This window comes from Amycolatopsis sp. lyj-112, assembly GCF_046549055.1.
Lineage (GTDB): Bacteria > Actinomycetota > Actinomycetes > Mycobacteriales > Pseudonocardiaceae > Amycolatopsis.
Window position 1 is genome coordinate 843,911 of sequence record NZ_JAJPWS010000001.1, and the last position, 54,531, is coordinate 898,441.

Consider the following 54,531-nt stretch of genomic DNA (forward strand, 5'->3'; position numbering starts at 1 on the left):
TCGCACGAATTCGCGGGCCTCGCCCACCGGAACCAGCGAGTCGTGGGCGCCGTGGATGACGAAGAACGGCGGCGCGTCATCGGTGATCCGGTCCAGCGGTGAGGCCGCGATGTAGTCGTCGAGGAAGTTCTCCGGGTCCTTCCCGGTTTCGAAGACGTGCCGGGCGATCAATGTCTTCAGCCGAGTCTGGCTGGAGCGTCGTCCGCTGGTCGCGGCGAAGTCGTAGACGCCGTAGTGCGGGATGCACGCTTGGACACCGGTGTCGGCCTCGGTGAAGCCCGGTTGTAGCGCCGGATCGTTCGCGGTCAGCGCCAGCAGCGCCGCGAGGTGCCCGCCCGCCGATCCGCCGGTGACGGCGACGAACGACGGATCGCCGCCGTAGGATTCGGCGTTGTCGCGGATCCAGGCCAGCGCCCGCTTCGCCGCGACGATATGCGCGGGCCAGCGCGCGGCGGGGGAGAGCGGGTAGTTGATCGCGACGCAGATCCAGCCACGTTTGGCCATGTGCAGCATCAGCGGCAGGCCCTGCTGGTCCTTGTTACCGATCACCCACGCGCCGCCGTGCACTTGGAGCAGGATCGGCGCGCCGGAAACCTTCTCGCGCGGGGCGTAGACGTCCAGCAGGAACCGCTTCCCGCCGGGCGCGTAGGCGATGTCGCGTTCGCGCCGCACCTCCGGGTCGCGCATGCGGAACGGCATGGCCAGCTGGCCCCACGGCGTCGCGAGGTCCGTCGGGTTCGGCGGATGGTCGAGTTCCTCGGTGTAGGCCGTGCCGATGCCTTCGGTGAGCGCGGTCTCGATCTCGTCGCGAGCGCGCTGGGACTGCGCGATCAGCGTCCCGAGCCCGGCCGCGGACGCCGCCGCCAGCGCGAGGCCGGTCTTGCTCGACTTGCCCCGGTGGCGCGCGACGTGAGCGGCCGCGTCGGCCGCCGTCAGCGCGAGCAGATGGGGGGCGAGTTCCCCGGTGAGCCAGCCCGCGAAGAACGCCGGAACCGCTGTCCGGGCACCGCGCGGCGGCTTGAGCGCGTTCGCGGTGAGCGCGAGCTGGAGTGCCTGGCGAAGGACGAAACTCGGCTGCATGGGCACCGATCCTACCGTCGGGTGACGGCGTAGAACCCGTTGCAGAGTTGGCCTAGGGTGACTTTTATGCGGAGATTGAGTGGTCTGGACGCGAGTTTCCTCTACTTGGAGACACCGACCCAGGTCCTGCACGTGTGCGGGCTGCTCACGCTCGACGGTTCGACCATGCCCGGTGGCTACGATTTCGAGCGCTTCAAGGAGAAACTGGCCGAACGGGTGCGCCTGATCCCGGCATTTCGGCGCAAGCTGCACAATCCACTCTGGAATCTCACCCATCCCGTCTGGGTCGAGGACGAGGACTTCGACCTCGAGGCCCATGTTCACCGGATCGGCGTACCCGCGCCCGGCGATCGGCGGGAACTAGCCGAACTCTGTGCCCATATCGCGGGACAACGGCTGGACCGCGCGCAGCCGCTCTGGCAGTTGCACGTGATCGAAGGCCTCGCGGGCGGCGAGATCGCGGTCCTGCTCAAGATGCACCACGCCAGCGTCGACGGCGTCAGCGGCGCCAGCCTGATCACCTATCTCGCCGGCCTCGAACCGGACGCCCCGCCGCCGGAGATCGCGCGGGACGAGCGGGGCAACAGCGGTGTACCGGGCCGGCGGGCCCTGCTGGGCGCGGGTTTGACGTCGTTCGTGAAACGGCCGGCCGAAGTGGTGAAACTGCTCCCGGACCTGCTCGAACTCGTACCGAAGTGGGTCGGGAAGGCGTTGCAGGGCAAGGGAATGCCGGTGCCGTTCACCGCACCGCGTATCTCGTTCAACGGGACGATCACCGCACACCGAAGCGTCGCGTACACCTCGCTCGACCTCGACGAGGTCAAACAGGTGAAGAACGCCTTCGGGGTGACGGTGAACGACGTCGTCCTCGCCGTCGTTTCGGGTGCTCTGCGGCGTTTCCTGCGAGACCGGGACGAACTCCCGGACGATCCGCTGGTGGCGACAGTGCCGGTCTCGGTGCACGAACGGACCGAGCGCGACCACGGCAGCAACAAGGTGTCGGCGTTCTTCGCCTCCCTGCCCACCCATCTGGAGGACCCCGCGGCGCGGGTGTTCATGCTCGCGGAGTCGAACCGGCTGTCGAAGGACCATCACCGCGACATCCACGCCGACATGCTCCAGGACTGGGCGCAGTTCTCGGCGGCCACGATGTTCGGCCTCGCGGTGCGCGCGTATTCGGCGCTGCGCCTGGCCGAACGGCATCCGGTGGTGCACAACCTGGTGGTGTCCAATGTGCCCGGTCCGCCGATGCCGCTCTACCTGCTGGGCTGCGAGATCACCGGGCTCTACCCGCTCGGGCCGGTGTTCCACGGCGCCGGCCTCAACGTCACCGTGCTGTCCAACGCGGGCCGGGTCGACGTCGGCCTGCTCGGCGCCCGCGAACTCACCGGTGACCTGTGGCCGCTCGCCGACCACTTCCCGGACGCCCTCCAGGAACTTCTGAAGGCCGCGCCCTAGCAAGGGGGTTGCCGTCGGGCCGCCTTCCGGTTAAGACTAGAACAGGTTTCAGTATTGAGCCCGTTCGGCCGGTGAGGAGCCAGTGTGGACTTCCAGTTCGACGAGACGCAGACCGAGGTCACCGCGCTGACCGCGCGCGTCCTCGGCAAGGAGCGTGAGCCCGCCGAGACTTGGCGCGCGCTCGCCGATTCCGGTCTGCTCGCGCTGGCGCTGCCCGCCGAACTCGGCGGTGACGGCCTCGGCGTCGCCGAGGTCGCCTTGGTGCTCACCGAACTCGGCCGGGTGGCCTCGCCGGTGCCCGCGCTGGCGTCGCTGGCCTTCGGCGTCCTGCCGGTCGGGGCGCTGGGCGGCCCGGATCAGCGCGCGGCGCTGCTGCCGCCGGTCGCCGCCGGCGAATCCGTGCTCACCGCCGCCCTGCACGAGCCGTCCGCGCCGTTCACCACCCGGCCCGCGACCGTGGCGGAGTCGGCGGGGGACTGGCGCCTGAGCGGGGTCAAGGTCGGCGTGCCGTTCGCGGCCGAGTCCACCCGGATCCTGACGCCGGCCTCGCTGCCCGGCGGTACCGGCGTCTTCCTGATCGATCCCCAGGCGGACGGCGTGACGCTGACGCCGACCAGAACGTCTTCCGGCACACCGGACTACACGATGTCGCTGGATTCCGTGACCGTCACCGACGCCGATCTGCTGAACGGGCACGGGCCCGGCGAGTCGATCGCGACGCTGCACCGGTTCGCCCTCGCGGGCACGGTGGCCTTCGGCGACGGGCTGCTCGCCGGGGCGCTGGCGCTGACCACGAAACACATCGGCGAACGCGAGCAGTTCGGCCGGCCACTGGCGACGTTCCAGGCGGTGGCCCAGCAGATCGCGGACGTCTACGTGGCTTCGAGAACCGTCGAGCTGGCCGCGCGTTCGGCGGTCTGGCGGCTCGCGGCGGGGCTGGACGCGGAGGCGGAACTGGACATCGCGGCGTACTGGCTGGCGGAGGAGGCGCCCGAGGCGCTGGCCGTCTGCCACCACCTGCACGGAGGGATCGGAGTGGACGAAACCTATCCGCTGCACCGGTACTCCTCGGCCGTGAAGGATCTCGGACGGACTCTCGGCGGTGCCGCGCACCGGCTGGCCGAGCTGGGCGAACTGGTGGCGGGGTGACACGATGCTCATCGAACTGACTGCGGCACAACAACAATTACGGGCCGAGCTGCGCAAGTACTTCGCCGGTCTGGTGAGTGCGGAGGAGCGCCGCGCGATGCTGCGCGAGCGTCACGGGCCGGTGTACCGCGAGATCGTGCGGCGGATGGGACGCGACGGCCGCCTCGGTGTCGGCTGGCCGGAACAGTACGGCGGCAAGGGTTTCGGCGAGATCGAGCAGCACCTCTTCGTCGACGAGGCAGCCCGCGCCGACATCCAGCTGCCATCGGTGACGCTCCAGACCGTCGGGCCGACGTTGCAGGCCTTCGGCACCGAAGCGCAGAAAGCCTTCTTCCTGCCCAAGATCCTGGCGGGGGAGATCCATTTCGCCATCGGGTACACCGAACCGGACGCGGGCACGGACCTCGCGTCGCTGCGGACGATGGCCGTGCGCGAGGGCGACGAGTACGTCATCAACGGCCAGAAGACCTTCACCACCGGCGGGCACGACGCCGACTACCTCTGGCTCGCCGTACGGACGGCGCCGGACGCACCGAAACACAAGGGGATCTCGATCCTCATCATGGACACCCGGGATCCGGGCTATTCGTGGACGCCGATCATCACCTGCGACGGCGCGCACCACGTGAACGCCACCTACTACTCCGACGTCCGGGTGCCGGCGGACATGCTGGTGGGCAAGGAGAACGAGGGCTGGCGGCTGATCACCACGCAGCTGAACCACGAACGCGTCATGCTCGGCCCGGCCGGGCGGATCGGCGGGCTTCACGACCGTGTCCGCGATTGGGCAGCGTCGAGGAAGGCGCCGGACGGTACGCCCTTGCTGCAGCTGCCCGACATTCGTGGCGTCCTCGCGGAAACGCTGGCGACCGCCCGGGTCAACGAACTGCTGAACTGGCAGGTCGCGGCTTCTTCGGCGGCCGGGCCGGTGGCGATCGCCGACGCCTCGGCCACCAAGATCATCGGTTCCGAACGGATCCAGCGGCTGGCCAGGAGACTGGAGGAGATCGTGGCACGACACGGCGACCAGGCCGACACCGAAACCGCGGAACTGGCGCGGTGGCTGGACGTGGTGGCCAAACGCAACCTGGTGCTGACCTTCGGCGGCGGCGTCAACGAGATCCAGCGCGAGCTGATCGCCACCGCCGGGCTCGGTCTGCCGAGGGTGCCGCGATGAGCATCTCGGAGGCGGCCGAACGTATCGCCGCGCAAGGAGAATCCTCGCCGAGGGCGGCCCGCGACGTGGTCAACCAGGCGATGGTGAACAACTGGGTCGAGGCTCTCGGCGATCGCAATCCCGTCTACGTCGATGAGGAGTTCGCCGCCGCGAGCGTCCACAAGGGACTTGTCGCGCCGCCCGCGATGGCGCAGGTGTGGACGATGGGCGGGCTGAACTGGACGAGGGCGTCGGACGATCCGCTCGGCGCGATGATGGAGGTGCTCGACGAGGCCGGGTTCACCTCGGTCGTCGCGACCAACTCCGAGCAGAACTACCACCGCTACCTGCGGCACGGCGAACTCGTCTCGGCGACCGCGAAACTCGAGAGCGTCGTCGGGCCGAAACGCACCGCCTTGGGCGAAGGCTGGTTCGTCACGACGAAGACGACCTGGTATGTCGGGGACGAAGCCGTCGCGGACATGGTCTTCCGGGTGCTGAAGTTCCGTCCGCCGGGTGCCGAGCCCGCCAAGGCGTCGGCCCCGGTACTGCGGCCGGTGATCAGCAAGGACACCGAGTTCTTCTGGGCCGGGCTGCGGGAAGGCGAACTACGGATCCAGCGGTGGGGCGAGACCCTGCGGCACCCGCCCGGCCCGATGCCGCCGGACGGCGGCCTCGACGCGAAGCCGGACCACGTCGTCGCCTGCGGCCGCGGAACGGTCTACAGCTACGTGGTGCACCATCATCCGCCGGTCCCCGGCAAGGATCTGCCGTTCGTGGTCGCGCTCGTCGAACTGGAGGAGGGGGTCCGGGTGATGGGCGAACTGCTCGACGCCGATCCCGAGTCGGTCCACATCGGACTCCCGGTGGAGGCCGCTTTCGTACAGGTCGACGAGGAGCTGACCTTGCCCGCTTGGAGGGTCGCGCGATGAAGGACCGTTCGGTCGGCACCGAGTTGCCGCCGCTGACGATCGAGGCCACCCCGACGTTCGTGGTGAGCACGGCCGTGGCGACCCGGGATTTCCAGGACGTCCACCACGACCGGGACGCCGCGGTGCAGCGCGGGTCGAAGGACATCTTCCTCAACATCCTCACCGACACCGGTCTGGTGCAACGGTTCGTCACCGACTGGGCGGGGCCGGAGGCGTTCGTGCGGTCGATCAAGATCCGGCTCGGCGTGCCGTGCTATGCCTACGACACCTTGACCTTCACCGGCCGGGTCGTCGAGCAGGACGGCGACGACGTGGTGATCTCGGTGTCCGGTATGGACAGTCTCGGCGAGCATGTGACCGGGACCGTGGAACTCACGCTGGGAGGCGACCGATGACCCTGTCCGGACAGGCCGCGATCGCCGGGATCGGGGCGACGGAGTTCTCCAAGGATTCCGGGCGCAGCGAACTGCGGCTGGCGGCGGAAGCGGTCTCGGCCGCGCTGGCCGACGCGGGGCTCGCACCGTCCGATGTGGACGGACTGGTCTCGTTCACCATGGACGGCAACAGCGAGATCGCGGTGGCACGCGAACTCGGCATCCCCGAGCTCAAGTTCTTCAGCCGGATCCACTACGGCGGCGGGGCGGCGGCCGCGACCGTGCAGCAGGCCGCGATGGCCGTGGCCACCGGCGTCGCGGACGTCGTCGTCGCGTACCGGGCCTTCAACGAACGGTCCGGGATGCGGTTCGGGCAGGTCTCCTCGGCCGCGGCGGGCCAGGTGAACTCCTCCGGCGTCGACAACGCGTTCCACTACCCGATGGGCATCGCGACCCCGGCCGCGACCGTCGCCATGCTCGCCCGCCGCTACATGCACGAATACGGGGCGACCAGTGAGGACTTCGGCCGGGTCGCCGTCATCGACCGTGCCCGTGCCGCCACCAACCCCCAGGCCTGGTTCTACGGTAAACCGATCACGCTCGAAGACCATCAGGCGTCCCGCTGGGTCGCCGAACCGTTGCACCTGCTCGATTGCTGTCAGGAGAGCGACGGTGGCGTCGCCTTGGTGGTCACCAGTGCCGAGCGGGCCCGCGACCTGCCGCACCGGCCCGCCGTGATCGCCGGGGCGGCGCAGGGGAGCGGGCCGGACCAGTACGTGATGACCAGCTACTACCGCGACGACCTGGCGGCGCTGCCCGAGATGGGCGTCGTGGGGCGGCAGTTGTGGGCGCAGTCCGGGCTCGGTCCCGGCGACATGGATCTCGCGGTGCTCTACGACCACTTCACCCCTTATGTCCTGATGCAGCTGGAAGAGCTGGGCTTCTGCGGAAAGGGCGAAGCCAAGGACTTCCTCGCCGGCGGCACGTGCGACCTGGACGGCAAGCTGCCGCTCAACCCGCACGGCGGACAACTGGGGGAGGCCTACATCCACGGGATGAACGGGATCGCCGAAGGTGTCCGGCAGCTACGGGGGACCGCCGTCAATCAGGTCGACGGGGCCGAACGGGTGCTCGTGACCGCCGGAACCGGCGTACCTACGAGCGGATTGGTCTTGACCGCGGGGTGAGATCACCTCATTGCCCGATGGTGTACTAGAGCGGTTCCTGCCACGGTGAAAGGGATGCCGGTCGGCGGGAGGTGCCATGTCGGGGCCAGTCTTCGTAGCGTGGACGTTGACCGCTGTGTTCGCCTTGCTGGCCCTGCCCTGTGTGCTGAGACTCGTCCGGCTGGACTACGTGCGGCTGGGGGCGGCCGTCCGCAACGGTGATCTGGCCGAACTCCTGCTCGTCGTCGCGATGATCGCGATGCTGTCCCCGGTGGGCGGTCCGATCCCGGCGGCGGGCTGGCAGGCGGTGCTGCTCCTGACCGCGGGCTGGTTCGCGGTCTCGTGGTGGAAGGGGCGGCGGTCCGGGCACTCCTCGTGCGGGCACCACGCCGTGTCCGCCGCGGCGATGCTGTTCATGGTGACCTTCATGCCGCACAGCGCCGTCTCGCACGGGCCGTGGCTGGTGATGTCCGCTCCCGGTACCGCTTCGGCACTGTGGCTTTCGCTGGCTTTCGGCGTCGTGGCCGCGTATTTCGCGGTGGACGCGGTGCGCGCCGGCGTCTCGGCGGTGCGGGACGCCGGCGGCGCGGGCCAGGTTTCGCGCTGGGCCTGCCGGGTGGTCATGGGCCTGGGCATGGGGTACATGCTGGTGGCGGCCGCCCTCTAGCCCGCAAGTAGTCGACTGCTTGCGGGCTGCCTCAGGCGCCGACGCGCCGGACGACGCCGTTCCCGGCGTCCCCCGGGTCCGGCAGGTCGTCGGCCGGGTTGTCCGCCGCCCACTTGGCCGCGTTCGCGATGTCCTTGTCGAGCGCGACGATCAGCGCTTCCGACGACGGGTAGGTCTCCTGCTCCCGCAGGTGGTGCCCGAGCCACACGGTCAGTTCTTCGCTGTAGAGATCGCCGCTGAAGTCCAGCAGGTGTGCCTCGACGAGCCGGTAGCCGTCCGCGCCGTAGTACGTCGGGCGCCTGCCGACCGAGACCGCGGCCGCGATCCGGGTGCCGTCGGCACGCTCGGCCCAGCCCGCCCACACTCCGTCGCCGACCTGGCCGTCTTGGTCGCGCAGCGCGATGTTGGCGGTCGGGAAGCCCAGTTCCCGACCCCGCTGATCGCCCTTCTCCACCTGGCCACGGACCACGAAGAACTCCGTCATGCCGCTCCCGTCACTGAGGTCACGAAAGCCATGAAACCACGAGCCGAACCGGAGGTCGACCGCCGTCCAAGCGGCGAGAGGTCCCAGAGTCCACTGTGTACTGAATCACGTCACGACGAGCCGGTACCCGAGGTCCAGCTCGGTCCGGCCCAGCAGTCCCACGTGACGCCGGTGCCAGTGCCCGTCGGCCAGGTCGGCGCGCAGGCCCTCGACCGCGGTCGCGACGACGTCCTGGTCCAGCAGCGCGACCCCGGACATCCCCGCCCGCACGCGTTCCGAGAGGTAGGCCTCCGGCCTGCGCCAATACGCGCCGAGGAATCCGTCGACGCAGTCGGACGGCACCGGCAGCGGAGTCACCGAAGGCGTCTGCCCCGCCGTGGTCAGTTCGTCGACGACGCGGTCGAGGCAGGCCAGCCGGCTCTCGTGCGCGGCGATCTCCGGAAGGTAGTCGCGGACCAGCCAGAACCGCGCGAACACCGCCTGGTCCCAGGTCAGGATCACCTGGCGACGGGACACTCGCCGCAGTTCGGCGAGCCCGGCGGCCACGTCCGTCCAGTGGTGCACCGTGAGCACCGCCAGTCCGGCGTCGAAGGCGCCGTCGGGGAAGGGGAGACCTTCCGCGCAGGCTTGGACGGCGGGAGCCGAAGCGGCCGGACGCTGCCGGATCATCTGCCGGGACGGCTCGACGGCGACGACGCTCCGGTCGTCAGGCTCGTAGGAACCGGCTCCGGCGCCGACGTTGACCACCGAACGCGCGTCCCCGAGTGCGTGGGTGACGGCGTCCGCGAGCCGGGGATCCGGGCGCCTCGATCGCGCGTAGTCCCGGCCGAGAACGGCATACGGGTCGGTGATCATGGGGGACACCTGAGCCAGTTTAGCCAGAGCCGTTACCTGCGCGGATGATGATTCAGTCTGTCGTGGTCAAGAAAGTGTCAGACAGAACGGGGGCATCGCCGCGCTCGGGCGCCGTGGTCGTGATCAACAACCCGGCGGGCTCCCGCCAGACCCGGGTCCGCAGCGGTTCGCCGGGGAAGACGACGCCGGCGAACTTCGCGGAGAACGAGGCGACCCGAGAGGTGTCGCCGTCGAGAAGCTCGTCGGTGACGGCCTTCGCGATGACGCCGTAAGTGCACAGGCCGTGCAGGATCGGTTTGTCGAACCCGGCGGCCGCGGCGAACGCGGGATCCGCGTGGAGCGGGTTGCGGTCTCCGCAGAGCCGGTAGAGCAGCGCCTGCTGCGGCAAAGTCGGCGTGTCGACAACGGCGTCCGGTTCGCGCGACGGGAGTTCGACGCGGTCCGACGGACCACGCTCGCCACCGAAACCCCCTTCGCCACGGGCGAAGATACTCGACCGCAGTGTCCACAGTGGAGTTCCGTCGGAGTCGGTGGCGACGGTCTCGTTCACGATCACCGCCGCCTTGCCCTTGTCGAAGACGTCGACGATCCGTGTCCGTGCCACCGCCTTGCCCGACGCCGGGATCGGCCGGTGGGCGATGACTTCCTGCTTGCCGTGCAACACCTTGCCGAGGTCGACCTCGACGCCGGGGAACGAGACGGCGGGCGGTTCGAACACGCGCAGGTTCGCCGCCACGGTCGCGAACGTCGGCAGCACCTGCAGGCCGTCCTCGTAGGTATAGCGCAGCTCCCGCGGGCTCATCGGATCCGAGCCGGCGCCGAGCGCCAGGTGATAGAGCTGCACGTCCGACGCGGTCCAGGCGAAGCTCACCTCGCCGAGGTCGGCGCCGATCGCGACCGAAGGATCGATGGGCACGGCGGAACTCCTACTCGTAGGTGACGGTGACCTCGTCGGTCAGCGGCAGGGACTGGCACGCCAGCACGATGCCCTCGGCGATGTCGTCGCCGTCGAGGACCTCGTTGTGCAGCATCTTCACCTCGCCGGAGGCGATCCGGCAGGCGCAGGCGCTGCACTGACCCTCGCGGCAGGAGTACGGCGCGTCGAACCCGTTGTCCAGCAACAGGTCCAGCAGCTTCGTCCGGCGCGGCCAGGCCAGGTTCTTGGTCTCGCCGTCGAGGGAGACCTCGAGCGAAGCCGGGGCCTCTGTTTCTTCGGCGACGACGGGCGCGGCCACCTCGAACGGGTTGCCGCCGAGGGAGAGGAAGCGTTCGAGATGGATCCGCTTCCGCGGCAGGCCGAGGTCCTTGAGCACCGCGCGGGCGGCGTCCATGAACGGTGCCGGACCGCAGATGAACGCCTCATGAGAGGTGTACGGCGTCATCAGCGCACGCAGATGCGCCTCGGTCGGCAGGCCCTGCAGGCTCTCCAGCCAGTGCACGACGACCAGCCGGTCTTCGTGCTTCGCCGCCAGATCGGTCAGTTCCCGCGCGAAGATCACCGCTTTCTCGTCGCGGTTCGCGTAGAGCAGCACCACCCGGCCGGTGCCGTGTTCCAGCGCCGACTTCAGGATCGACATCACCGGCGTGATACCGCTGCCGCCCGCGAGCAACAGGAAGTCCTCGTCGAGCGACTCTGGGCTGAACACCCCGGCGGGCGGCAGGACCTGGACCTCTTGCCCGGCGCGGAGGTTGTCGCAGAGCCAGTTCGACCCGTACCCGTCGGCGGTGCGTTTGACGGTGACCTGGACCCGGTTCTCGTGCGGCGCGCTGGAGAGCGAATAGCAGCGGGCCACCGATCCCGTCCGCTCGCTCGGCACCCGCACCGTGAGGAACTGCCCTGGGGTGTAAGCGAAAACCTCGGAGTGTTCCGCCGGGATGTCGAACACGATCGAGGCCGCGTCCGCCGTCTCGGCGATCACCTCGGCCACGGTCACCGTCACGGGCCCGCTCATTCGGGCACCTCCAGGAGACCGTCCTTCAGCGCCGCGTCGATGCTGTCGCTGAGGTTGGCGCAGGTGTCGAGCAACGCCGTCTGCGCCCCGCCCTCCTTCTGCTCGGCGAACACCGGGCAGCTTCGCGCCGCGTCGGTCGTCCACTGGATGCTGGTGTGCTGGACACTGCTTTTCTTGACCAGCACACAGGTTCCGCACGCGCGGCAGCTCAGCGGTCGCAGCCCGGCGGTGAGGAACTCGACGGTCTCGGGCTTCACACGCCGGCCTCTTCAGCCTGCTGCCGTGCCAGGTTCTCGGCCACCTCCGCCGCCCAGACCTCGTTGGCACGGGTGGTGTCCACCTCGAACTCGAAGCGCCGCGTCATGTCCTCGGTGACGTCCGCGGCGTCGACGTAGAACTGGTCGTACCAGCGGCGGAGCTGATACACCGGCCCGTCTTCCTCACACAGCAGCGGGTTGTCGACGCGGCTCTTGTTCCGCCAGATCTCGACGTCCTGCAGGAACCCGAACTCGACGCCCTTCGCGAACTTCGCGGCGATCTTGTCGGCATGCTCGTCGGAGATCCCGGGCAGCTTCTTGACCAGCACGCCCCACTGCAGCACGAACGACGTCGGGCTGACCGGGTAGTGGCAGTTGATCAGGATGTTCTCGACCTCGAGGCCCTTGTACGTGTTGATCAGGCTGTTGATCATGTACGACGGCCCGAAGTAGGACGCCTCGGACCGCAGCAGGTTCTCCTCGCCGCCGTAGTTGGACAGCATGCCGACGTCGGGGCGGCCCTTGGTGTTGAGGTACTGCGTCGCGATGTGGCCTTCGAAAATGTTCTTGAAATAGGTCGGGAAGGCGTAGTGGACGTAGAAGAAGTGCGCCATGTCCACGACGTTGTCGATGATCTCGCGGCAGTTCGCGCCCTCGATCAGCACCGAGTCCCAGGTCCAGTTGCTCCACTCGCCGTCGAACACACCCTCGATCCGCGGGATGACGATGTCCTCGGGCGGCGGGTTGCCCTCGGGGTCGTGCCACAGGAAAAGCTGCTTGTTCTCCTCCAGCACCTGCCAGGACTTCGTCCGCGCACGCAGCGGAACCCTCTTGGCGTAAGGGATCGAGACGCATTTGCCGTTGCCGTTCCAGCGCCAGTCGTGGAACGGGCAGGCCACCTCGTCGCCCTTGACCTCGCCCTGGGTGAGGTCGCCGCCCATATGACGGCAGTACCCGTCGAGCACGTTCAGCTTGCCGGACGAATCGGCGAAGACCACCAGTTTCGTCCCGAACGCCGTGATGGCGTGCGGCTTCCCGTCCCGGAACGGCTCGGCGAGGCCGAGACAGTGCCAGCCGCGCGCGAACCGCGAAGGGGGTGCGCCCGCGTCGATCTGCCGTACGGATTCCGTCGTCATCGGCTACCTCCCGTTTGACCGTGATCTTGCTGCGCGAGATGCTCGGCCGCAAGGTAGCCGAACACCATCGCCGGGCCGATCGTCGCGCCGGGGCCGGCGTAGGTGCGGCCCATCACCGCCGCGCTCGTGTTGCCCGCCGCGTACAGTCCGTCGATCACCGACCCGTCCTCGCGCAGGACGCGCGCGTGCCGGTCGATCCTCAAGCCGCCCTTGGTGCCCAGATCGCCGGGCACGATCTTCACCGCGTAGTACGGCGCGACGTCCAGCGGGCCCAGGCTCGGGTTGGGTTTGTTCCGCGGGTCGCCGTAGTAGTGGTCGTAGGCGCTGCGCCCGCGGTGGAAGTCATCGTCCTCGCCTTTCCGGGCGAAGCCGTTGAACCGCTGGATGGTGCTCTCCAGCGCGTCGGCCGGGACGTCGATCCGCTCGGCGAGTTTCGCGATGGTGCTCGCTTTGACCGCGATACCCGCTTTGAACCAGCGGCCGGGCAGCGGCTGGCGCGGGCCGAGGCCGGTGAACATGTACCGGTTGCGGTTGCGCTGGTCGAAGACGAGCCAGGTCGGGAAGTTCACACCGGGTCCGTCACCCTCGCCGTACATCGCGTGCACGGCCTCGACGTACGGGGCCGATTCGTTGACGAACCGCTCGCCGCGCGCGTTGACCATCAGGCAACCCGGCCGCGATCGCTCGGCGAGGGCGAACCACGGCCCGCCGGTGAGCGGGATCGACGGGCCCCACCAGGCGTCGTCCATCAGGTCGGCGGCGGCGCCGAGTTTGAGCCCGGCGTCGATGGCGTCCCCGGTGTTGGCTTCGGCGCCGACGGTCCATTCGGTTCCGATGGGCGCTCGCTGGTACTTGACCCGCATCTCCTCGTTGCGCTCGAACCCGCCGGCGCCGAGGACGACTCCGAGCCGTGAGCGGATCAGGGTCTCTTCACCCTCATGGAGGACCACGATGCCGGTCACGCGACCGTCCTCGACCCGGACGTCCAGCAGCGGCGTGTTGAGCCAGACGGGGACATTCGCCCGCCGCAGACCCTCACGCAACCCCGCCGCAAGCGCTTGCCCCATGGAAAGAAGCCGTTGACGGCGGATGCGGCCGGCCAGCCAGCGTCCGCCGAGACCGAGTACGCGGAGGATCCCGCGCGGATGCCGGGCGAGCAGGCTCAGCCACCGGTAGTCCGCCTGGGTGATCGGCACGCCCAGCGGGGGAGCGCTGTACGGCGGCTCCAGATTCGCCAGTTCTTCGCCGAGGACGTTGCCGTCGAGCGGGGCGGGCTCGACCGAGCGCCCGCCGGCGCGGCCGCCCGGGGCCTCCGGGTGGTAGTCCGAGTAGCCGCGGACCCAGCGGAAGCGCAGCGGCGTCTTGTCGCAGACGAAGGACAGGACCTCGGGCCCGCGGTCGAGGAAGGCCGACCGGAGTTCGGCCGGGACGACGTCGCCGACGATCGCCTGGAGGTATTCGTGAGCCCGCTCGGGCGGTTCCTCGATCCCGGCCGCGCGCAGGGCATGGTTGCCGGGGATCCAGACGCCGCCGCCGGAGCGGGCCGTCGATCCTCCGAAGCACGCGGCCTTCTCGACGACCAGGACCTCGAGCCCTCGGTGGGCCGCGGACAGTGCGGCGGTCATCCCGGCGGCTCCACTGCCCGCCACGATCACGTCGAACTCCATGAGCCCCTCACCTGGAACACGTTATAGGAAGCTTTGAGTGGTATTCATGCTGTTCCAGTCACCATAGACGAGAACGTGTTCCAGTTCTAGGGTGGTGGCATGGACTCCCTCGTTGCGGACGTGGTGATCGTGGGCTTCGGAGCGGCCGGCGCCTGTGCGGCGATCGAAGCCGCCGACGCCGGTGCCCGTGTGCTCATTCTGGACCGGTTTTCCGGTGGTGGCGCGAGCGCGGTGAGCGGCGGTGTCGTCTACGCCGGTGGCGGGACGGCGCAGCAGCGAGACGCCGGCGTCGACGATTCGGTCGACGCGATGTACGACTACCTGCGGCTCGAGGCCGGTGAGGTCGTCTCCGAGGAGACCCTGCGGCGGTTCTGCGCGGGGAGTACGGAGATGATCACCTGGCTGGAGGGCAACGGCGTGCCCTTCGAGGGAAGTCTGTGTCCCTACAAGACGTCCTATCCCAGCGACGCGCACTACCTCTACTACTCGGGGAGCGAGGCGGCGGGCGGTTTCCGTGACGCGGCCAAGCCCGCGCCGCGCGGCCACCGCGTCAAAGGGCCCGGCACGTCGGGAAAACTGCTGATGACGAGCCTGCAGGAAGCCGTCCGGCGCCGCGGTATCCAGGTGCTGACGCAGACCGCGGCGCGGAATCTGATCGTGGACGAGAACGGCACCGTGACCGGTGTCGTCGTCTCGTCCCTGCGTGGCGCGCCCACCCGGGTGCGGACCGCGCATCGGAAGCTCGCCGCGTATGCCGCGAAACCGGGGATCTACGTGCCGTCGCTGCGGAAGTCGCTGCATCGGCGGGTGGAGCGGATCGAGCGGCGGTATGGCCGTGAGCTGCGGATATCGGCCACGCGCGGGGTCATTCTCGCGGCGGGTGGGTTCATCGCGAACCGCGAGATGGTGCGCGAGCACGCGCCCGCGTACCGGGGCGGCCTGGCGCTCGGGACCTCGGCCGACGACGGATCCGGGATCCGGATGGGAGTCGAGGCGGGCGGCGCCACGGCGGAGCTGGGGCGGATCTCCGCCTGGCGGTTCATCACCCCGCCGTCGGCGTTCCTCGGTGGCCTTCTCGTCGACAAGACGGGCGGGCGGATCATCGACGAGTCCCGGTACGGGGCGGCCGTCGGCGAGCGCATGATCACCGAGCACGAAGGCCGCGGCTGGCTGCTGGTCGACGACGCCATCGTACGTGACGTGCGGCGGAACGCGCGTGGGCAAAGTCAATGGTTCCAAGGACTTCAGGTGCGTTACCTGCTGCGGCAACGGGTCGTCGCCGGTTCGCTCGACGAGGTCGCGCGCAAGGCCGGTGTCGATCCGGGCGGGCTGCGCTCCACTGTCGAAGCCGCTCGCTCCGGCGCCGATCCGATGGGTAAACCCGCCGAGTTCGCGCGGCCGCTGGATCAGCCGCCCTACTCGCTGATCGACGTCTCGATCCGGCCGAATCTCGGCTACCCCTGTCCGATGCTGACGCTGGGCGGCCTGGTCGTCGACGAGGACACCGGAGCCGTGCGCGCTTCGTCCGGCGCCCCGATTCCCGGTCTCTACGCCGCCGGCCGGACCGCGGTGGGAATCTGTTCTAGGTCATATGTGAGCGGACTGTCGCTGGCCGACTGCGTGTTTTCCGGTCGGCGGGCTGGCCTGAACAGTGCGCTCGACCGGGGTCCAGTCGACAAAAACGAGAACGTGTTCTAGTCTTGGAATCCGGTTCACGGTGATGGCGAGAGAGGGAACGCATATGAGCGAGCACGCCGCCCAGGACGTGATCGCGGGGATTCGCGAGCTGCTGCCGGTCCTGCGGGAGCGGGCGCAGGAGGCGGAGGACGCCCGGCGCATTCCCGAGGAGTCCGTCAAATCCCTGCAGGAAACCGGGTTCTTCAAGCTCCTGCAGCCGAAGACGTTCGGTGGGCTAGAGGCCGACCCGGTCAGCTTCTATACCGCTGTCAAGCACATCGCGAGCGCGTGCGGGTCCACGGGCTGGGTCGCCTCCATCCTCGGCGTCCACCCGTGGCACCTCGGCCTGTTCGAAGCGCAGGCGCAGCAGGACGTCTGGGGCGACGACGTCGACGTCCGGATCTCCTCGTCGTACGCGCCGATGGGCAAGGCGGACGTCGTCGACGGCGGTTACCGGCTCACCGGGCGGTGGAGCTTCTCCTCGGGCTGCGACCACGCGACGTGGGTGCTGCTCGGCGGCCCGGTGTTCAAGGACGGCAAACCCGTCGACTTCTGTACCTATCTGGTGCCGATCTCCGACTACACGATCGAAGACGTCTGGGACACCGTGGGCCTGCGGGGCACCGGGTCCAACGACATCATCGTGAACGACGTCTTCGTCCCCAAACATCGCGTGCTCAGCTTCATCGCGACGTCCAAGTGCAAGACGCCGGGCCAGGAGATCAACCCCGGGCCGCTGTACAAGCTCCCGTACGGCTCGGTGCATCCGAGCACGATCACCGCGCCCATCATCGGGATGGCGCAAGGCGCCTACGACGCGCATGTCGAGTTCCAGGGCAAGCGGGTCCGCGCGGCGTACGCCGGGGAACAGTCCAAAGAGGACCCGTTCGCCAAGGTGCGCATCGCCGAGGCGGCCAGCGAGATCGACGCGGCGTGGCTGCAGCTGACGCACAACATCGACGAGCTGTACCAGCTGGCGCGCAAGGACGAGAAGCTCCCGTTCTCCACCAGGCTGCGGGTCCGCCGCGACCAGGTCCGCGGCACGGAACGCGCGATCTTCGCGATCGACAGGCTCTTCGAGAACTCCGGCGGCCGGGCCCTGAAAACCGGAACCCCGATCCAACGGTTCTGGCGCGACGCCCACGCCGGGCGCGTGCACGCCGCCAACGACGCCGAGCGCGCCTACGTCATGTTCGGAACCGGCGCCTTCGGGCTGCCCGTCGAGAATGCGATGTTCTGATGGCCGAGGGAAAGTACGTCACCGTCCAAGGCGGACTGAAGCTGCACTACCACGAGGCGGGCGCGGAACACCCGGAAACGGTGATCCTCCTGCACGGTGGTGGCCCCGGCGCTTCCGCGTGGAGCAACTTCGGCCGCAACCTGCCGGTGTTCGCCAAGAACTACCGCACGCTGGCGATCGACCAGCCGGGGTTCGGCCGGTCCGACAAGCCGACCGAGCACCCGCAGTACTTCCGCCACAGCGCGGACGCCGTCGTCGGGCTGATGGACGAACTCGGGATCGAGCGGGCCCATTTCGTGGGCAACTCGCTCGGTGGCGGGGCGGCCGTGCGGCTCGCGTTGAATCATCCGAAGCGCGCGGGCCGTCTGGTGCTGATGGGGCCGGGCGGGCTGAGCGTGAACCTGTTCGCGCCCGATCCCACCGAGGGCATCAAGAACCTCGGCAGGTTCAGCGCCCCGCCGGGGCCGAGCCGCGAAAAGCTCGAAGCCTTCCTGCGGATCATGGTGCACGACCAGTCCTTGATCACCGACGAACTGATCGACGAGCGGTTCGCCGCCGCGAGCGCGCCCGAGTCGCTGGCCGCGATGAAGGCGATGGGGAAGTCGTTCGCCCAGCCCGATACCTACGAGGAAGGCATGCTGTGGCGTGAGGCGCACCATCTCCGTCAACGTGTCCTGCTCATCTGGGGCAGGGAAGATCGGGTCAACCCGCTCGACGGCGCGCTGATCGCGTTGAAGACGATTCCTCGCGCGCAGCTGCATGTGTTCGGCGGCTGCGGACACTGGGCGCAGCTGGAGAAGTTCGACGAGTTCAACCGGCTGGCACTCGACTTCCTGGGAGCCTCCTGATGGGTATCCGTTCGCTCGCCTACCTTCGCATCGAAGCCACCGACATGGCCGCGTGGCGTGAATACGGGCTGAAGGTCCTCGGCATGGTGGAGGGCTCCGGTACCCATCCGGACGCGCTCTACCTGCGGATGGACGATTTCCCGGCGCGGCTCGTCATCTTCCCCGGCGAACACGACAGGCTCTCCGTCGCGGGCTGGGAAGTCGCCAACGCGGGCGAACTCGACGAGATCCGGGCGAGCCTCGACGCGCATTCCGTGCCGTACAAGGAAGGTACGCCGGACCAGCTGGCCGATCGGCGAGTCGACGGACTCGTGTCCTTCGAGGACCCGTCAGGCAACACGCTCGAAGTGTTCCACGGCGTCGCGTTGCAGCACCGGCGCGTGGTGAGCCCGTACGGCCACAAGTTCGTGACCGGCGAGCAGGGGCTCGGACACGTCGTACTGTCCACAAGCGACGATGAAGCCTCACTGCGTTTCTATCGCGACGTCCTCGGCTTCCGGCTGCGGGACTCGATGAAACTGCCGCCGCAGATGGTCGGCAGGCCCGCCGACGGTGCGCCGGCCTGGCTGCGGTTCTTCGGTTGCAACCCGCGCCACCACAGTCTCGCGTTCCTGCCGATGCCGACTCCGAGCGGCATCGTGCACCTCATGGTCGAAGTGGAGAACACCGACGACGTCGGCCTTTGCCTCGACCGTGCCCTCCGCCGGAAGGTGCCGATGTCGGCCACCCTCGGGCGCCACGTCAACGATCTGATGCTCTCGTTCTACATGAAGACCCCCGGCGGATTCGATGTCGAATTCGGCTGCGAGGGAAGGCAAGTGGACGACGAGAGCTGGATTGCCCGAGAGAGTACGGCGGTTTCCTTGTGGGGACACGACTTTTCAGTCGGCGCCCGTCCGCCGGGTCAGTCGTGACCCCGGTGACGGATGTCGAGGCCGAGATCGATCCGGCGCTCTTTCGAACGGTGCTCGGGCATTTCTGCACCGGCGTCGCGGTGGTGACCGGACACGACGGCAAGGCGCCGGTGGGTTTCGCCTGCCAGTCGTTCGCGGCGTTGTCACTCGATCCACCGCTGATCCTGTTCTGCCCGGCCAAGACTTCACGGACTTGGGCGGTACTCGCCGAGTCCGGCCGGTTCGCCGTCAACGTGCTCGCCGAGGACCAGCAGGACGTCAGCGCGGTGTTCGGGTCGCGTGGCCAGGACAAGTTCGCCTCCGTCGAGTGGACCCCCGCCCCGTCCGGATCCCCTTTGCTGGCAGGGGCCTTGACGTGGATCGACTGCACCCTCGAAGCCGTGCACGAGGCGGGGGACCACTACGTCGTCATCGGCCGGGTCACCGCGCTCGGGGAACACTCGGATGTCCGCCCGCTGCTGTTCCACCGCGGGCGGTACACGGTGACCGAACCGGTGACGGACGCCCTGGCGGCGCTCATGCCGTGGCCGCGTCCCGACGATTGGTTATAGCCGGCCCCGGGCGGGCGTCTCAGCCGGTGAACCCTCCGAAAGCCGGATCGGCTCACCGGCTTCGTGCAAACTGCGGAGCGCGAGCGCGTACGACTCGGCCAGCCCGGTCTCGTGATACGGGACACCGATTTCCGCGCAGTACTCTTGGACGATGGGCCGAGCGCGGCGCAGGTGCGTCGACGGCATACTCGGGAAGAGATGGTGCTCGATCTGGTAGTTGAGCCCGCCGAGCGCGACGTCGACGACCCGGCCGCCACGGACGTTGCGTGAGGTGAGCACCTGCTTGCGGAGGAAGTCGAGTTCGGTTTCCCCGGACAGGATCGGCATCCCCTTGTGGTTGGGGGCGAAGATCGATCCCATGTAGACGCCCCACAGTGCTTTGTGGACGACGAAGAAGACGAGCGCCTTGCCAGGGGAGAGCACGATGAGCAGCGCGCTGAAGTAGAGCGCGAAGTGGGCCAGCAGCAACGCCGCTTCGATGCCGCGCTGTCGGATGCCCGGCTTCGCGACCGCGCGGATCCCCGAGAAATGCAGGTTCAGGCCTTCGAGCGTGAGCAGCGGGAAGAACAGGAACGCCTGATAGCGGCCGATGAACCGCGGAAGCCCCTTGCTGGCCCGGGCCTGATCCTTCGACCACACGAGGATGTCCGGATCGACGTCGGGATCGAGGTCCTCATGGTTCGGGTTCGCGTGATGGCGGGTGTGCTTGTCCATCCACCAGCCGTAACTCATCCCGACACCCAGGTTCCCCGCGATGCGGCCGACGATCTCGCTCGGCCGACGGGTGCGGAACACCTGACGGTGCGCCAGATCGTGCGACAGCAAGGCGATCTGGCCGAACATCACCGCCTGGAACACGGCGATCGCCAACTGCCACCAGGAATCGCCGATCGCGAAGAAGGCGATCCAGCCCGAGACGAAGAGCGTGGCGACCAGGCTGATGCGGAAGACGTAGTACCCCGGGCGCCGGTCGAGGAGGCCCGCTTCGCTGATGCGGCGGGAGAGGCGGGCGAAATCGCTGCCTGTGCGGAGGTTTGCGGTCACCCTTGTGAGTCTGGCCTACGGCCGGGGGCAGGGTGAAGGTGGTAGGCAGGTGGGTTGAGGCGGGGGTTGGCCCTACCCTGGGTGCTGAGTGCGGCGGGTGTTCTGACGCGACTCTTCGAGTGCTCCCCGATCACCTGTTCCTCGGGCTCAAAGGGTCGGAAGAGCGGCTCGGCGGCCGCTGACAAGATGAACACCTTGCCCGATGCCTTCAAAAGCCGTCTCAACTGGATAAGGCTGACGAGATGGCCACCGTATGTCAGTACATCTTCAAGAAGTTAATCTCACTGGTTGAACTACCCCGGTGGTTTCAACTGGTGAGTGCACCGCCTCTAGTCTGGCAACACTTTGCTGAACGCTTCGATCGGCTTGAGATACCCCAGAGTCTGCCGCGGCCGGTCGTTGCTCGTGGCCATGGTGAACTGCTTGTGGCAGCCCATCTCGCCACCTGGTCCCAGGTGACGCTGTTTTGAAAACGCAAGGCAAGGTGTTCATCTTGTCGGCCAGTCGTGAGGCCACGTCCTCGGCCACGCGATCGTGAGGAATACGCACCAGCATGACAAATCGAGTGCTCCGCTCGACCAGGGTCGCGATCTGCGACTGATTGTTCGCGCCGACGATCAGATCGCCTTCCCAGAAACCCGGCACGGCACGGCCCTCGGCCTCGGCCGATCGCTCGCTGATCAGGACCATGTCCTCGATCTATCCCGCAGCTCCGCCCCCCGAGACCGGGCCCGTCGCTTGATCCTGCCCTGACGTAACCCCTCGGTCGCCACGCGAGTCAGAAACGGCGATTTCGGCACCTTACGTTCTTTCGGACACTCCCTCCCACCGTACGGTCAACCTCGCGGGACACCACCGAATGATCCCGCCCAATCCAGGCCCCGATCTCCCGAAACGACTTCCCCTGCTTCAACCCGAACGCGATCAACTCGCGCTCCACCGACCGCAACGGAACATCACGCGACACGGAACACCCCTTCGCTGGTCAGAAGGATCATTATCTCAGCCGGCGCACTGACCATCTGAGTCTGAGCCCGCAATTAGCTGGCAGTCGAACAGTAGTTCGAGTATGATCATTGTCATGAACCTAAGCTTGTTTATCAAAATCAGGCCGCGCGCTTCCTTGAAGCCTCGTTCGCCGAGGAGTTGGTGCTTCGGCAGGCGCAGGGTCGCCAGGTGCGTGCGTTAGCGGAGTTCGCTGGAATCGGCGGGTCGCGAAGATCGGTGACCGAGGAGGTCGCTTTGCGCTTCTCGGTCTCTCGTAATCAAGCGTTCCTGCTGCTCGAAATCTCCTGCGCTCTCGTGTCACGACTGCCGAAAACGTTGGCGGCGCTGGACTGTGGCGACATCGACCTGTTCAAGGCATCCAAGGTCACCCAGCTCACTCGCGAAGTCTCCGACGAGGTCGCCGGGCTGGTTGACGAGCACATGTCGTCCCGGCTGGCCGACCGTGACCCGGGTGCGATTCGCAGTTCGGTCGATTGGGCGGTCAAGAAATACGACCCCGACGGCTATCGCGACCGAGCCAAGAAGAAACGCGCATTGCGGCATGTGTCCCTGCAGCATGAGGGCGAGACCATGTCCACCCTCTCCGGGTATCTCCCCTCCGAAGTCGCCAGTTCCGTTTATGCCTCACTAGACCGCGGGGCACACACTCGGCGGGACAACGACAAATCCAAGACGTTGGATCAGCACCGTGCTGATCTGTTCGCCGAACGCCTGCTGGCCGAAGACGGCCACGGTAAGCCGAAGGCCCACATCCACGTCTACGTAGATTTCCTGACCCTCACCGGCGCCCGTAACGACCCGGCGTTCCTCGCCGGATATGGCCACATCCCCGACTGGCTGGTTCGGGAGATCGCCTCGGATCCCGACTCGACCTGGTCGCGGTTGATCACCGATCCCGCCACCGGTCAGCTCTTGGAAGCGGGCGCCGACAAGTACCGATCACCAGCATCGCTCGCACGGTTGATCAAGGCTCGGGATCGGGAATGCACGCAACCTGGGTGTCATCGTCCGGCGGAGTTCTCGGAGATCGATCACATCGTGACGTGGGCGCAGAACGGGAAGACCAATCACCACAACTGCCACGGCTATTGCAAGATCCATAACCTGCTTCGCAATGAGCCGGGCTGGACAGCAGAGCCGACCGGGCACGGCGGCATGATCATCACGACTCCCAGCGGCCACACCTACGACGCGACACCCGAGCCGCTGCACGACCCACGACCGGAACCCGACGAAGAACCACCACCCTTCTGACCAGCGTCCGGTGGGTCGTGGGCGCCTCGGGTCGGCGAGCCCACCCGCATTTCGTCCTCTAATTGCGACGTGGTCGGGCGGCGCGTGAAGGACCCCTTCCCTCGGCTCAGCGAAGTGAAGGGGTCCTTCACGCGGCATCGCCACGCTTCACGACCGACAGCCACTCAAGAGCCCGATACCGCGGCCTTCCGAGCCGCATCGAAAGGCGCCCGGTCGAAAACGATCCGAAGCCGAGTGATCAGCCCCTCTCGCACAGTCACCAATTCCGCTCCGGGAGCACTCGCCACCGGGATGGTCGTCGTGTCGTACATCAGCAGCGCCGTCGTCTCGTCCCCGAACGCCGACAGCAGGTTCGAGCCGGTCAGGATCTGCGCGAACGGACCCATGAACCCGCGAAACGCCTCCGCGCCTTCGAGGCGCCCTGATGGCGTTTCGCAGACGATGTCGTCCGCGACGTAGGTCATCGCCTTCTCGAAGTCCCCGCCGGTCCAGGCCCGGTGGTAGGCGAGGGCGACGTCCAAGGCTGGGCTGGTCATGATGGTTCCTTTCGTCAACGGTCACCAGGTCGGACACCACCCCCGCCCGGATCGGAACGGTGCGCGCCGAAAAAGTTCGTGACAGGATCGGCCCCGTGACCAGGGTGACCCCGGACCGTGTCGATGAGCAGGCGTTTCGCGAGCTCACCGAGTCCTATCGTCGCGAGCTGCACCTGCACTGCTACCGCATCCTCGGCTCACTCACCGACGCCGAGGACGCCGTCCAGGAGACCCTCCTCGCCGCTTGGCGCGGTCTCGACGGCTTCGAAGGGCGCTCCTCGCTGAGGACCTGGCTGTACCGCATCGCCACCAACCGCTGCCTCAACGTCCTGCGCGACACGGGCCGCCGTCGCCCGCCGGAACCGGTGCCGCCGTTCCAGCCGCCGGAGCCCAGCCGCCGCGGCGAAGTCACCTGGCTACAGCCGTACCCGGACGAGCTCTTCGAACGCATCGCCGACCGTGAGCCCGGACCCGAGGCCCGCTATCACACCAGGGAGGCGATCGAGCTCGCCTTCGTCACCGGCCTCCAGCTGCTCCCGCCGAGGCAGGCCGCCACCCTCGTGCTGCGGGACGTCCTCTGCTTCCCGGCTGACGAGGTCGCGAGCATGCTCGGCACCACCGAGACCGCGGTCAAAGGCGTCCTGCAACGCGCCCGAGCCTCGCTCGACCGGCATCGTGCCGGCGCCGAGCACCGGCCGTCACCCCAGGAACGCGAGCTGACCAGGCGGTTCGCCGACGCGTTCACCGCGGGCGATCTCGATGGCGTCATCCGCCTGCTCACCGACGACGCCTGGCTCGCCATGCCGCCCGCGCCGCACGAGTACCACGGTCCCGACGCGATCGCCGGCTTCCTCCGCGTGACCATGGCCTGGCCCGTACCTCAAGGTTTCAGTATGACGCCGACGCGGGCGAACAACCAGCCCGCCTTCCGTTGCCACCATGGGGAAGCCTCGGCCGGGCTCATGGTCCTCACCGTCGACGGCGACCGGATCCGGGCCATCACCCGGTTCCTGGATCAGTAGTAGCTCGCCAGCCGACCACAGAGCGCGCCGATGTCCGCTAGAGGCGCATCTGTCCACGATGGACCGTTCATCCACCCGATCTCCTCAGGCGTGCCCTGGTGGCGCACGAAAACATGCTGATGGAAATGGGCGACGCTCCGCCCGGCGATGGCCGAGAACACGTGTTCCGGGGCCAGTTCCGCGTCGCCCCGATGCTTGGCGCAGATCGCACAGTCCACCGGATCACGATAACGCCGGACGCACCCGCCCGAGATGTTCCGCGGGCGCACCGAAAAGCTGTGCCGCCCCATACGCCCGCTTGAAATACCGGTGCGCCGCATGTTCCCAGGTGATCGCGATCCCGCCGTGCAGCTGGATCATCTCCCCGGCCACCGTCGCCAACGCCTCCGAACAATGCACCTTCGCGACGGCGGCGAGCCTGCTCGACCCGGGAGCCGCATACGCCGCGGATCGCGCGGTCTCCACCAGGACATGGAGATCCGCCATGCGGTGCTTCAACGCCTGGAACCCGCCGATCGGCCTGCCGAACTGGTGCCGCTGCTTGCTGTACTCCACCGTCAGTTCCAACGCCCGCGCCGCGGCCCCGGCCTGTTCGGCGGCGAGGACGGCGCACGCGACGTCCCGCAAGGCGGTGAGGTCGACCGGGCCGATCAGCCGGGAAGGCGTGCCCTCGAAGGTCACGCGAGCCAGCCGCCGGGTTTCGTCCATCGCGGGTGTTCGCACGCGACGGGCATCGGTGACCTCGTACAGCGAGCTGTCGGCCACCACCAAGAGGATCTCGGCTTCGGCTCCGTTCAGGACGTAGTGGGCCTCACCCTCCACAGTGGATCCGGTGGCCTGGCAGGCCGGTGTGGTCCAGTCACCTTCCGCGTCCGTCCAGGCCACCGCGCCGACGGCTCCTTCGGCAAGCCGGGGGAGCAGGCGCTGACAGACCTCGTCGTTGCCGGTGGCCAAAACCGCGTGCACGGCCAGCACGGCCGAACCGAGGAACGGGACGTCGGCCAGGACCCGGCCCAGTTCTTCGGCGACCACTTGGAGTTCGGTCGTCCCGGCGCCGAGGCCGCCGAAGCGTTCGGGAACGGCCAACGCGGCCACGCCGATCTGTTCGCATAATCCGGGCCAGGGATCGGCTTCCCGGTCCAGCAGCTTCCGCACGCTGTCGCGCAACGCGTCCTGCTCGGCGGTGAACGTCATGACAGCACCCGCTCCCGGTGGAACCTCGGTGTGCCCCAGGCTCCGACCAGCGCCCGGACCCGGGTCAGCCGCAGGCCGAGCGCGTGTTCGGCGGTGTACCCGATCGCGCCATGGACCTGCAATCCGGTCCGGGCGGCGAGGTGCGCCGCATCGCCACACGCCACCTTGGCCGCCGAGACGTCCCGGCGGTCCAGGGTCACGGCCGCGCCGAACAGCAGCGGTTCGGCCAGCGCGAGGCCGGTCGCGACATCGGCGAGCAAATGCTTGATCGCCTGATATCCGCCGATCTCGCGGCCGTACTGCTTCCGTTGCGCGGCATAGGCGACCGAGGTGTCGAGCAGCCACCGGCCCGCGCCGAGCAGTTGCGCGGCCGTGGCCAGGCAGCCCAGTTCGAACGCCCGGTCCGCGTCGAGGGCGGCTCCGAGATCGTCTCCCGGAACCGGCGAGAACAGTCGCCGCGAACCGTCTACAGAGGACAGATACTCGCCCGGCGTGAAAGCGCGGAGCCTGTCGCCTTCGACGGCGAGACGCGCGTCGGCGATGTCGGAGTCCAACGCGTAGGGCACATGCGGTGCGAACGCCACCGACGCCAGCGTCTCTCCGGACGCGACCGAAGACAGCAGTTCGTCGTCCAGCAAGGACGGCAGAACGGCGACAGTATCTGTCCACGGGCCGGGGACACCGTGATAGCCCAGCCGCTCGAAACCGACAGCGAGGTCGACCGGGGTGGCGCCGAGTCCGTCGAAGCGTTCGGGGACGGCGAGCGCGGTCACGCCGAGTTCGGCCAGCCGCCGCCAGATCTTGAGCCCAGGCCCGGGATCCTCGGCCGCCCAGGACCGGTTGGCGGAGTCGGTGTGCACACCGGACAGCAGATCATGCAGGCTCCGGGAAAACTGTTCCTGCTCACCGGAGAGCGCGAACCTCATCGAGCCCCCTTGGGCAGGCCGAGCAGCCGTTCGGCGACGATGGACCGCTGGATCTGGTCGGTCCCGCCGTAGATCGGGCCGGCCAGGGAGAACAGCCAGCCGTCGCTCCACTGGCCGCGTAGTTCCGCGTCCGGGCCGAGGATGTCGAGCGCCGTTTCGTGCAGCGTGACGTCGAGATGAGACCAGAAGAGCTTGTTGACACTCGATTCCGGCCCCAGCGAGGCACCTTCGGAAAGCCGGGTGACCGTGCCGAGCGTGTACAGCTGATAGGCCCGTGCCCCGATCCACGCGTCGGCCACCCGATCCGCTGTGTGCGCGGGGCGGCCGGCTTCGGTCCAGAGTGAGACCAGCCTGTCGGCGGCGGCCAGGAACCGGCCGGGACTGCGCAAGGACAGACCGCGCTCGTTGTTCGCCGTCGTCATCGCGACCCGCCAGCCTTCACCCGGGGTGCCGATCACGTCCTCGTCGGGAACGAAGACGTCGTCGAAGAAGATCTCCGCGAAGCCGGGCTCGCCATCGAGCTGGGGGATCGGCCGGACGGTGACACCGTCGGCTCGCAGATCCACCATCAGGTAGGTGAGCCCCTTGTGACGCACCGAATCCGGGTCGCTGCGGAACAGTCCGAACGCGCGGTCGGCGAAGGTCGCCCGGGAACTCCACGTCTTCTGCCCGCTGACCCGCCAGCCGCCGTCGCAGCGGGTCGCGGTGCTCCGCAGCGCGGCGATGTCGCTGCCCGCCTCGGGTTCCGACCACGCCTGCGCCCAGACCTCTTCCGAGCGCGCCATCTTCGGCAGGATGCGGCTCTGCTGCTCCTCCGTGCCATGGGAGAACAACGTGGGCGCGAGCATGAAGATGCCGTTCTGGTTGACCCGCAGCGGCGCGCCGGCCGCGTAGTACTCCTCTTCGAACAGGACCCATTCCAGAAGGCTCGCATCCCGGCCGCCGAGCTCCTGGGGCCACGAGACCACCGACCACCGGGCATCGGCCAGTTTCGCCTCCCAGTCGCGGTGCCGCGCGAAGCCGTCGGCGGTGTCGAACGACTTCAGCGGCTCCGTGGGGACGTTCGCGGAGAGCCAGGCGCGGGCTTCGTCCCGGAAGGCGAGTGCGCGCTCATCGAGATCGAGGTCCATCACGACTTCCTGTTCGCGTCCCGCATCGAGCGGGCGTCCTGCCCGCCCAAGGAGTCGCCGCCGGAGACCTCGGCGTTGTGCGCGTGCGCGAAGTGATGCAGCCCGAACACGGAGTCCATTCCGGACCGCAGGCCCATCAGGTCCTCCGCCTGGTTGACCGCCTTCTTCGCCAGCGCCAAGCCCATTCGCGGCATGACCGCGATCTTCTCCGCCAGCGCCATCGTCTCGGCTTCCAAGTCGGCGCGCGGGACGACGCGGTTCAGCATGCCCCATTCCTTGGCCTGCTGTGCGGTGAACCGCTCGCCGGTGAACAGCACTTCCTTGGCCGCGCGCGGGCCGAGGACCCACGGGTGCGCGAAGTACTCGACACCGGGGATTCCCATGCGCACCACGGGATCGGCGAAGAACGCGTCCTCGGAGGCGACGATCATGTCGCACACCCACGCCAGCATCAGCGCACCCGCGATACACGCGCCCTGCACGCTCGCGATGGTCGGCTTCGGGATCTCCCGCCACCGACGGCACATGCCGAGGTAGACCTCCGACTCGCGGGCGAACCGCTGGTCGCCACCCTCGGTGCCGACGTGGTCCCACCACATCACCGCTTTGCGTTCGAAGGACACGTCCACGTCGCGTTCCGGGGTCCCGATGTCGTGCCCGGCCGAGAAATGCTTGCCCGCCCCCGCCAGCACGATCACCTTGACCTCGGGATCGTCGACGGCACGGCTGAACGCCGCGTCGAGCGCGTAGGTCATCGCCGAGTTCTGCGCGTTCCGGTACTCCGGCCGGTTCATCGTGACGACGGCCACCGGCCCGCGCCGCTCGTACTCGACGGTCATCCGTTCTCCTCCCGCAACACGCGTTTGAGCACCTTCCCCGACAGATTGCGGGGAAGTTCCGTAACGAAGTCGACAAATCGAGGAATCTTGTAGTTGGCTAGATTGCGTTTGCAGTGCGCCAGGACGTCCTCTGTGGACAGTTTGGCTCCGGGACTCAGCCGAATGTAGGCCTTGCCTGCCTCGCCATACACCGCGTCGGGAACACCTATCACCGCGGATTCCGCGACACCGCCCAGCCAGCCGAGTGCCTGCTCGATCTCGGCCGGGTAGACATTGAACCCCTTGGACACGTACATGTCCTTGATCCGGTCGACGATCCGCAGATAGCCCTGTTCGTTGAGCACGCCGACATCGCCCGTGTGCAACCAGCCCTCGGCGTCGATGGCCTCCGCGGTGGCCTCCGGGTCGTCGAGGTAGCCGAGCATGACGTTGGGCCCGCGCAGCAGGACTTCGCCGTGCTCGCCGAGTTTCACCTCGAACCCCGCCGTCGCGCGGCCCGAGAAGTTCGCCACCAGCTTCGCGTCGTCGCCGGGGCGGGACATCGTCGCCACCACGGCTTCGGTGAGCCCGTACGCGGTGAGCACGGTGTCGAAACTCAGTTCGGTCTGCATTCGTTCGACGAGGGCGACCGGCACGGTGGCCGCGCCCGTGACGGCGAGCCGCAGGCTGGAGAGGTCGTGGTCCGTGCGCTCGGGAGCGTCCAGCAGCACTTGATGGATCGTCGGCGCGCCGGGCAGCACGGTGACCCGCTCGGTTTCGATGAGCCGCAGGGTTTCCCGGACGTCGAACGTGCGCTGCGGCAGTATCGTCGCGCCGCGCAGCACGGCCGCGAGGATCCCCGCCTTGTACCCGAAACTGTGGAAGAACGGGTTGATCACGAGGTAGCGGTCGTGCTCGGTCAGGCCGCCGCAGTCGGCCCACGCCTCGGCGACGCTCAGCGCCTGCCGGTGGCTGCTCATCGCGCCCTTGCTGCGCCCGGTGGTGCCCGAGGTGAACAGGATGTCGCTGACGTCGTTCACTTGGGCGGGGCTGGTGAACCTGCTGTCGTACCCGGCCAGCGCGTCCCATTCCGTGACGCCGTCGACCGGTTCTTCGACGCCTTCGACGGGGATGCGCAACACGGTGCCTGGGCGAGCGGAGCCGAGGTCCGCGAGTCGATCCGTGCCGAGGAACGTGCCGGTGATCGCGAGTGCGGACACCCCTGCGCGCTCGAGGATGTCGATCGTTTCGCGCGCGGTGAAGCGGGTGTTGACCGGGATCAGCGTCGCGCCGGCGTACAGGGCCCCGAGCCCGGCGACGACCCAGTGCCAGGTGTTGGGGGAGCAGATCGCGACGCGGGTGTGCCCCTCGAAGAACCGGGCCGCCTGCCGTACCCGGCGCGCGAGTTCGGCATAGGTGAACCGGATGTCGCCGTCGACGAGGGCTTCTCGCCCGGCGAAGTCTTCCGCGGCTCTGTCGAGCGCCGCCGGGATGGTCCCTTCGGACATCGAGCCTCCCTAGCAAGTGCTTGGTAGGGTAGCCTACGCAGCAGGCTCTGGTTTGGCTAGAGGAGGCGTGCGTGACAGAGGAGGACGGCTTTCGCGACCGTGTGCGCACTTGGCTGGCGGAGAATCTGCCGCCGGAATTGCGCGGCTCGGGCGGTCCGGGGCGCGAGCACGAGGCCTTCGACGAACGCGTGGAATGGGAACGACGGCTCGCCGCGGCGGGCTGGACCTGCGTCGGCTGGCCGGCCGAACACGGCGGCCAGGGCGCGACGCTCGACCAGCAGGTGATCTTCCACGAGGAGTACGCACGGGCCGGTGCGCCGGCCAGGGTGAGTCACCTCGCGCAGGAACTTCTCGGCCCGACCCTGATCGCGTTCGGAACGCCGGAACAGCAACGGCGCTTCCTGCCGCCGATCGTGGCCGTCGACGAACTGTGGTGCCAGGGCTATTCCGAACCCGGCGCCGGATCCGACCTCGCCGCGGTGTCGACCACCGCGACCCTCGAAGGCGGCGAATGGGTGGTGCGGGGGCAAAAGGTCTGGACGTCGCTCGCGCACGTGGCCGACTGGTGCTTCGTCCTCGCTCGCACCGAACCCGGGTCGAAACGCCACAAAGGACTGTCCTATCTGCTCGTCCCGATGAGGCAACCCGGTGTCGAGGTACGCCCGATCCGGCAGCTCACCGGGACTTCCGAGTTCAACGAAGTCTTCTTCGACGGCGCCCGCACCGCGAAGGACCTGGTGGTCGGAGAACCAGGGGACGGCTGGCGGGTCGCCCTCGGCACGCTCGCCTTCGAGCGCGGCGTCGCGACGCTCGGCCAGCAGGTCGGCTTCCGCCGGGAACTCGAAGAACTCACCAGGATCGCGCCGGACGACCCGGGCATCGCCGAGCGGATCGACCGGGCCTGGGTGGGCCTGGAGGTCATGCGCGCCCATGCGATCCGCACCCTCGGCGACTCCTCGCCCGGAGTGGCGGAAGTGTCCAAACTGGTCTGGGCGAACTGGCACCGGTCGCTGGGAGAACTGGCGATGCTCGTCCGCGGCGCGCGAGGCATGGTCGCGGAGGACGGGCTGGACGCCTGGCAGCAGCTCTTCCTCTTCACCCGCGCCGACACGATTTACGGCGGCTCCAACGAAATCCAGCGCAACGTCATCGCCGAGCGGGTGCTCGGGCTTCCCCGGGAGGTACGACCATGATTCCGGTACCGAAATACCCCGAGGGGGCGAACCTCCTGCGGGACAAGGTGGTCGTGGTGACGGCGGCGGCCGGCACCGGGATCGGTTCGGCGGTGGCGAAACGCGCGATCGAGGAAGGCGCCCGGGTCGTGCTCAGCGACTGGCACGAACGGCGTCTCGCGGAGAAGGCCGCCGAACTCGGCGACGTCCACGCGATCCCTTGCGACGTCACGCGGGAAGACCAGGTCCAGGCGCTCATCGACGGCACGGTGGCGCGCCACGGCCGGATCGACGTGCTGATCAACAATGCCGGTCTCGGCGGGACGAAGTCCATAGTGGACATGACCGACGAGGAGTGGACGCGGGTCTTGGACGTCACCCTCAACGGCACGTTCCGCGCGACGAGGGCGGCGGTCAACCGGTTCATCGCGCAGGGCGACGGCGGGGTGATCGTCAACAACGCCTCGGTGATCGGCTGGCGGGCACAGGCCGGGCAGGCGCACTACGCGGCGGCGAAGGCCGGAGTCATGGCGCTCACCCGGTGTGCGGCCGTGGACGTCGCCGAGCACGGCATCCGGGTCAACGCCGTCGCGCCGAGCCTCGCGATGCATCCCTTCCTCGCCAAGGTGACCAGCGAGGAACTGCTCACCGAACTGACCGCGCGCGAGGTCTCCGGGAGGGCGGCCGAACCCTGGGAGGTCGCGAATGTGATGGTGTTCCTCGCCAGTGAGTACTCCTCGTACCTCACCGGTGAGGTCGTGTCCGTGAGTTCCCAGCATGCGTGAGGTACCGATGAAGTCCAATCCAGGGTCCCGCCGTGCCGAACTGCTCGCCCTGGCGGCGGAATTGTTCGCCGACCGCGGTTACGTCTCCACCACCGTGCGGGACATCGCGGACGCGGCCGGAATCCTTTCGGGCAGCCTTTACCACCATTTCGACTCGAAGGAGTCGATGGCCGACGAGCTCCTCACCGTATTCCTCGACGAACTGTTCGGCGCCTACGCCGAAATCGTCGCCGAGGGCAAAGGCCCGCGGGAAACGCTCGAAGCCGTCGTCGTGGCGTCGTTCGAATCCATTCACCGGCGGCCCGCCGAGGTCGCGATCTACCAGGCCGAGGCGAAGCACCTGATGCAGCTGCCGCGGTTCGACTACCTCACCGACCGCAACACCGAGTTCCGCAAGCTGTGGAACGGGATCCTCACCGACGGCATCGCGGCGGGCGTGTTCCGCACCGACCTCGACGTCGAACTCACCTACCGGTTCATCCGCGACACCGTCTGGGTCGCGGTGCGCTGGTACAACCCCGAGGGCGTGCTGAGCGCGGACGACGTCGCGCAGCAGTACCTCGGGATCCTGCTGGACGGTATCGCGACGAAGACAAGGAGGCGCCGTGGCAGCGTCGATGAGCCCTCGGCGGGAAAACGTGCCTCGGGCTGAGGCCTATGTCCTGGACGCGGTCCGGACTCCGGTGGGAAGACGCGGGGGAGCGCTCAGTGGCGTCCACTCCGCCGACCTCGGCGCACACATCATCCAGGCCGTGGTGAACCGCGCGAGCGTCGATCCCGATCTGGTCGACGACGTCATCCTCGGCTGCACCGACACCCTCGGGTCGCAGTCGGGCAACATCGCGCGGACGGCGTGGCTCGCGGCGGGGTACGGACATCACGTCCCGGGCGTGACGATCGACCGGCAGTGCGGTTCGAGCCAGCAGGCCGTGCATTTCGCGGCGCAGGCGGTGCTGTCGGGGACGATGGACCTGGTGCTGGCCGGCGGTGTGCAGAACATGAGCGCGATCCCGATCAGCGCGGCGATGCTGGCCGGCCGCGAATACGGCTTCGAAGACCCGTTTTCCGGGTCGAAGGGCTGGCAGGAGCGGTACGGCAGCGTCGAGGTGTCGCAGTTCCGCAGCGCCGACATGATCGCCGAACACTGGGATCTGACCCGTGAGGCGATGGAGCAGTACGCCTTCCGCAGCCATCAGCGCGCGATCGCGGCCATCGACGAAGGCCGGTTCGCCGCCGAGATCGCGCCGTTCGAAGGTGTCGGCCTGGACGAGGGGCCCAGGCGGGACACCAGCTTGGAACGGATGGCGAAGCTGAAGCCGTTGAGCGAAGGCTCACGGATCACCGCCGCTGTGGCCAGCCAGATCTCGGACGGCGCGAGCGCGACGCTCATCGCGTCCGAGAAGTTCGTCGAGGAACACGGCCTGACGCCGCGCGCCCGGATCCACCATCTGTCGGTGCGGGCGGCCGATCCCGTGTGGATGCTGACCGGGCCGATCCCGGCGACCGCGCACGCGCTGCGGAAAACCGGGCTGGGCATCGACGACATCGACCTGTTCGAGGTGAACGAGGCGTTCGCGAGCGTCGTCCTGGCGTGGATCGAGGAGATGGGCGCGGATCCGGAGCGGGTCAACGTCAACGGCGGCGGCATCGCGCTCGGCCATCCCATCGGGGCGACCGGCACGAAACTGTTCGCGACGCTGCTGCACGAACTCGAGCGGCGAGGCGGGCGGTACGGGCTGCAGACGATGTGCGAAGGCGGCGGGACCGCGAACGTGACGATCATCGAGCGGCTCTAGAACGCCCTTAGAGGACTACTCGCGCAGACAGAAGGGGCCCTTCCAGGTGAGTCAAGCCTGGAAGGGCCCCGCCTGTATGCGGGTAGCCCGGAGGGCGGTGTCCGACGGCGCCCGAATCGCCGGCGGAACTCCGGTCCTCCCGGTGTCCCCAGAGGTGACGGTGGGTGCGGAGGCCCAGCAACCCACCGCCACCTGGAGGGACCGCGGCCGCCGCGCGCGGCCCCGGTCCTGATCGCGAGCCCGGGTCACCCGGCGGGCACGCGAGCCCAGGGCATCTCCTCCTGTGCGGGTACGGCCGCGGTCGGGGTGTCGGACAGGAAGTCGCGTTCGAACGGGGCGAGGATGTCCTCCCCGATCGGAGTGGACTCTCCGCCGACGGCGACGGCGTCGGCGAACGAGGGCTCCGCCGTGGCGGGCTCCGGCTTGCTGAAGACCGGCTCCGGAACCGGCAGCCGACGGTCGAGTTCGGCGGTCCAGTGGATCATCGCCTTCGGCCGGTCCCAGCCCGCCGCGCCGATGAGCCTGCCGTCCCGGACGAAACCGGTGACACCGTCGGAAAGTTCGATCGTGTCCTTGCCCAGCGACGGCATGCCGACGGTCTGCAGCCGGGCGTCGTAGAGCGAGGACCAGGCGCGGGGGAGCGGGGTGAACGGCCGTGCGTTCGACCGGCCCAGCATCAGGTTCTCCGCCGCCGCCCGGCCGGATTCGACACCGTTCATCCAGTGCTCGACCCGCCGCGGGGTCTCGTCGATCCGCAGGTTCGGCCATTTCGCGATGTCACCGGCGACCACGACGTCGTCGGCGCCCTCGGCGAACAGGGTCGCCTCGCACAGGACGCCGTCGTCGAGGGTCAGCCCGGAGCCGCGCATCCAGTCCACCGCCGGCACGCTGCCGATCGAGAGCACCACGCAGCTGGCCACCAGGAACTGGTTGTTGGTCAGGTGCAGCCCGACGGTCTCCTTGGTGCTGATCCAGTTGCGGACCTCGGTGTTCATCGCGAGCTTGGCGCGGTGGTGCTGGTGTTCCTTGGTCAAGGCCGACGAGATCCGCTCGCCGAAGCGGTGCAGTGGCGCCTTCGCGTGGCCGATGAGCGTGACGTCGCGGCCCATGTACCGCATCGACGCGGCGAACTCGTTCCCGATCAGGCCGCTGCCGATCACCACGACCGACTTGTTGCTGTTTCCCAAGGCGCGCCGGACGGCGAGTGAATCCTCCACGGTGCGCAGCACACGGACCCGCGGGTCGTGGCGCGGCGAGCCGGGAAGATGCCGGGGGTAGACACCGGTCGCGAGGATCAGGCCGTCGTACCAAAGGGATTCCCCGCCCGGCAGGTGCACCGTGCGCTCCTTGGTGTCGAGCCAGGTCGCGCGGGTGCCGAGCCGCCAGTGCAGGTCCATGTCGTTGTAGTTGTCCAGGCTCGCCGCCACCGGCTTCACGCCGCCGGTGATGAGCTCCTTCGACACCATCGGCCGGTGATACGGCTTCCGCGGCTCGTCGCCGACGATCACGACTTCGCCGTCGAAACCGAGTTCACGCAGGCGTTCCGCGGAACGGAATCCGGCGACGCCGGCTCCGACGATGACGATCCGATCTCCGTCACTCATCGTCGTGCGCTCCTTCTCCCTTGACTCTGATGGCTTGCTTCGGGCAGAGCCTCGCGGCGGAGATGGCCTGGTCCAGGCCATCCCGGTCGACCATCCGACGGATGCGGAGTTTGCCGTCCGGCCCGATCTTGAAGGTGGCGGGCGCCTCCATCTCGCAGAAGCCGAAGATCTCGCACCGTTCGTTGTCGACGCTGACGCGAGTACCGCCGCGCCGCACGCTTCCGAAGATCATGTTCGTTTCTCCCAGTCGTTTCGTAGCCACGGCATGGTCAGACCAGCTCCTCCACGAGGCCCATCCGTTCGAGGAACCGGGTGGGTAGGAACCGGAGCACGGTCAGCAGGATCGCGGGGACCAGCAGGGTGATCCCGCCGAACCACAGCAGTCCGAGGTGTCCGTTGGCCATGGCGCCGAAGAAGGAATGAAGCGCGAGGATCGCCACCGCCGGGTAGGCGAGCCGGTGGATCCAGAGGAAGCGCCGATAGGAACTGAACCGGTGGATGCCGCCGGTCAGCGAGACGGCGATCATGACCTCCAGGCCGATGACGCCGAGTTCGTGCCGCGCCAGCGTTCCCGGCAGCAGGGGGATCGAGACCTGCGCGAGGGTGAACCCGTCCGGCAGGAACAGGAACGACATCGCGTGCACCACGCCGAACGACAGCGTGAGGATGCCGAGCACCATATGCGAGTTCCGCAGCGCCTTGCGCCCGGTCAACGACTTGATCCACCCGGTCGCGGTGAACACGCCCCAGCACAGGGTGAGGCACATGAACCCGTAGGAGATCCGGGCGGAGGTCTGGGCCATCCCCTTGATACCGGTATCGGTGTCCGACTTCTGGGCAAGGAAGATCACCACCTCGGACCAGCCGTCATACATTGATTTCTCCTGGGGCACTGGGAACCAGTTCTGGTTCGGAGCCGACCGCGCGTTTGCGGGTCCGGGTGTTCTTGCTGCGCAGGGTCCGGAGGGCGAAGAACAGGCCGCCGCCGAGTACCACCGTGAGGACGAGGCCGAGGGCCATGTCGCCGAAGCCGACGTCCATCGCGGCGTTGGCCGAGTTGGACTGGGGGACGGGCGCTTCCGGCATCTGTGCCTGATCGACCAGACCCGTGCTCTCCAGCAGGGTCATATGCCGCAGTACCGCCTGGTTGGCCGTGGTGGCGTAGTCCCGGACGACGTCGTTGCGGGTACCGGCCCGGATCTGCGCGATGATCGGGAACAGCACCCCGTGGGCGTACCGCAGCCGGTTGGCGAAGATCCGGTCGAACTCGCTGTCGTCGCGGGCGGCCTTCATCTCGCCGAGCCACGCCGCCTGCTGGTCCGAGGGTTCGTTCGGCAGCGGGATGCCGAACCGGTCGGCGATGTCGTGGGTCGCGGTGTCGAGCCTGCCGTGGTCGATCATCAGCGCCCGGCCGACCTCGCGGGTCCGCTGGCTCTTGCCGCGTTCCTGCGCCCACATCCCCGCGGGCATTTCCCACAACCCGGCGAGTTTGACGTTGACGATGAGGTTCCGGTCGGCGGCGGTGAGCCCCTGGGCGTGCGCGTCGTCGGCGGGCCCGAGCAGGGACACCGAGGCCATCGTCAGCAGCACGAGGAGCAGGCGTGAGAACCGGGAAAAGGAGGGGCCGGCGGTTTCGCCGGGTAGGTCAGATGCCGAGGTCATCGGCCTGCCAGGTGTCTGCGGTGAGCAGCACTTTCGTGCCGTCCGGCTTGATCGGGAACCAGGCGTCGTCGACACCTTGCCCGCTGGTGTTGCCGGGCATGGCGTCCTTCGCGTTGCGGTACAGCGGCCAGCCGGCCAGCGTCACCTGTTCGCTGCCGTCGTCCCTGGTCACGGTGCCGACGAGGGCGCGGTCGACGCCGGTGATGATGAGGTCGCCGTCGGACTTGGCGGGGATCCAGGTCCGTGAGCAGGTTTCCGAGCAGTTCGACTTGGGCGGGTTCACCGTGTCCTTGTCGTAGCGGTAAAGCGTGAAGCCGTTGGTGTCGACGACGATCGGGCCGAGGTCGAACAGCTTCGCCGCCGTCACTCCTGGTGCGGCTTCGGCCGCGGGGTCGGGCATTCCGGGGATTTCCGCCGCACCGGCGGCGGGGGCCGCGCCCGGAGTGCCGTTCGGTCCCGCGGTACCTGCGGTGCAGGCCGCTGTCAGTGCGACCGCGGCTAGGGTGACGGCCAGGGGTATGACCGAGCGTGACACGGGGTTCACGGAAATCCTCCTGTCGGGGGCCAGAGGAGAACGCCATCGCCGCAGGACGATGGTGTGCAGGCGCGTTTAGCTCCACTGTGGACAGTCATGATCCACAATGGATTCGGCGGTGCGGGGGACAGCGCCGGGTCGGGGGGTCTTCGGTAGGGGATACGGTCACGAGTCGAGAACGGTTCAAAAAAGTTTCATGTGCGCCAGAACCCGGACAGAACGGTTTTAGTACTGGACTTATCGCCCCTGATCCCACAAAGATGTGCCGCGTGGGACGCCACTCTCGGATACTGCAGCCAATTGTCGATCATGAACCCGTGTCGAACGGGCATGACGACCTCATCAGGGCGTTGTACCAGGAGTTCGGGTCGAGCCTGATGGCGTTCGTGCTGAAGCTGACCGGCCACGATCGCCAGTGGGCCGAGGACGTGGTCCAGGAGACGCTCATCAAAGCGTGGCGCAACGCCGGCAAGCTCGACCGGCAGCCGGAGATGCTGCGTGCGTGGCTGTTCACCGTCGCCAGGCGCATCGTCATCGACGGCTGGCGGAGCCGGAGTGCCCGCCCCCAGGAGGTGGAGGAACTGGAGTCCGATTCGATCGGCGTGCCCGACGAGTCGGAGAAGACGCTCGCGGCCATGATCGTTTACGAGGCCCTGCGGAATCTCTCCCCGGAACAACGCGAAGCCGTCCAGCAGACCTACCTGCGCGACCGTACCGTCAACGAGGTCGCGGCGACGTTGGGTGTTCCGCCGGGTACGGTGAAATCGCGGATCCACCACGCTGTGCGCGCGCTGCGCAGGGCACTGCAGGAGCGGGGGTGAGCGAGGTGTCCGGAGCGCCGCACACCGACGTCGCCGCCTACGTGCTGGGTGTCCTCGGTGAGGACGACCACGCCAGGTTCGAGGCGCACCTGCTCGAGTGCCCGGAGTGCCAGGTCGAACTGGTCGAGATGTACCACCTGCCGGACATCCTCGACATGGTCAAGAAGAGCTGGCCGGACCCGCCCGTGAAGGGCCCGGGCCCCCGGGTGTTGCGGATGCTGCTCGCGGACGCCGCCAAGGCGGGCCGCCGGCGGAAGGTCATCCGCCTCGCGACGGCCGCCGCCGTGCTCGTGCTCGTCGTCGGCGGGCCGCTCACCGTCCTTTCGCTCACTGATCGTGACCCGGTCATCACGCAGGCCGCGCCCAACTCCCTCTCGTCCGCGCAGTCCTCGTCGCCGCCCAAGGAGACGGGCCCGGACGGCGGCGCCGCCCCGTTCGGCTGGTCCGAAGCGGGTAACGCCGTCGCGGCCGAGGTCACCGTGCAGGAGAAGGAGTGGGGCAGTGTCGTCGAACTCGAACTGCGCGGCCTCATCGGACCGATGAGCTGCCAGCTCTTCGCCTACTCCCGCAGCGGGCAGGCCCACGTCGTCAACGGCTGGGGTGTGCCGGCCAAGGGCTACGGCGTGCCCGGCTCGCCGGACCCGCTCGTCGTCACCGGTTCGACGGCGTTGCAGATGAGCGACATCGAGCGCTTCGAGGTCCACAAGCAGGACGGCACCGTCCTGGCGATCGTGCGCCGATAGTTTATAACGGTAAGATAACGGTGGGGTCGCGTTTTGAACCGGCCCCCAGTCGGAACCGTATCTCTCAGTAGCCGGATCTCCCTCGGCGGGCGAACAAAAGGTTCGCCGCGAATTCGGTAATTCCGTATTCGACAAATGCGTAGCTCATGCCTGGGTACAAGTGGTTTCTCAGCCGTGCCCGGAAACGAATGAGGTGAGCAAGTCAATGGCACGAAATCAAGGGCGCCATCGTATCGCCCGCAGGACCAAGATCGCGACCGCGTTGCTGGGCCTGTCGATCGCGGTCGGGGGTCTGGTGGTGGCCACCACGACCGGCGACTCGGACAGCGCTTCCGCGGACGAGGTGGACAAGTCGCAGTTCGTGGACATCACCAAGGTCCAGCCGAACGTCGACAAGCCGGAACCCGGTGAAGACGCGTCCACGGGCTCGTTCACCGTCAACTGCGGCAAGAACGAGAACGGGCACTTCAACCCCGACAACTTCATCGCGCAGCCGGGTATCCGCAATGGAGCCCAGCATCTGCACGACTACGTCGGAAACCTTTCCACCGACGCGGATTCGAACAACGACAGCCTGCTGGGCGCCGGTACCACCTGTGCGAACGGTGACGAATCGACGTACTTCTGGCCGGTGGTGAGGATCGACACCGAGGAGGAGGGCGAACAGGAGCAGGGCGAACAGAACGCGGACAACCAGCAGAACCAGAACGACCAGAACGACCAGCAGGGCCAACAGAACCAGCAGCAGAACGAGAATCAGCAGCAGAACCAGCAGGGTGCCCAGAACCAGCAGGGCGCCGGCCAGAACCAGGATCAGCAGCAGGGTGGCCGGGACCAGCAGCGTCAGGCCGATCGGAACTCCGGCGGCGGCGGTCAGCCGCAGGGCGATCGCGACCAGAACCGCGACGGTAACCGGCAGCAGAACCAGAACCAGAACAACGACGCCGACCAGAACCAAGGCCAGAACAACCAGAACCAGGGCCAGGACAACCAGAATCAGAACGACCAGAACCAGAACAACCAGGATCAGAACAACCAGGATCAGAACAACGACAACCAGAACAACAACGAGCAGGAACAGGCCGAGCAGGACCAGGTCGAACTCGAAGCACCGAACGCGGAGAACGAACTCGCCGGCAACGACGGGGAGATCCAGCGTCCCGCGGTCGTCGACATCACCTTCAAGGGCAACGCCCAGGAGAAGGTGAAGGAGATGCCGAAGTTCCTCCGGATCCTTTACGGTGACGCGAAGGTCACCGCCAACGGCCCCGCCAACGCGCGGGAAAGCTGGACCTGTACCGGGTTCGAGGACAGGGTGATCAAGCAGTACCCGATCTGCCCCGAGGGCAGTGACGTCAAGCGGGTGCACACCTTCGCGAGCTGTCTCGACGGCAACAACATCGACAGCGAGAACCACCGCGATCACATCAAGTACCCCAACGAGAACGGCGAGTGCGGGAACGGCCTGACCGCCGTACCGGAGCTCACCATCTCGCTGACCTACAAGATCCCCCGGGAGATCCAGGTCAACGGCCAGTACAAAGTGGACTCGTTCCCCGAGGAGGATCACAACCCCTTCTCCGACCATGACGATTTCGCGAACGTGATGTCGAACCAGATCATGAACCGCCTCGTCGATTGCATCAACGAGGGTCGGAAGTGTCGCGAATGAATCGCTGACGACTTTCCTTTCAAGTGAGGAGACTTTCCCTCGGCGGGACGTCCCCAGTGTCCACAATGTTCTCGTGGGTACGGTGATGTCGTTGTGCGCCAAGGGAAAGTCTCCTCTCTTTGTGTCGCGAGTGATCCGCGTCACCTCAATTAAATTCGGCAAACAGGTGACACGGACGCAGTTCGGGTTTATCGTTTTCAGTAGAACGCCGAAGGAACTTCACAACTCCACCAGAGATTCCCCGAAGTAATCGGGTAGCAGTCGTCCTCGGCTCACTTCGACGCCGGGGCAGTTCAAGGGAAGCGAGAACCGGCGAACAGGAAGGAAAATACTCCGGCCCGGCGGGTCCCCCCTTACACCTCACCCACCCGCCGGGCCGGCCCTCTCTCGAAACGGATCGACACAACTGAAGATCACTCCGCAAGCCCCCGCCCTGCCGGCGGCCTCCCGAGGGAGGCTCGCCGGCAGGGTTCTTTCCTGGGCGTTTCGGTAGGTTGGGCGCCATGGGTGAGCACAAGGACCGCATGCTGCGCGGCGAGCTGTACCGGGACAACGATCCCGAACTGGTCGCGGACCGCAGGCGCGCGCAAGGTCTCGTCGACCGGTTCAACGTCACGGGCGCGGAGGAGACCGATGAGCGGGGCACGATCCTGCGCGAACTGCTGGGCAAGCTCGGCGAGGACTCCTGGATCATGCCGAGGTTCCAGTGCGACTACGGCTACCTGATCGAGATCGGCGACAACAGCTTCCTCAACTACGACGCCATCCTGCTCGACTGCGCCCCGATCAAGATCGGCTCGGACTGCTCGATCGGCCCGCGCTGCCAGTTGCTGACCGCGCTGCACCCCATGGAGGACCACGAACTGCGGCGGCAGCGGTGGGAATCGGCCGCGCCGATCACCATCGGGAACAACGTCTGGTTCGGTGGCGGCGTCATCGTCTGCGCCGGGGTCACCGTCGGGGACGACACCGTGGTGGGCGCGGGCAGCGTCGTCACGCGGGATCTGCCGTCGAAGGTGTTCGCCGCGGGTAATCCGGCGCGGGTCATCAGAGAGCTGTGAGCGTCACCGGTTCACCGGCGTGATCCGCGTGCGCCGGATGTGCTCGAACACCATCGACGTGCGCACGTCGGCGACCTCGGGCCGTTCGGTCAGCTTGTCGATCACGAAGGCGTAGAGGCTCTCGTTGTCGGGAACGGCTACGTGCAGGATGAAGTCTTCCGTGCCGGTGGTGACGTAGAGGCCGACGATATCGGGCAGGGCGTTGACCCAGTTCCGGAAGGCTTCGATGTTCCTTCGTGAAGGCGGGCGCACCCGGATCGCGATGAGCGCCTGCACCCCGCGGCCGATCGACGGCAGATCCACGTCCAGCAGCGCGCCGCGGATCACGCCGCGCTCGCGCAGGCCGCGGGTGCGGTCCAGCGCGGTGGTCGGCGAGACGCCCACCGCGGCGGCCACTTCGCGGTTGGTCTTCCGTGCGTCCGACTGCAATTGCGCCAGGATCGCCTGATCAAGTTCGTCCAGATGCGCCATAACGCACGTCCTCCCGTATTAAGTACGAACTCGATGGACTCTACCCGTATGTGCACTTAGCTTGGCCTTGTTCATCCGTTGAAGTGAGCAGGAGACCTTCTGAATGTCCGAGCACGATACGGCCATCGGGTTCACTCCCGAGGAGATCGACCCCACCGCGTCCACCCGATCGGCCAGGTTGAAGTGGGTCATCGTGGTCAACAGTGAGCTGCCGCCCGGACGCGCGGCCAACGCGGCCGTCTGCACGGCCGTCGCCACCGCGACGGCCGTGACCGGTCTCCTGGGAGACGAAGCCGTCGACGCCGACGGCGAGCACTACACGGGCTTGCCGTGGACCGGCTGCTCGGTGCTGTCCGCCGACCCCGCGAAACTGCGGGCCATCCGCGCCAAGGCCGCGGCCTCGCCGGGGTGCCACGTCGCCGACATGCCCGCGGTCGCCCAGCAGATCCGGGTCTACGCCGATTTCCTCGCGACGATGAAGGAGATCCCGACCGAGGAGATGGACTACTGCGCGGTCGGGATCGTCGGACCGCGCAACCGGATCGACAAGCTGGTCGGGAAGCTGTCTCTGCTGCCCTGACCGTGCCGAATGCGCGTGTCGTCCGCCTGATCACGCGTGTCGTCCCTCCACACACGGATGCCGGCTGTGCGGGAAAGACGAACACCTGTGATCAGAAGGCGAACACCTGTGATCAGAAGGCGAACTCGCGTGATTGGACGGACGAGACGGGACTTAAGACGGGGTGGTTCAGGCTTCGAGGAGGTCGCGCAGCGCTTCGGTGAACTGGGCCGGATTCCGTTGCGGCGCCAGGTGAGCCCCGGGCATCTCGGTGAACGGCAAGCCCAGTTCCAGCGCGAGGACCTTCGCGGGGTGGTAGTGATAGTGGCCCCGGCTGCCGACGCCCGCGACCGGGAAGATCTCGGTCCGGGCCTTGCGCAACGCCCGCAGGTCGGGCAGGTAGTCGAGGATCTCGGACAGCTCACGGTCGAACAGCCGCTTCCAGTCCTCCTCGTTCGGCAGCCGGATCGCGCGCAGTTCGGGCAGGGCGGCGCCGGCGATACCGTCGGTGAACCGTTTGAACGCGCCCATGAGGTCGCCCGCCTGCGCCAGCCGGACCTGCGAGGCGGCCTCGTCGAGCCAGCCCATCGCGTCCGGGAGCAGCTGGACGGCGGGAGGTTCGTGGGCGACCAGCACGCTCGCCGCGTCCGGGTAGCGGGCGACGAGGTCGAGGCCGATGAGCGCGCCCGCGCTGGTCCCGAACACGTTCGCGGGCCCGCCGCCGACGTGCTGGAGGACGGCGTGGGCGTCGTCGGCCTGCTTCGGCACGCTGACCGGGCCGGTGCCGGTGTCGGTGCTGCGGAAGTGGCCGCGCCGGTCGTAGGTGACGACGGTGTAGTCGTCGGCGAGCAGCTTCGTCATCGCCCGGAAGGTGTCCGCCGAGCCCAGCCCACCGGCGATCAGGAGCAGAAGCGGTCCCTCGCCGGTGCTGCGGACGTACAGCTCACCGTCCTCGACCGGACAACGACTCTCCGAGATCATGCGCGAAGTCAAGCACAGCGCGATCGCCTCTCAATCGGAGGCCAGCCGCTGCAGGATGCCGGTGGCGTCGGCCACGATCGACTCGATCAGCTCGCCGACCGGCGGCAGGTCGTCGAGCAGGCCGACGACCTGCCCGGACGCCAGCACCCCGGCGCCGGGGTCGCCCTCGACCAGCCCGGCGCGCAGCAGCATCGGGGTATTCGCGGCCATCAGAACCTGGGACCAGGTCCGGTCGCCGCCGCGTTTCATCCGCAGTCCTTCGGTGGTCAGCGACCGCCAGGAGAGGCCGGTGAGCTTCCGGAACTTCGCGGCGTTGCGGGCGGCCCTGGCCAGCCCGCTCACCGGACCGGCGGACTCGAGCGCGTCGACCAGCTCAGTCCGGAGGACGCGGTGCGGCATCCCGTCCACCTTGCGGGTGACGACGGTGCCGTTGAGGTCACGGGCGAGGTAGGCCTGCTTGATCGCGTCGGGGACGGTGCTCTCCTGGGTGAGGAGGAACCGGGTGCCCATGGCGACCCCGGCGGCCCCGTACGCGAGCGCAGCAGCCAATCCACGGCCGTCGAAGAACCCGCCGGCCGCGACCACCGGGATGTCGACGGCGTCCAGGACCGAAGGGAGCAGCAGGGTCGTGGCGACGCCACCGGTGTGCCCGCCGCCTTCGCCGCCCTGCACGATGACGGCGTCCGCGCCCCAGCCCGCGACCTTCTCCGCGTGCCGGGCGGCACCGACCGAAGGGACGACGAGGACGCCGTTGTCCTTCAGCTTCGCGATCATGTCCTTCTTCGGCGCCAGCGCGAAGGAAGCGACCCGTACCTCTTCGGTGATGAGCAGGTCGACCCGGCGCCCGGCGTCTTCGGCGTCCGCGCGCAGGTTGACCCCGAACGGCCGTGAGGTGCGGCTCTTGACCTCTTTGATCGCCGCGGCCAGTTCGTCGAAGGTCATCGTCGCCGACGCGAGGATGCCGAGCCCGCCCGCTTCGGCCGTCGCGGACACCAGCCGCGGCCCGGCGACCCAGCCCATCCCGGTCTGGACGACCGGATGCCGGATTCCGGCGAGTTCGGTCAGCGCGGTCTTCACGACGGGACTTCCTTGTCCCGCAAGGACTTCGGATCGAGGCTGGTCCGGATCAAGAGCAGCTCCGACTCGGTCGGCAGCCGGGACTCGGCCACGTCGTCGGCGATCAGCGGGAACGAGGTCGCTTCGAGTACCTCGTCCACGGAAACCCCGGGGTGCACCGAAACCAGCCGCGGAGCGTGGTCCTCGCCGCCGAAATCGAGGACACCGAGATTGGTGACCACGCGGTGGACGTCGTGGTACCGCAACCCGGCCTCGCGCGCCCTGGCATAACCGACCCCGGAAACTACGTCGACGTGGTCGACGAAGATCCGCTTGCTATGCCGGGGGACCCAGTAGCTGGTGCGGTGGTTGGCCGTGTTGCCCGGCCCGCCGCGCACGCCAAGAAGTTGCTTCTTCGGCCGCGAGTGGTCGCCGATCGCCGAGATGTTCTGGTTGCCCTCCCGGTCGATCTGGTTGGCGCCCATCACGACGTGGCGCTTTCCGCGCGGCACGACGGTGTCGAGCACCTTCCGGAACGGCTGCCAGCCTTCGACGACGGCGTCGGGGGTCATCAGATAGGCCTCGCCGTCGGACAGCACGATATCCGGTTCGAAGGTCAGCCGGGCGAGCCGAGCACCCAGCGACGGGATGAAACCCATGGGGCTCACCACGATCTCGCCGTCACCGCGGAACAGTTCGGCGCAGGCCACGACCGCGATCTCGGCGCGCGTCAGGTCACTCATGCGGACTCCCCGAATTCGGCGACGGCTTTCTGGTACTGGGCCTCGTCTCCGGACAGGAACCGGTCCACGAACCCGGGCCAGGCTTCGAGATCCTTGGCCGCTTCGGCGTAGTGACGCTGGAAGCGTTCGTCGCGCCCGTAGTCCGGGACGGCGGTGGTGAAATGCGCGCCGTTCGGGGTCTCGGCGACCCCGGTGACCAGCATCCGGCTCAGCAGCAGGCTCTGCACCGGGCCACCCGCTGAGAGTTCGGCGGTTTCCACGATCTTTTCCGTGGACACGTAACACTTGTCGGCGGCGAGCGCGAACAGTTCGTCGAAGTACGGATCCGGTCCGAGGTACTGCGCGTTGCCCCGGGCGTCGGCCCGGTTGAGGTGGACGAACGCCGCGTCGAGGCGCAGCGCCGGGACGGCCAGCAGCTCCTCGGCGTCGTCGTAGGGCGAACGGACCGTACGCAGCGACGGGTTCAGCCCCACGATGTCGGAGCCGAGGCCCGCTCGCGTCGGCAGAAAGGGAAGCCGTTGCGCCGCAGCGGAAAGCCCAGTGCCGAAGACACCCTCGTCGTACTCGGTCACGGAGATCGAACCGGATTCCCGCACCCGTGAGAACCACGGGTCGTAGGGGATCGTATCCAGCGTGACGAAGCCGAAAACGAGATGCTTGAGCTTGCCCGCCGAGGCCAGCAGTCCGACGTCCGGCCCACCGTAGGAGACCACGGTGAGGTCCTTCACCGGTGAGCGCAGGATCGCGCGCACCAACGCCATGGGTTTGCGCCGGGAACCCCAGCCGCCGATCCCGATCGTCATACCGTCTTCGAGTTCGGCGACGATCTCGTCCGGCGTCATCCGCTTGTCGGTCATGACTTCCCCTTGCCGTCCAAGAACTCCTGGCGCGCGCCGTCGGACACGCCCGCCAGGTTGAGTTCGAAGGTGAATCCCTGCTCGAAGCGGTAGCTGCGGTGCACGGGCTGGACGTCGATGCCGTTGAGGGCCTGTTTCGCCGCGCGGATCACGCGGGTGTCCTTCGCCGCGATCTGGCGTGCTACGCCGAGCGCGGTCTCGTCGAGTTCTTCCCGTGGCACCACGGCGTAGACCGAGCCATGGTGGTGCAACTGCTCCGCGCTGATGGTCGAAGCCGTGTAATACAAGGCCCGCATCAGATGCTGGGGGACCAGTCGCGAGAGGTGGGTCGCCGCGCCCAGCGCTCCGCGATCGACCTCAGGGAGCCCGAAGGTGGCGTCCTCGCTCGCGACCACGATGTCCGCGTTGCCGACCAGCCCGACACCGCCGCCGAGGCAGAAACCTTGCACGGTCGCGATCACCGGCACCGCGCAGTCGTACACCGCCGAGAACGCGGCCGCGCAGCCTTCGTTCGCGCCGATGAGCGCGCTGTAACCCGGATCGCGCTGGATTTCCTTGATGTCGACACCGGCGTTGAAGCCGCGGCCCTCGGCTCGCAGCACCACGACGTGCGTCGCCGGATCGCGGCCGGCGTCGGTGACGGCGGAGGCGAGGGCGAACCACCCCTTCACGCTCAGCGCGTTCACCGGGGGCGCGTCGACCGTGACCACGGCGATGCCGGTCTCCGGTGAGTGGGTGGAAACGCTCATCGTGCACCCTTCCCTGCTACCAAACCTAGCACTTGCTTGGTACGTTAGCAGGGCGCCAGGCCCGGGTACAGCGAGCGGAAGGAGACCCAGGCATGACACTCGAACTCCGCCTCGACGGCGCCGTGGTGCTGGTGACCGGCGGCGTGCGCGGCGTCGGCGCCGGTGTCACCAGGACTTTCCTACGAGCCGGCGCGCAGGTGATCACCTGCGCGCGTACTGAACCCGAGCGGCCGGTCCGCGCCGAAGACGCGGCGTCGACGTTCATTTCCTGCGACGTCCGCGATCCCAAAGAGGTCGACGCGCTCTTCGAGGAGATCCTCCGGCGGCACGGCAGGCTCGACGTGGTGGTCAACAACGCGGGAGGCGCGCCGTTCGCCGATGCCGCGACGGCGTCACCGCGCTTCCACGAGAAGGTGATCGCGCTGAACCTGCTGGCGCCGTTGACCGTCGCCCGCGCGGCGAACGCGATCATGCAGCGCCAGGAGACCGGCGGCGCCATCGTGAACATCAGCAGTGTCAGCGCGACGAGACCATCACCGGGGACGGCGTCCTACGGTGCGGCGAAAGCGGGCTTGGACAACCTGACCTCGACGCTGGCGGTCGAGTGGGCGCCGAAGGTGCGGGTCAACGCGCTCGACGTCGGCATGGTCCGGACGGAGCACACGCATCTGCACTACGGCGACGCGGACGGGATCGCGGCCGTGGGTGCGACAGTCCCGTTAGGACGGTTGGCCGAACCGGACGAGATCGGTGCCTGCGCGGTGTTCCTGGCCTCGCCGCTGGCCTCCTACGTCAGCGGGTCCTGTCTGACCGTCCACGGCGGGGGAGAGGTACCAGCCTTCCTGGCCGCTTCCAATTCCTTGGTCAAAGAACGAAAGGAGCCGGTGTGAGCGGGATCGCCGACAGCCGGATCGTGGTGGTGACCGGTGCCGGTCGCGGGATCGGGCGGGCGCACGCGCTCGCGTTCGCCGCCGAGGGCGCGCGGGTGGTGGTGAACGACCTCGGTGCCGGGATCGACGGCAGCGGCGGGTCGGCCGGGCCCGCGCAGGACGTCGTCGACGAGATCGAAGCGCTCGGCGGCAAGGCCGTCGCCAACACCGACGACATCGCGTCCTGGGACGGAGCCGCCTCTTTGGTCCGCACCACGATCGAATCCTTCGGCGGGCTGGACGTCCTGGTCAACAACGCCGGCTTCCTGCGCGACCGGATGCTGGTCAACCTCGGCGAGGACGAATGGGACGCCGTCATCCGCGTCCATCTGAAGGGGCATTTCGCGCCGACGCGGCATGCCGCCGAGTACTGGCGCGCGGAGGCGAAGGCCGGCCGGGCACGAGCGGCACGGGTGATCAACACCAGTTCCGGCGCGGGTTTGCTCGGCAGCGTCGGACAGGGGAACTACGCGGCCGCGAAGTCCGGGATCCTGGGCCTCACCCTGGTCGCGGCCACCGAGTTCGCGCGCTACGGCGTCACCGTGAACGCGATCGCCCCGGCCGCCCGGACGCGGATGACCGAAGAGGCCTTCGCCGACGACATGGCCGCGCCGGAGGCGGGTTTCGACGCCATGGCCCCGGAAAACGTGTCGCCGCTGGTGGTGTGGCTCGGCAGCGAGGAGTCGTCCGGAGTGACCGGGCGGGTCTTCGAAGTCGACGGCGGGCGCGTCTCGATCGCGCAGGGCTGGCGGCACGGCACCGTTCGGGACAAAGGCTCGCGCTGGTCACCCGGCGAACTCGGCCCCGTCGTCGCCGACCTCCTGGCCGAGGCCCCCGCTCCTGACCCCGTCTACGGCACCTGATCCCCTCCCGCCCCCGCCCTTCCGCCCGCCCGCGTTTAGTCCTCTAGTTGCGGTCCTTGCGCGAGCAACTACCGCAACTAGAGGACTAAACGCGGGGGTTGGGGCCAAGATGGGCGGGTGACGTCCTTGCAGCGGAGGGTCTGGGCAGCGGTCGAGCCGCTACACGCCGTCGTCTACTTCGCGCCGGAAACCGCCGCGGCGGCCAAGGCGGTGGGCCTGCCAGGCTGGTGGATGGGCTACTTCGCCGGCCGGGTCGCGCCGCTCGGGCCGTTGCCGGAACCACCCGTGACAGCGATGCTCTTCGGCTTCGCACCGCGTATGGTCGCGCGATCCCTGCCCGACGCCTGGAAATTCGCCGAACCGGCCGAGGTACTCCGAAGCCGGATGGACGCCGTCGAGGCCGCGCTGCACCGGATCCTGCCTGCCGACGCGCCTCTCGAAGAGCTTGCGAATCTGCTCGAACAAGCCGTTGCCGGAGCTGATCACGCGGCCAGGCCGCTTGCCGCCGCGTGGTCCTCGGTCGCCCGCCCCGAGACCGCGGCGGGCCGCGTCTGGCTCGCGGCCACCATCCTGCGGGAACATCGCGGGGACGGTCACGTGCTGTCCGCCGTCGCCGCCGGGCTGCGGGGGCTCGACACCACGTTGACCCATATCGGCACCGGCGCTGTCACTCGCGAGGTCATCCAGATCAACCGCGGCTGGTCCGACGACGACTGGGACGAGAGCGTCGCCCGGCTCCGCGATCGCGGCATTCTCGACGGGGACCTGAAGCTCACCGACACGGGAATCGTGCTGCGCCACCACATCGAGGCCGAGACCGACCGCCTCGCTACCGGCCCGATCGAAGCGCTCGGCGATGAGGGCGCCGCCGAAGTCCTCCGGCTCGCCGTCCCGTTGAGCCGCCATATCTTCGACACCGGGGCGATCCCGCTGCCGAATCCGATGGGGGCGCTTCGGCCCTGAAGCCTCGAAACTGTCGGTCCCCGGTGGAACGCTGTCCCGATGGCGACGTGGCAGCAGTTCAGTGAGCAGGCACCCGAACTGGCGGAGAAGATCCGGCGCCGGTTCACCGCGGAGAAGTCGCACGTCCTGGCGACCGTCCGTCGCGACGGCTCGCCCAGGGTCAGCGGCAGTGAGGTCGATTTCCGTGAGCAGGACCTGCTGATCGGTTCGATGATTCAGGCGATGAAGGCGAAAGATCTCCAGCGTGACGGCAGGTTCGCGATCCACGCCGCCTCCGCGATCGACAACGGGGGAGAGGACGCGAAGCTGGCGGGCAACGCGGTCGAGATCACCGATCCGGCGGAGGTCGCCCGGTTGCAGGGCGACGACGAACCGGCCCACGTCTTCCGCCTCGACCTCACCGAGGCGGTGCTGACCTGGGTCGAAGGCAACACCATCTATTTCGACTTCTGGAAGGAGGGCCAGGGGAGCAAGCGGCTTGCGAGGCCGGACAACGGTCCGGTGGTCGAGGTCGACCTGGGTTAAAGCCGTTCGATGATCGTGCCGGTGGACAGCGCGCCGCCGGCGCACATCGTCACGAGCGCCGTGCTCGCGTCGCGGCGTTCGAGTTCGTGCAGCGCCGTGGTCAGCAGCCGCGCGCCGGTGCTGCCGACGGGGTGCCCGAGTGCGATCGCGCCGCCGTTCACGTTGACCTTGTCCTCGTCGGGCTGGTGCACCCGTTGCCACGACAGCACAACTGAAGCGAAGGCCTCGTTGACCTCGAACAGGTCGAGGTCGCCGATCGTCATGCCCGCGCGTTCCAGCACGCGTGCGGTCGCCTGCACCGGGCCGTCGAGGTGGTAGTACGGCTCCGCGCCGACCAGGGCCTGCGAGACGATCCGTGCTCGCGGCTTGAGACCGAGCGCGCGGGCGCGGTCCGAGTCCATCAGCAGCAGCGCGGCCGCTCCGTCGGAGATCTGGGATGACGTCCCTGCCGTGTGGATGCCGTCTTCGAGGACGGGCTTGAGCTTCGCGAGACCTTCGACGGTCGTCTCGCGCAAGCCCTGGTCCCGTCCGACCAGCCGGGTCTCGCCGGTCGGCGCGCCGTCTTCGCCGAGCACGGGTGCCTTCACCGTGACGACCTCGCGGTCGAAGTGCCCGGCCGCCCACGCGGCGGCGGCCTTGACCTGCGACGCCGTGCCGAACCGGTCGACGTCCTGCCTGGTGATCCCCCGGCGTTGCGCGATCCGCTCGGCCGCGCCGTACTGGTTGGGCATGTCGATCGACCACGACTCGGGCCGTGGCGTGCCGATGCCTTCGCCGCGGTTCGCGCCCAGCGGGACCCGGCTCATCGCCTCGACCCCGCAGGAGACGCCGGCGTCGATCGCCCCGGCCGCGATGAGCCCGGCGATCAGGTGGGTCGCCTGCTGCGCCGAGCCGCATTGGGCGTCGATGGTGGTCGCGCCGGTCGTCTCGGGAAGCCCGGCGTGCAGCCATGCCGTCCGCGTGACGTTGCCCGCCTGCTCCCCGGCCTGGGTGACGGCGCCGCCGATGGCCTGCTCGATCAAGGCGGGGTCGAGACCCGCGCGTTCGAGCAGGGCGCGCTGCGCCGCCCCGAGGATCTCGGCGGCGTGCAACCCCGCCAGGTGACCCCTGCGCTTGCCGACAGGGGTGCGGACCGCCTCGACGATCACCGGACTACCCACGTTCGCCTCCTGTGAGAACACCGTTCACTGCGGTAAAACTAGAACACGTTCTTGATTTGAGCAAGTCACCCCAGAGTCGGCTCGTTTTTGATCACTGGTCGCGGTTCCCGCATTGTGCCTGGAATCCATGATCCCTCTCGGTCAAGTTAACGGGTTTCACTGAAACTCTTCACGTGGTGAACGCCGTATGCTTCAATCGGGTCTAGAACGTGTTTCATAGGCGAACCGCGTAGGAGGTAGCCCGTGGCCGCTCCGCTGATCCCCACCGGTTTCGATTTCACCGATCCGGATCTTTACGCCGCCAGACTGCCTCTGGAGGAGTTCGCCGAACTCCGCCGCACGGCACCGGTCTGGTGGAACCCACAGCCGCACAACACCGCGGGTTTCCGCGACGACGGCTACTGGGTTGTCAGCCGGCTCGAAGACGTCAAGGCGGTGTCGAGGGACAGCGAGCTGTTCTCGTCGCGGGAGAAGACCGCGATCATCCGCTTCGACGAGAACATGACCGACGACAGCCTCGAAGCGAACCGTCTGGTCCTGCTGAACATGGACGCCCCACAGCACACGAAGCTGCGGCGCATCGTGTCGAAGGGCTTCACTCCGCGGTCCATCGCGAAGCTCGAGGACACCTTGCGCGACCGCGCGGCGAAGATCGTCAGCGACGCCAAGAAGAAGGGCTCCGGCGATTTCGTCACCGACGTCGCCTGCGAACTGCCCTTGCAGGCCATCGCCGAACTGCTCGGCATCCCGCAGGAAGACCGGCTCAAGCTCTTCGACTGGTCCAACCAGATGGTCGCCTACGACGATCCCGAGTACGAGGTCGAGCCGCTCGCCGCGTCGGCGGAGATCGTCGGGTACGCCTGGAACATGGCCGAAGAACGGCGTAAGTGCCCGATGGACGACATCGTCACCAAACTCGTCCAGGCCGACGTCGACGGCGAATCGCTGGCTTCGGACGAATTCGGCTTCTTCGTCATCTTGCTCGCCGTCGCGGGCAACGAGACGACCCGCAACGCGATCACCCACGGCATGAAGGCGTTCCTCGACCACCCGGACCAGTGGGAGCTGTACAAGCGAGAACGGCCGAAGACCGCGCCGGACGAGATCGTCCGTTGGGCCACCCCGGTGGTCGCCTTCCAGCGCACCGCGACCAGGGACACCGAACTCGGCGGACAGCTGATCCGCAAGGGCGACCGGGTCGGGATGTTCTACAGCTCGGCGAACTTCGACCCGGACCACTTCGACGAGCCGGAGAAGTTCGACATCCTCCGCGAGGACAACCCGCACGTCGGTTTCGGCGGTACGGGTTCGCACTACTGCATCGGCGCCAACCTCGCGCGGCTGGAGATCGACCTGATCTTCAACGCCATCGCCGACGTCATGCCGGATATCAGCGAGATCTCCGCGCCCGACAGGCTGCGGTCGAGCTGGCTCAACGGGATCAAGCACTACCAGGTCCGCTACGCCTGAGACGGCGGCCTGATTCGACGGAAGCGCGTGGGGCACCATGGGGCCATGGGTCCCCACGCGCTCGTCGACGTCGAAATGTCCTTCCGGGTCACGAAACCCGGGCCCGCCGCGTTCGTGGTCGCCCTCGCCGGCGGTGCCGAGCAGGAGGAATTCTCCTATCCCGCGCCGCCGCGCCAGGTGGCGTTCGAACACGGGAGCCGGGCGCAGGTCCTCGATCTGCCGCTCGGCGAGCACGTCGTGCGGTACCGCGCCGAACGCGCGGTCGGCCCGGTCGAGGCCGAGAACGTCAGCATGGAGGACCTGATCCGCTACACCCGGCCCAGCCGGTACTGCCCGTCGGACCGGATGGGCGGGCTCGCGCTGTCGCGGTTCGGCGACCTGCCCGACGTGCGCACCAAGGTCGAGGCGATCGTCCGGCATGTGGGTGAGCACCTGTCCTATGTGGTCGGTTCCAGTTCCCCGACCGACGACGCCGTCGACACCTACCTCTCCGGGCAAGGGGTTTGCCGCGACTTCGCGCATGTCTGCATTTCGCTGTGCCGCGTGATCGACATCCCCGCCCGGTTCGTCGCGGTCTACGCGCCCGGACTGTCCCCAATGGACTTCCACGCGGTGTTCGAGGCCGCGATCGACGGCCAGTGGTACGTGTTCGACGCCACCGGGCTCGCGCCGCGGCAGAGCATGAGCCGGATCGCGACCGGACGCGACGCCACCGACACCGCGTTCCTCTCGACGCTCGGCTGTGAGCTGGACTTTCTCGGCAACACCGTGCTGGCGACGGTCGGCCCGGCGCTGCCGGAGGATGACGGTTCGGGGCTGGTCGCGCTCGCTTGATCGCGTGTTGCCCACGGGGCGTGACGTCGCTGAGGTAGACATGGCCTGTGAGGGAGAAGCAGGCACCGACGAAATGGGCGCGGTTGCGCGCCCGCTACCGCTGGCTGGATCACGTGGCGCGGGCGGTGAACCGCTATGTCGAATACGGTGGTTACCACTACGTCGCGTCGATCACGTATTTCAGCCTGTTCTCGCTGGTGCCCATCCTGATGGTCGCGGTGTCGGTGGCCGGCTTCGTGCTGGCGAGCCAGCCGCAGCTGATCGAATCGATGCTCAACGCGATCACCGGCACCCTGCCCGGCGGCCTCGGGGACAAAGCGGGGGAACTGCTCACCGGGTTCGTGGAGCAGCGCACCAGCGTCGGTGTCATCGGTCTGATCATCGGGCTGTACTCCGGCTGGAACTGGATGAACGCGCTGCGGGACGCGCTCACCGCGCTGTGGGGGCAGAACCGGTCGGATCTCCCGCTGCTGCGCACGATCGCCGTCGACCTGCTGGCGCTGCTCGGCCTCGCCGC

59 protein-coding genes and 1 pseudogene (2 of these 60 only partly in view) are annotated in these 54,531 nt (G+C 68.0%); 30 read left to right on the forward strand and 30 right to left on the reverse strand.

Annotation, left to right across the window (positions count from 1 at the left end):
• A protein-coding gene (locus tag ACLJRL_RS04035) for an alpha/beta hydrolase fold domain-containing protein (protein ID WP_410654610.1) crosses the window boundary here: on the reverse strand, positions 1-1,080 show its 5' portion. It extends 174 nt beyond the left edge of the window; 1,080 of the gene's 1,254 nt are visible here — the first part of the coding sequence; the start codon lies at positions 1,078-1,080; its stop codon lies off the left edge, out of view.
• A gap of 66 nt (positions 1,081-1,146) precedes the next feature.
• Between ACLJRL_RS04035 and ACLJRL_RS04040 the strand changes: the two genes are divergently transcribed.
• The 7 genes from ACLJRL_RS04040 (at position 1,147) to ACLJRL_RS04070 (ending at position 7,982) form a co-directional block, all read left to right on the forward strand.
• Positions 1,147-2,538: a WS/DGAT/MGAT family O-acyltransferase gene (locus tag ACLJRL_RS04040; RefSeq protein WP_410654611.1), complete on the forward strand. Its 1,392-nt coding sequence runs from the start codon at positions 1,147-1,149 to the stop codon at positions 2,536-2,538.
• Positions 2,539-2,622: 84 nt separating this feature from the next.
• Positions 2,623-3,687: an acyl-CoA dehydrogenase family protein gene (locus ACLJRL_RS04045; protein ID WP_410654612.1), complete on the forward strand. Its 1,065-nt coding sequence runs from the start codon at positions 2,623-2,625 to the stop codon at positions 3,685-3,687.
• A gap of 4 nt (positions 3,688-3,691) precedes the next feature.
• Positions 3,692-4,864: an acyl-CoA dehydrogenase family protein gene (locus tag ACLJRL_RS04050; protein ID WP_410654613.1), complete on the forward strand. Its 1,173-nt coding sequence runs from the start codon at positions 3,692-3,694 to the stop codon at positions 4,862-4,864.
• On the forward strand, positions 4,861-5,775 hold the full coding sequence (locus ACLJRL_RS04055; protein WP_410654614.1) for a bifunctional MaoC family dehydratase N-terminal/OB-fold nucleic acid binding domain-containing protein: 915 nt from the start codon (positions 4,861-4,863) through the stop codon (positions 5,773-5,775). Before ACLJRL_RS04050 ends, ACLJRL_RS04055 begins: the two co-directional genes overlap by 4 nt.
• The gene (locus tag ACLJRL_RS04060) at positions 5,772-6,170 is read left to right on the forward strand and encodes a MaoC family dehydratase (protein ID WP_410654615.1); all 399 of its coding nucleotides are present in this window, start codon (positions 5,772-5,774) and stop codon (positions 6,168-6,170) included. The genes ACLJRL_RS04055 and ACLJRL_RS04060 overlap by 4 nt, the downstream gene beginning before the upstream one ends.
• On the forward strand, positions 6,167-7,336 hold the full coding sequence (locus ACLJRL_RS04065; protein ID WP_410654616.1) for a lipid-transfer protein: 1,170 nt from the start codon (positions 6,167-6,169) through the stop codon (positions 7,334-7,336). The genes ACLJRL_RS04060 and ACLJRL_RS04065 overlap by 4 nt, the downstream gene beginning before the upstream one ends.
• Positions 7,337-7,412: 76 nt before the next feature.
• The gene (locus tag ACLJRL_RS04070) at positions 7,413-7,982 is read left to right on the forward strand and encodes a DUF5134 domain-containing protein (protein ID WP_410654617.1); all 570 of its coding nucleotides are present in this window, start codon (positions 7,413-7,415) and stop codon (positions 7,980-7,982) included.
• Between the two features lie 31 nt (positions 7,983-8,013).
• Here the strand turns inward: ACLJRL_RS04070 and ACLJRL_RS04075 are convergent, their stop codons facing one another.
• From ACLJRL_RS04075 to kstD, 7 genes are all read right to left on the reverse strand, one after another.
• Entirely contained in the window at positions 8,014-8,466 is a 453-nt protein-coding gene (locus ACLJRL_RS04075) for a riboflavin kinase (RefSeq protein ID WP_410654618.1), read from the reverse strand.
• A gap of 105 nt (positions 8,467-8,571) precedes the next feature.
• The gene (locus ACLJRL_RS04080) at positions 8,572-9,321 is read right to left on the reverse strand and encodes a class I SAM-dependent methyltransferase (protein WP_410655155.1); all 750 of its coding nucleotides are present in this window, start codon (positions 9,319-9,321) and stop codon (positions 8,572-8,574) included.
• 52 nt (positions 9,322-9,373) lie between these two features.
• The gene (locus tag ACLJRL_RS04085) at positions 9,374-10,237 is read right to left on the reverse strand and encodes a MaoC/PaaZ C-terminal domain-containing protein (protein ID WP_410654619.1); all 864 of its coding nucleotides are present in this window, start codon (positions 10,235-10,237) and stop codon (positions 9,374-9,376) included.
• 10 nt (positions 10,238-10,247) lie between these two features.
• Positions 10,248-11,273 (reverse strand): 2Fe-2S iron-sulfur cluster-binding protein, encoded by a 1,026-nt coding sequence (locus tag ACLJRL_RS04090; protein ID WP_410654620.1) that lies wholly within the window; start codon positions 11,271-11,273, stop codon positions 10,248-10,250.
• Entirely contained in the window at positions 11,270-11,530 is a 261-nt protein-coding gene (locus tag ACLJRL_RS04095; RefSeq protein WP_410654621.1) for a hypothetical protein, read from the reverse strand. The genes ACLJRL_RS04090 and ACLJRL_RS04095 overlap by 4 nt, the downstream gene beginning before the upstream one ends.
• Positions 11,527-12,666, reverse strand: coding sequence for a Rieske 2Fe-2S domain-containing protein (locus tag ACLJRL_RS04100; protein ID WP_410654622.1), 1,140 nt, complete (start codon positions 12,664-12,666; stop codon positions 11,527-11,529). Before ACLJRL_RS04100 ends, ACLJRL_RS04095 begins: the two co-directional genes overlap by 4 nt.
• On the reverse strand, positions 12,663-14,333 hold the full coding sequence (gene kstD, locus ACLJRL_RS04105; RefSeq protein ID WP_410654623.1) for a 3-oxosteroid 1-dehydrogenase: 1,671 nt from the start codon (positions 14,331-14,333) through the stop codon (positions 12,663-12,665). Before kstD ends, ACLJRL_RS04100 begins: the two co-directional genes overlap by 4 nt.
• A 99-nt stretch (positions 14,334-14,432) precedes the next feature.
• On the opposite strand from kstD, the gene ACLJRL_RS04110 reads away from it, so the two are divergent.
• The 5 genes from ACLJRL_RS04110 to hsaB are packed head-to-tail and all read left to right on the forward strand — an operon-like array spanning position 14,433 to position 19,563.
• Positions 14,433-16,031: an FAD-binding protein gene (locus ACLJRL_RS04110; RefSeq protein ID WP_410654624.1), complete on the forward strand. Its 1,599-nt coding sequence runs from the start codon at positions 14,433-14,435 to the stop codon at positions 16,029-16,031.
• 43 nt (positions 16,032-16,074) lie between these two features.
• Positions 16,075-17,250 carry a 3-hydroxy-9,10-secoandrosta-1,3,5(10)-triene-9,17-dione monooxygenase oxygenase subunit gene (hsaA, locus tag ACLJRL_RS04115; RefSeq protein ID WP_410654625.1) on the forward strand — a complete coding sequence of 392 codons (1,176 nt, stop codon included), beginning with the start codon at positions 16,075-16,077 and terminating at the stop codon, positions 17,248-17,250.
• Entirely contained in the window at positions 17,250-18,098 is an 849-nt protein-coding gene (gene hsaD / locus ACLJRL_RS04120; protein ID WP_410654626.1) for a 4,5:9,10-diseco-3-hydroxy-5,9,17-trioxoandrosta-1(10),2-diene-4-oate hydrolase, read from the forward strand. The genes hsaA and hsaD overlap by 1 nt, the downstream gene beginning before the upstream one ends.
• A complete protein-coding gene (hsaC, locus tag ACLJRL_RS04125; RefSeq protein WP_410654627.1) occupies positions 18,098-19,012 on the forward strand; it encodes an iron-dependent extradiol dioxygenase HsaC in 915 nt (304 codons plus the stop codon). Before hsaD ends, hsaC begins: the two co-directional genes overlap by 1 nt.
• Complete coding sequence (gene hsaB, locus ACLJRL_RS04130) at positions 19,009-19,563, forward strand: 3-hydroxy-9,10-secoandrosta-1,3,5(10)-triene-9,17-dione monooxygenase reductase subunit (RefSeq protein WP_410654628.1); 555 nt, start codon at positions 19,009-19,011, stop codon at positions 19,561-19,563. The genes hsaC and hsaB overlap by 4 nt, the downstream gene beginning before the upstream one ends.
• Here hsaB and ACLJRL_RS04135 read toward each other — a convergent pair.
• The 3 genes and pseudogenes from ACLJRL_RS04135 to ACLJRL_RS04145 form a co-directional block, all read right to left on the reverse strand.
• The gene (locus ACLJRL_RS04135; protein WP_410654629.1) at positions 19,558-20,607 is read right to left on the reverse strand and encodes a fatty acid desaturase family protein; all 1,050 of its coding nucleotides are present in this window, start codon (positions 20,605-20,607) and stop codon (positions 19,558-19,560) included. The two genes, hsaB and ACLJRL_RS04135, sit on opposite strands and share 6 nt — an antisense overlap.
• Before the next feature lie 539 nt (positions 20,608-21,146).
• A pseudogene (locus tag ACLJRL_RS04140) lies at positions 21,147-21,306 on the reverse strand (transposase); the annotation flags it as partial.
• A gap of 79 nt (positions 21,307-21,385) precedes the next feature.
• Positions 21,386-21,574: a helix-turn-helix domain-containing protein gene (locus ACLJRL_RS04145; RefSeq protein WP_410654630.1), complete on the reverse strand. Its 189-nt coding sequence runs from the start codon at positions 21,572-21,574 to the stop codon at positions 21,386-21,388.
• Positions 21,575-21,831: 257 nt separating this feature from the next.
• Here ACLJRL_RS04145 and ACLJRL_RS04150 point away from each other — a divergent pair, with 257 nt between their 5' ends.
• Entirely contained in the window at positions 21,832-22,869 is a 1,038-nt protein-coding gene (locus tag ACLJRL_RS04150; protein WP_410655156.1) for a DUF222 domain-containing protein, read from the forward strand.
• Between the two features lie 164 nt (positions 22,870-23,033).
• Here the strand turns inward: ACLJRL_RS04150 and ACLJRL_RS04155 are convergent, their stop codons facing one another.
• Complete coding sequence (locus ACLJRL_RS04155; protein ID WP_410654631.1) at positions 23,034-23,405, reverse strand: nuclear transport factor 2 family protein; 372 nt, start codon at positions 23,403-23,405, stop codon at positions 23,034-23,036.
• Positions 23,406-23,500: 95 nt separating this feature from the next.
• Between ACLJRL_RS04155 and ACLJRL_RS04160 the strand changes: the two genes are divergently transcribed.
• Positions 23,501-24,427 (forward strand): RNA polymerase subunit sigma-70, encoded by a 927-nt coding sequence (locus tag ACLJRL_RS04160; RefSeq protein ID WP_410654632.1) that lies wholly within the window; start codon positions 23,501-23,503, stop codon positions 24,425-24,427.
• On the opposite strand, the gene ACLJRL_RS04165 is transcribed toward ACLJRL_RS04160, so the two are convergent.
• Genes ACLJRL_RS04165 through ACLJRL_RS04190 form a run of 6 tightly spaced genes read right to left on the reverse strand, consistent with a single transcriptional unit; the run spans position 24,421 to position 30,003 of the window.
• Positions 24,421-24,645: a hypothetical protein gene (locus ACLJRL_RS04165; RefSeq protein WP_410654633.1), complete on the reverse strand. Its 225-nt coding sequence runs from the start codon at positions 24,643-24,645 to the stop codon at positions 24,421-24,423. The genes ACLJRL_RS04160 and ACLJRL_RS04165 overlap by 7 nt on opposite strands.
• Before the next feature lie 4 nt (positions 24,646-24,649).
• Complete coding sequence (locus ACLJRL_RS04170) at positions 24,650-25,621, reverse strand: acyl-CoA dehydrogenase family protein (protein ID WP_410654634.1); 972 nt, start codon at positions 25,619-25,621, stop codon at positions 24,650-24,652.
• Positions 25,618-26,547 (reverse strand): acyl-CoA dehydrogenase family protein, encoded by a 930-nt coding sequence (locus ACLJRL_RS04175; protein WP_410654635.1) that lies wholly within the window; start codon positions 26,545-26,547, stop codon positions 25,618-25,620. Before ACLJRL_RS04175 ends, ACLJRL_RS04170 begins: the two co-directional genes overlap by 4 nt.
• On the reverse strand, positions 26,544-27,677 hold the full coding sequence (locus tag ACLJRL_RS04180) for an acyl-CoA dehydrogenase family protein (protein WP_410654636.1): 1,134 nt from the start codon (positions 27,675-27,677) through the stop codon (positions 26,544-26,546). The genes ACLJRL_RS04175 and ACLJRL_RS04180 overlap by 4 nt, the downstream gene beginning before the upstream one ends.
• Positions 27,677-28,516: an enoyl-CoA hydratase gene (locus tag ACLJRL_RS04185; protein WP_410654637.1), complete on the reverse strand. Its 840-nt coding sequence runs from the start codon at positions 28,514-28,516 to the stop codon at positions 27,677-27,679. Before ACLJRL_RS04185 ends, ACLJRL_RS04180 begins: the two co-directional genes overlap by 1 nt.
• Positions 28,513-30,003: a FadD3 family acyl-CoA ligase gene (locus ACLJRL_RS04190; protein WP_410654638.1), complete on the reverse strand. Its 1,491-nt coding sequence runs from the start codon at positions 30,001-30,003 to the stop codon at positions 28,513-28,515. Before ACLJRL_RS04190 ends, ACLJRL_RS04185 begins: the two co-directional genes overlap by 4 nt.
• A gap of 71 nt (positions 30,004-30,074) precedes the next feature.
• Here ACLJRL_RS04190 and ACLJRL_RS04195 point away from each other — a divergent pair, with 71 nt between their 5' ends.
• The 4 genes from ACLJRL_RS04195 to ACLJRL_RS04210 are packed head-to-tail and all read left to right on the forward strand — an operon-like array spanning position 30,075 to position 33,756.
• Entirely contained in the window at positions 30,075-31,196 is a 1,122-nt protein-coding gene (locus ACLJRL_RS04195; RefSeq protein WP_410654639.1) for an acyl-CoA dehydrogenase family protein, read from the forward strand.
• On the forward strand, positions 31,193-31,960 hold the full coding sequence (locus ACLJRL_RS04200; RefSeq protein WP_410654640.1) for an SDR family oxidoreductase: 768 nt from the start codon (positions 31,193-31,195) through the stop codon (positions 31,958-31,960). Before ACLJRL_RS04195 ends, ACLJRL_RS04200 begins: the two co-directional genes overlap by 4 nt.
• Before the next feature lie 7 nt (positions 31,961-31,967).
• Entirely contained in the window at positions 31,968-32,612 is a 645-nt protein-coding gene (locus tag ACLJRL_RS04205) for a TetR/AcrR family transcriptional regulator (protein WP_410655157.1), read from the forward strand.
• Positions 32,578-33,756, forward strand: coding sequence for an acetyl-CoA C-acetyltransferase (locus ACLJRL_RS04210; RefSeq protein WP_410655158.1), 1,179 nt, complete (start codon positions 32,578-32,580; stop codon positions 33,754-33,756). The genes ACLJRL_RS04205 and ACLJRL_RS04210 overlap by 35 nt, the downstream gene beginning before the upstream one ends.
• A 245-nt stretch (positions 33,757-34,001) precedes the next feature.
• Here ACLJRL_RS04210 and ACLJRL_RS04215 read toward each other — a convergent pair whose 3' ends face one another.
• Genes ACLJRL_RS04215 through ACLJRL_RS04235 form a run of 5 tightly spaced genes read right to left on the reverse strand, consistent with a single transcriptional unit; the run spans position 34,002 to position 37,566 of the window.
• Positions 34,002-35,360: an NAD(P)/FAD-dependent oxidoreductase gene (locus ACLJRL_RS04215; protein WP_410654641.1), complete on the reverse strand. Its 1,359-nt coding sequence runs from the start codon at positions 35,358-35,360 to the stop codon at positions 34,002-34,004.
• Positions 35,353-35,592 (reverse strand): ferredoxin, encoded by a 240-nt coding sequence (locus ACLJRL_RS04220; RefSeq protein WP_410654642.1) that lies wholly within the window; start codon positions 35,590-35,592, stop codon positions 35,353-35,355. The genes ACLJRL_RS04215 and ACLJRL_RS04220 overlap by 8 nt, the downstream gene beginning before the upstream one ends.
• Positions 35,593-35,629: 37 nt before the next feature.
• Positions 35,630-36,235, reverse strand: a complete 606-nt coding sequence (locus ACLJRL_RS04225) for a ferric reductase-like transmembrane domain-containing protein (RefSeq protein ID WP_410654643.1) — start codon at positions 36,233-36,235, stop codon at positions 35,630-35,632.
• Positions 36,228-37,022, reverse strand: coding sequence for a DUF4142 domain-containing protein (locus ACLJRL_RS04230; RefSeq protein ID WP_410654644.1), 795 nt, complete (start codon positions 37,020-37,022; stop codon positions 36,228-36,230). Before ACLJRL_RS04230 ends, ACLJRL_RS04225 begins: the two co-directional genes overlap by 8 nt.
• The gene (locus ACLJRL_RS04235) at positions 37,006-37,566 is read right to left on the reverse strand and encodes a hypothetical protein (protein WP_410654645.1); all 561 of its coding nucleotides are present in this window, start codon (positions 37,564-37,566) and stop codon (positions 37,006-37,008) included. The genes ACLJRL_RS04230 and ACLJRL_RS04235 overlap by 17 nt, the downstream gene beginning before the upstream one ends.
• A 260-nt stretch (positions 37,567-37,826) precedes the next feature.
• Here ACLJRL_RS04235 and ACLJRL_RS04240 point away from each other — a divergent pair, with 260 nt between their 5' ends.
• The 4 genes from ACLJRL_RS04240 (at position 37,827) to ACLJRL_RS04255 (ending at position 41,854) form a co-directional block, all read left to right on the forward strand.
• Complete coding sequence (locus ACLJRL_RS04240) at positions 37,827-38,378, forward strand: sigma-70 family RNA polymerase sigma factor (RefSeq protein ID WP_039919256.1); 552 nt, start codon at positions 37,827-37,829, stop codon at positions 38,376-38,378.
• Positions 38,375-39,121, forward strand: coding sequence for an anti-sigma factor family protein (locus tag ACLJRL_RS04245; protein ID WP_410654646.1), 747 nt, complete (start codon positions 38,375-38,377; stop codon positions 39,119-39,121). The genes ACLJRL_RS04240 and ACLJRL_RS04245 overlap by 4 nt, the downstream gene beginning before the upstream one ends.
• A gap of 205 nt (positions 39,122-39,326) precedes the next feature.
• A complete protein-coding gene (locus ACLJRL_RS04250; RefSeq protein ID WP_410654647.1) occupies positions 39,327-40,793 on the forward strand; it encodes a DUF1996 domain-containing protein in 1,467 nt (488 codons plus the stop codon).
• Positions 40,794-41,296: 503 nt separating this feature from the next.
• Positions 41,297-41,854, forward strand: coding sequence for a sugar O-acetyltransferase (locus tag ACLJRL_RS04255; RefSeq protein ID WP_410654648.1), 558 nt, complete (start codon positions 41,297-41,299; stop codon positions 41,852-41,854).
• 3 nt (positions 41,855-41,857) lie between these two features.
• Here ACLJRL_RS04255 and ACLJRL_RS04260 read toward each other — a convergent pair whose 3' ends face one another.
• Complete coding sequence (locus ACLJRL_RS04260) at positions 41,858-42,325, reverse strand: Lrp/AsnC family transcriptional regulator (protein WP_410654649.1); 468 nt, start codon at positions 42,323-42,325, stop codon at positions 41,858-41,860.
• Between the two features lie 103 nt (positions 42,326-42,428).
• Between ACLJRL_RS04260 and ACLJRL_RS04265 the strand changes: the two genes are divergently transcribed.
• Positions 42,429-42,905, forward strand: coding sequence for a DUF2000 domain-containing protein (locus ACLJRL_RS04265; RefSeq protein WP_410654650.1), 477 nt, complete (start codon positions 42,429-42,431; stop codon positions 42,903-42,905).
• A 168-nt stretch (positions 42,906-43,073) separates the two neighbouring features.
• Here the strand turns inward: ACLJRL_RS04265 and ACLJRL_RS04270 are convergent, their stop codons facing one another.
• Genes ACLJRL_RS04270 through ACLJRL_RS04290 form a run of 5 tightly spaced genes read right to left on the reverse strand, consistent with a single transcriptional unit; the run spans position 43,074 to position 47,270 of the window.
• Positions 43,074-43,865 carry an alpha/beta fold hydrolase gene (locus ACLJRL_RS04270; RefSeq protein ID WP_410654651.1) on the reverse strand — a complete coding sequence of 264 codons (792 nt, stop codon included), beginning with the start codon at positions 43,863-43,865 and terminating at the stop codon, positions 43,074-43,076.
• 30 nt (positions 43,866-43,895) lie between these two features.
• A complete protein-coding gene (locus ACLJRL_RS04275) occupies positions 43,896-44,942 on the reverse strand; it encodes an NAD(P)H-dependent flavin oxidoreductase (protein ID WP_410654652.1) in 1,047 nt (348 codons plus the stop codon).
• On the reverse strand, positions 44,939-45,664 hold the full coding sequence (locus ACLJRL_RS04280) for a CoA-transferase subunit beta (RefSeq protein WP_410654653.1): 726 nt from the start codon (positions 45,662-45,664) through the stop codon (positions 44,939-44,941). The genes ACLJRL_RS04275 and ACLJRL_RS04280 overlap by 4 nt, the downstream gene beginning before the upstream one ends.
• Positions 45,661-46,521 (reverse strand): CoA transferase subunit A, encoded by an 861-nt coding sequence (locus ACLJRL_RS04285; RefSeq protein ID WP_410654654.1) that lies wholly within the window; start codon positions 46,519-46,521, stop codon positions 45,661-45,663. Before ACLJRL_RS04285 ends, ACLJRL_RS04280 begins: the two co-directional genes overlap by 4 nt.
• Complete coding sequence (locus tag ACLJRL_RS04290) at positions 46,518-47,270, reverse strand: enoyl-CoA hydratase family protein (protein ID WP_410654655.1); 753 nt, start codon at positions 47,268-47,270, stop codon at positions 46,518-46,520. Before ACLJRL_RS04290 ends, ACLJRL_RS04285 begins: the two co-directional genes overlap by 4 nt.
• A gap of 92 nt (positions 47,271-47,362) precedes the next feature.
• On the opposite strand from ACLJRL_RS04290, the gene ACLJRL_RS04295 reads away from it, so the two are divergent.
• The 4 genes from ACLJRL_RS04295 to ACLJRL_RS04310 all read left to right on the forward strand — a co-directional run bounded on the left by ACLJRL_RS04295 (position 47,363) and on the right by ACLJRL_RS04310 (position 50,550).
• Positions 47,363-48,160, forward strand: coding sequence for an SDR family oxidoreductase (locus tag ACLJRL_RS04295; protein ID WP_410654656.1), 798 nt, complete (start codon positions 47,363-47,365; stop codon positions 48,158-48,160).
• Entirely contained in the window at positions 48,157-49,062 is a 906-nt protein-coding gene (locus ACLJRL_RS04300) for an SDR family oxidoreductase (RefSeq protein ID WP_410654657.1), read from the forward strand. The genes ACLJRL_RS04295 and ACLJRL_RS04300 overlap by 4 nt, the downstream gene beginning before the upstream one ends.
• A 117-nt stretch (positions 49,063-49,179) precedes the next feature.
• Entirely contained in the window at positions 49,180-50,025 is an 846-nt protein-coding gene (locus tag ACLJRL_RS04305; protein WP_410654658.1) for an SCO6745 family protein, read from the forward strand.
• 39 nt (positions 50,026-50,064) lie between these two features.
• Entirely contained in the window at positions 50,065-50,550 is a 486-nt protein-coding gene (locus tag ACLJRL_RS04310) for a pyridoxamine 5'-phosphate oxidase family protein (RefSeq protein WP_410654659.1), read from the forward strand.
• Here ACLJRL_RS04310 and ACLJRL_RS04315 read toward each other — a convergent pair.
• Positions 50,547-51,710: a steroid 3-ketoacyl-CoA thiolase gene (locus ACLJRL_RS04315; RefSeq protein ID WP_410654660.1), complete on the reverse strand. Its 1,164-nt coding sequence runs from the start codon at positions 51,708-51,710 to the stop codon at positions 50,547-50,549. The genes ACLJRL_RS04310 and ACLJRL_RS04315 overlap by 4 nt on opposite strands.
• 243 nt (positions 51,711-51,953) lie before the next feature.
• Between ACLJRL_RS04315 and ACLJRL_RS04320 the strand changes: the two genes are divergently transcribed.
• The 3 genes in view from ACLJRL_RS04320 to ACLJRL_RS04330 are tightly spaced (at most 47 nt apart) and all read left to right on the forward strand, a layout consistent with a single transcriptional unit that may run on beyond the window.
• Positions 51,954-53,180: a cytochrome P450 gene (locus ACLJRL_RS04320; protein ID WP_410654661.1), complete on the forward strand. Its 1,227-nt coding sequence runs from the start codon at positions 51,954-51,956 to the stop codon at positions 53,178-53,180.
• A 45-nt stretch (positions 53,181-53,225) separates the two neighbouring features.
• Positions 53,226-54,014 (forward strand): transglutaminase-like domain-containing protein, encoded by a 789-nt coding sequence (locus ACLJRL_RS04325; RefSeq protein ID WP_410654662.1) that lies wholly within the window; start codon positions 53,226-53,228, stop codon positions 54,012-54,014.
• A 47-nt stretch (positions 54,015-54,061) separates the two neighbouring features.
• Positions 54,062-54,531, forward strand: the start of a protein-coding gene (locus ACLJRL_RS04330) for a YhjD/YihY/BrkB family envelope integrity protein (protein ID WP_410654663.1). It continues 553 nt past the right edge of the window; only the first 470 of its 1,023 coding nucleotides appear in the window; its start codon is at positions 54,062-54,064; the stop codon falls past the right edge of the window.

Excerpts from the sequence above, each read along its gene's own strand:
- ACLJRL_RS04040 (WP_410654611.1), top strand. The coding sequence starts at position 1,147 with ATGCGGAGATTGAGTGGTCTGGACGCGAGTTTCCTCTACTTGGAGACA.
- ACLJRL_RS04050 (WP_410654613.1), top strand. The coding sequence starts at position 3,692 with ATGCTCATCGAACTGACTGCGGCACAACAACAATTACGGGCCGAGCTG.
- ACLJRL_RS04055 (WP_410654614.1), top strand. The coding sequence starts at position 4,861 with ATGAGCATCTCGGAGGCGGCCGAACGTATCGCCGCGCAAGGAGAATCC.
- ACLJRL_RS04060 (WP_410654615.1), top strand. The coding sequence starts at position 5,772 with ATGAAGGACCGTTCGGTCGGCACCGAGTTGCCGCCGCTGACGATCGAG.
- ACLJRL_RS04065 (WP_410654616.1), top strand. The coding sequence starts at position 6,167 with ATGACCCTGTCCGGACAGGCCGCGATCGCCGGGATCGGGGCGACGGAG.
- ACLJRL_RS04070 (WP_410654617.1), top strand. The coding sequence starts at position 7,413 with ATGTCGGGGCCAGTCTTCGTAGCGTGGACGTTGACCGCTGTGTTCGCC.
- ACLJRL_RS04075 (WP_410654618.1), bottom strand. The coding sequence starts at position 8,466 with ATGACGGAGTTCTTCGTGGTCCGTGGCCAGGTGGAGAAGGGCGATCAG.
- ACLJRL_RS04080 (WP_410655155.1), bottom strand. The coding sequence starts at position 9,321 with ATGATCACCGACCCGTATGCCGTTCTCGGCCGGGACTACGCGCGATCG.
- ACLJRL_RS04090 (WP_410654620.1), bottom strand. The coding sequence starts at position 11,273 with ATGAGCGGGCCCGTGACGGTGACCGTGGCCGAGGTGATCGCCGAGACG.
- ACLJRL_RS04100 (WP_410654622.1), bottom strand. The coding sequence starts at position 12,666 with ATGACGACGGAATCCGTACGGCAGATCGACGCGGGCGCACCCCCTTCG.
- kstD (WP_410654623.1), bottom strand. The coding sequence starts at position 14,333 with ATGGAGTTCGACGTGATCGTGGCGGGCAGTGGAGCCGCCGGGATGACC.
- ACLJRL_RS04110 (WP_410654624.1), top strand. The coding sequence starts at position 14,433 with ATGGACTCCCTCGTTGCGGACGTGGTGATCGTGGGCTTCGGAGCGGCC.
- hsaA (WP_410654625.1), top strand. The coding sequence starts at position 16,075 with ATGAGCGAGCACGCCGCCCAGGACGTGATCGCGGGGATTCGCGAGCTG.
- hsaD (WP_410654626.1), top strand. The coding sequence starts at position 17,250 with ATGGCCGAGGGAAAGTACGTCACCGTCCAAGGCGGACTGAAGCTGCAC.
- hsaC (WP_410654627.1), top strand. The coding sequence starts at position 18,098 with ATGGGTATCCGTTCGCTCGCCTACCTTCGCATCGAAGCCACCGACATG.
- ACLJRL_RS04155 (WP_410654631.1), bottom strand. The coding sequence starts at position 23,405 with ATGACCAGCCCAGCCTTGGACGTCGCCCTCGCCTACCACCGGGCCTGG.
- ACLJRL_RS04170 (WP_410654634.1), bottom strand. The coding sequence starts at position 25,621 with ATGACGTTCACCGCCGAGCAGGACGCGTTGCGCGACAGCGTGCGGAAG.
- ACLJRL_RS04175 (WP_410654635.1), bottom strand. The coding sequence starts at position 26,547 with ATGAGGTTCGCGCTCTCCGGTGAGCAGGAACAGTTTTCCCGGAGCCTG.
- ACLJRL_RS04180 (WP_410654636.1), bottom strand. The coding sequence starts at position 27,677 with ATGGACCTCGATCTCGATGAGCGCGCACTCGCCTTCCGGGACGAAGCC.
- ACLJRL_RS04185 (WP_410654637.1), bottom strand. The coding sequence starts at position 28,516 with ATGACCGTCGAGTACGAGCGGCGCGGGCCGGTGGCCGTCGTCACGATG.
- ACLJRL_RS04190 (WP_410654638.1), bottom strand. The coding sequence starts at position 30,003 with ATGTCCGAAGGGACCATCCCGGCGGCGCTCGACAGAGCCGCGGAAGAC.
- ACLJRL_RS04200 (WP_410654640.1), top strand. The coding sequence starts at position 31,193 with ATGATTCCGGTACCGAAATACCCCGAGGGGGCGAACCTCCTGCGGGAC.
- ACLJRL_RS04205 (WP_410655157.1), top strand. The coding sequence starts at position 31,968 with ATGAAGTCCAATCCAGGGTCCCGCCGTGCCGAACTGCTCGCCCTGGCG.
- ACLJRL_RS04210 (WP_410655158.1), top strand. The coding sequence starts at position 32,578 with ATGAGCCCTCGGCGGGAAAACGTGCCTCGGGCTGAGGCCTATGTCCTG.
- ACLJRL_RS04215 (WP_410654641.1), bottom strand. The coding sequence starts at position 35,360 with ATGAGTGACGGAGATCGGATCGTCATCGTCGGAGCCGGCGTCGCCGGA.
- ACLJRL_RS04220 (WP_410654642.1), bottom strand. The coding sequence starts at position 35,592 with ATGATCTTCGGAAGCGTGCGGCGCGGCGGTACTCGCGTCAGCGTCGAC.
- ACLJRL_RS04225 (WP_410654643.1), bottom strand. The coding sequence starts at position 36,235 with ATGTATGACGGCTGGTCCGAGGTGGTGATCTTCCTTGCCCAGAAGTCG.
- ACLJRL_RS04230 (WP_410654644.1), bottom strand. The coding sequence starts at position 37,022 with ATGACCTCGGCATCTGACCTACCCGGCGAAACCGCCGGCCCCTCCTTT.
- ACLJRL_RS04250 (WP_410654647.1), top strand. The coding sequence starts at position 39,327 with ATGGCACGAAATCAAGGGCGCCATCGTATCGCCCGCAGGACCAAGATC.
- ACLJRL_RS04255 (WP_410654648.1), top strand. The coding sequence starts at position 41,297 with ATGGGTGAGCACAAGGACCGCATGCTGCGCGGCGAGCTGTACCGGGAC.
- ACLJRL_RS04260 (WP_410654649.1), bottom strand. The coding sequence starts at position 42,325 with ATGGCGCATCTGGACGAACTTGATCAGGCGATCCTGGCGCAATTGCAG.
- ACLJRL_RS04265 (WP_410654650.1), top strand. The coding sequence starts at position 42,429 with ATGTCCGAGCACGATACGGCCATCGGGTTCACTCCCGAGGAGATCGAC.
- ACLJRL_RS04270 (WP_410654651.1), bottom strand. The coding sequence starts at position 43,865 with ATGATCTCGGAGAGTCGTTGTCCGGTCGAGGACGGTGAGCTGTACGTC.
- ACLJRL_RS04280 (WP_410654653.1), bottom strand. The coding sequence starts at position 45,664 with ATGAGTGACCTGACGCGCGCCGAGATCGCGGTCGTGGCCTGCGCCGAA.
- ACLJRL_RS04285 (WP_410654654.1), bottom strand. The coding sequence starts at position 46,521 with ATGACCGACAAGCGGATGACGCCGGACGAGATCGTCGCCGAACTCGAA.
- ACLJRL_RS04290 (WP_410654655.1), bottom strand. The coding sequence starts at position 47,270 with ATGAGCGTTTCCACCCACTCACCGGAGACCGGCATCGCCGTGGTCACG.
- ACLJRL_RS04295 (WP_410654656.1), top strand. The coding sequence starts at position 47,363 with ATGACACTCGAACTCCGCCTCGACGGCGCCGTGGTGCTGGTGACCGGC.
- ACLJRL_RS04310 (WP_410654659.1), top strand. The coding sequence starts at position 50,065 with ATGGCGACGTGGCAGCAGTTCAGTGAGCAGGCACCCGAACTGGCGGAG.
- ACLJRL_RS04325 (WP_410654662.1), top strand. The coding sequence starts at position 53,226 with ATGGGTCCCCACGCGCTCGTCGACGTCGAAATGTCCTTCCGGGTCACG.